55 protein-coding genes and 1 pseudogene are annotated in these 54,943 nt (G+C 73.9%); 21 read left to right on the top strand and 35 right to left on the bottom strand.

Going from position 1 to position 54,943, the window contains the following annotated elements:
- Positions 1–26: 26 nt before the first annotated feature.
- The 5 genes from EF903_RS00895 to EF903_RS00915 form a co-directional block, all read right to left on the bottom strand.
- On the bottom strand, positions 27–1,322 hold the full coding sequence (locus EF903_RS00895) for a M18 family aminopeptidase (protein ID WP_125540666.1): 1,296 nt from the start codon (positions 1,320–1,322) through the stop codon (positions 27–29).
- A gap of 102 nt (positions 1,323–1,424) precedes the next feature.
- On the bottom strand, positions 1,425–2,183 hold the full coding sequence (locus EF903_RS00900) for a hypothetical protein (protein WP_125540667.1): 759 nt from the start codon (positions 2,181–2,183) through the stop codon (positions 1,425–1,427).
- A gap of 135 nt (positions 2,184–2,318) precedes the next feature.
- Complete coding sequence (locus tag EF903_RS00905) at positions 2,319–4,145, bottom strand: acyl-CoA dehydrogenase (protein WP_125540715.1); 1,827 nt, start codon at positions 4,143–4,145, stop codon at positions 2,319–2,321.
- A 118-nt stretch (positions 4,146–4,263) separates the two neighbouring features.
- Entirely contained in the window at positions 4,264–4,623 is a 360-nt protein-coding gene (locus EF903_RS00910) for an ATP-binding protein (RefSeq protein WP_125540668.1), read from the bottom strand.
- Complete coding sequence (locus EF903_RS00915; protein WP_125540669.1) at positions 4,620–4,832, bottom strand: hypothetical protein; 213 nt, start codon at positions 4,830–4,832, stop codon at positions 4,620–4,622. Before EF903_RS00915 ends, EF903_RS00910 begins: the two co-directional genes overlap by 4 nt.
- A gap of 113 nt (positions 4,833–4,945) precedes the next feature.
- Here EF903_RS00915 and EF903_RS00920 point away from each other — a divergent pair, with 113 nt between their 5' ends.
- The 3 genes from EF903_RS00920 to EF903_RS00930 are packed head-to-tail and all read left to right on the top strand — an operon-like array spanning position 4,946 to position 6,497.
- Positions 4,946–5,869, top strand: a complete 924-nt coding sequence (locus EF903_RS00920; RefSeq protein WP_125540670.1) for a helix-turn-helix transcriptional regulator — start codon at positions 4,946–4,948, stop codon at positions 5,867–5,869.
- Entirely contained in the window at positions 5,778–5,987 is a 210-nt protein-coding gene (locus EF903_RS00925; protein WP_185902483.1) for a DUF397 domain-containing protein, read from the top strand. The genes EF903_RS00920 and EF903_RS00925 overlap by 92 nt, the downstream gene beginning before the upstream one ends.
- A gap of 48 nt (positions 5,988–6,035) precedes the next feature.
- Entirely contained in the window at positions 6,036–6,497 is a 462-nt protein-coding gene (locus EF903_RS00930) for an SseB family protein (protein WP_125540672.1), read from the top strand.
- Between the two features lie 84 nt (positions 6,498–6,581).
- Here the strand turns inward: EF903_RS00930 and EF903_RS00935 are convergent, their stop codons facing one another.
- Entirely contained in the window at positions 6,582–7,310 is a 729-nt protein-coding gene (locus EF903_RS00935) for a hypothetical protein (RefSeq protein ID WP_125540673.1), read from the bottom strand.
- A gap of 522 nt (positions 7,311–7,832) precedes the next feature.
- Between EF903_RS00935 and EF903_RS00940 the strand changes: the two genes are divergently transcribed.
- Positions 7,833–8,819 (top strand): pirin family protein, encoded by a 987-nt coding sequence (locus tag EF903_RS00940; RefSeq protein WP_125540674.1) that lies wholly within the window; start codon positions 7,833–7,835, stop codon positions 8,817–8,819.
- Between the two features lie 274 nt (positions 8,820–9,093).
- Here the strand turns inward: EF903_RS00940 and EF903_RS00945 are convergent, their stop codons facing one another.
- The 7 genes from EF903_RS00945 to EF903_RS00975 all read right to left on the bottom strand — a co-directional run bounded on the left by EF903_RS00945 (position 9,094) and on the right by EF903_RS00975 (position 16,012).
- Positions 9,094–10,359 (bottom strand): ABC transporter permease, encoded by a 1,266-nt coding sequence (locus tag EF903_RS00945; protein WP_260614686.1) that lies wholly within the window; start codon positions 10,357–10,359, stop codon positions 9,094–9,096.
- Positions 10,356–11,072 carry an ABC transporter ATP-binding protein gene (locus tag EF903_RS34660; RefSeq protein WP_125540675.1) on the bottom strand — a complete coding sequence of 239 codons (717 nt, stop codon included), beginning with the start codon at positions 11,070–11,072 and terminating at the stop codon, positions 10,356–10,358. Before EF903_RS34660 ends, EF903_RS00945 begins: the two co-directional genes overlap by 4 nt.
- Entirely contained in the window at positions 11,069–12,679 is a 1,611-nt protein-coding gene (locus EF903_RS00955) for a peptidoglycan-binding domain-containing protein (RefSeq protein ID WP_260614687.1), read from the bottom strand. Before EF903_RS00955 ends, EF903_RS34660 begins: the two co-directional genes overlap by 4 nt.
- 19 nt (positions 12,680–12,698) lie before the next feature.
- Positions 12,699–13,232, bottom strand: coding sequence for a hypothetical protein (locus tag EF903_RS00960; RefSeq protein WP_125540676.1), 534 nt, complete (start codon positions 13,230–13,232; stop codon positions 12,699–12,701).
- On the bottom strand, positions 13,229–14,167 hold the full coding sequence (locus tag EF903_RS00965; RefSeq protein ID WP_125540677.1) for a hypothetical protein: 939 nt from the start codon (positions 14,165–14,167) through the stop codon (positions 13,229–13,231). Before EF903_RS00965 ends, EF903_RS00960 begins: the two co-directional genes overlap by 4 nt.
- A gap of 102 nt (positions 14,168–14,269) precedes the next feature.
- The gene (locus EF903_RS00970; RefSeq protein ID WP_125540678.1) at positions 14,270–14,575 is read right to left on the bottom strand and encodes a hypothetical protein; all 306 of its coding nucleotides are present in this window, start codon (positions 14,573–14,575) and stop codon (positions 14,270–14,272) included.
- Between the two features lie 333 nt (positions 14,576–14,908).
- Positions 14,909–16,012, bottom strand: coding sequence for an AI-2E family transporter (locus EF903_RS00975; protein WP_125540718.1), 1,104 nt, complete (start codon positions 16,010–16,012; stop codon positions 14,909–14,911).
- Positions 16,013–16,177: 165 nt separating this feature from the next.
- Here EF903_RS00975 and aspS point away from each other — a divergent pair, with 165 nt between their 5' ends.
- Positions 16,178–17,983 carry an aspartate--tRNA ligase gene (gene aspS, locus EF903_RS00980; protein WP_125540679.1) on the top strand — a complete coding sequence of 602 codons (1,806 nt, stop codon included), beginning with the start codon at positions 16,178–16,180 and terminating at the stop codon, positions 17,981–17,983.
- A gap of 116 nt (positions 17,984–18,099) precedes the next feature.
- Here aspS and EF903_RS00985 read toward each other — a convergent pair whose 3' ends face one another.
- Positions 18,100–19,743: a VWA domain-containing protein gene (locus EF903_RS00985; protein ID WP_312845874.1), complete on the bottom strand. Its 1,644-nt coding sequence runs from the start codon at positions 19,741–19,743 to the stop codon at positions 18,100–18,102.
- A 515-nt stretch (positions 19,744–20,258) separates the two neighbouring features.
- Here EF903_RS00985 and EF903_RS00990 point away from each other — a divergent pair.
- Positions 20,259–22,358 (top strand): PhoX family phosphatase, encoded by a 2,100-nt coding sequence (locus tag EF903_RS00990; RefSeq protein WP_125540681.1) that lies wholly within the window; start codon positions 20,259–20,261, stop codon positions 22,356–22,358.
- An 81-nt stretch (positions 22,359–22,439) separates the two neighbouring features.
- Here the strand turns inward: EF903_RS00990 and EF903_RS00995 are convergent, their stop codons facing one another.
- From EF903_RS00995 to EF903_RS01010, 4 genes are all read right to left on the bottom strand, one after another.
- Complete coding sequence (locus EF903_RS00995) at positions 22,440–23,702, bottom strand: HAMP domain-containing sensor histidine kinase (protein ID WP_125540682.1); 1,263 nt, start codon at positions 23,700–23,702, stop codon at positions 22,440–22,442.
- Between the two features lie 14 nt (positions 23,703–23,716).
- A complete protein-coding gene (locus tag EF903_RS01000; RefSeq protein ID WP_260614688.1) occupies positions 23,717–24,451 on the bottom strand; it encodes a hypothetical protein in 735 nt (244 codons plus the stop codon).
- A 39-nt stretch (positions 24,452–24,490) separates the two neighbouring features.
- Positions 24,491–26,512 (bottom strand): FUSC family protein, encoded by a 2,022-nt coding sequence (locus EF903_RS01005; RefSeq protein ID WP_125540683.1) that lies wholly within the window; start codon positions 26,510–26,512, stop codon positions 24,491–24,493.
- Between the two features lie 132 nt (positions 26,513–26,644).
- Entirely contained in the window at positions 26,645–27,472 is an 828-nt protein-coding gene (locus EF903_RS01010) for a hypothetical protein (RefSeq protein WP_125540684.1), read from the bottom strand.
- A gap of 125 nt (positions 27,473–27,597) precedes the next feature.
- Here EF903_RS01010 and EF903_RS01015 point away from each other — a divergent pair.
- The 3 genes and pseudogenes from EF903_RS01015 to EF903_RS01025 form a co-directional block, all read left to right on the top strand.
- Positions 27,598–28,059 (top strand): annotated as a pseudogene (locus tag EF903_RS01015) (RrF2 family transcriptional regulator); the annotation flags it as partial.
- A gap of 104 nt (positions 28,060–28,163) precedes the next feature.
- Complete coding sequence (locus EF903_RS01020) at positions 28,164–28,562, top strand: RidA family protein (RefSeq protein ID WP_125540686.1); 399 nt, start codon at positions 28,164–28,166, stop codon at positions 28,560–28,562.
- Between the two features lie 60 nt (positions 28,563–28,622).
- Complete coding sequence (locus EF903_RS01025) at positions 28,623–29,024, top strand: hypothetical protein (RefSeq protein WP_125540687.1); 402 nt, start codon at positions 28,623–28,625, stop codon at positions 29,022–29,024.
- Positions 29,025–29,088: 64 nt separating this feature from the next.
- Here EF903_RS01025 and EF903_RS01030 read toward each other — a convergent pair whose 3' ends face one another.
- The 7 genes from EF903_RS01030 to EF903_RS01060 form a co-directional block, all read right to left on the bottom strand.
- The gene (locus EF903_RS01030; RefSeq protein ID WP_125540688.1) at positions 29,089–29,292 is read right to left on the bottom strand and encodes a hypothetical protein; all 204 of its coding nucleotides are present in this window, start codon (positions 29,290–29,292) and stop codon (positions 29,089–29,091) included.
- 52 nt (positions 29,293–29,344) lie between these two features.
- Complete coding sequence (locus EF903_RS01035) at positions 29,345–29,716, bottom strand: hypothetical protein (protein ID WP_125540689.1); 372 nt, start codon at positions 29,714–29,716, stop codon at positions 29,345–29,347.
- A 139-nt stretch (positions 29,717–29,855) separates the two neighbouring features.
- Positions 29,856–30,494, bottom strand: a complete 639-nt coding sequence (locus EF903_RS01040; RefSeq protein ID WP_125540690.1) for a class F sortase — start codon at positions 30,492–30,494, stop codon at positions 29,856–29,858.
- Between the two features lie 244 nt (positions 30,495–30,738).
- Positions 30,739–30,990 carry a hypothetical protein gene (locus tag EF903_RS01045; RefSeq protein ID WP_125540691.1) on the bottom strand — a complete coding sequence of 84 codons (252 nt, stop codon included), beginning with the start codon at positions 30,988–30,990 and terminating at the stop codon, positions 30,739–30,741.
- Between the two features lie 121 nt (positions 30,991–31,111).
- Positions 31,112–32,029, bottom strand: coding sequence for a factor-independent urate hydroxylase (gene pucL, locus EF903_RS01050; RefSeq protein ID WP_125540692.1), 918 nt, complete (start codon positions 32,027–32,029; stop codon positions 31,112–31,114).
- A gap of 271 nt (positions 32,030–32,300) precedes the next feature.
- On the bottom strand, positions 32,301–33,677 hold the full coding sequence (locus EF903_RS01055; RefSeq protein WP_125540693.1) for an aspartate aminotransferase family protein: 1,377 nt from the start codon (positions 33,675–33,677) through the stop codon (positions 32,301–32,303).
- A 173-nt stretch (positions 33,678–33,850) separates the two neighbouring features.
- On the bottom strand, positions 33,851–34,042 hold the full coding sequence (locus tag EF903_RS01060) for a DUF1059 domain-containing protein (RefSeq protein WP_125540694.1): 192 nt from the start codon (positions 34,040–34,042) through the stop codon (positions 33,851–33,853).
- 333 nt (positions 34,043–34,375) lie between these two features.
- Here EF903_RS01060 and EF903_RS01065 point away from each other — a divergent pair, with 333 nt between their 5' ends.
- Positions 34,376–34,735, top strand: a complete 360-nt coding sequence (locus EF903_RS01065; RefSeq protein ID WP_125540695.1) for a hypothetical protein — start codon at positions 34,376–34,378, stop codon at positions 34,733–34,735.
- A gap of 81 nt (positions 34,736–34,816) precedes the next feature.
- Here EF903_RS01065 and EF903_RS01070 read toward each other — a convergent pair whose 3' ends face one another.
- Together EF903_RS01070 and EF903_RS01075 are read right to left on the bottom strand one after the other, a co-directional pair.
- The gene (locus EF903_RS01070) at positions 34,817–35,731 is read right to left on the bottom strand and encodes a PaaX family transcriptional regulator C-terminal domain-containing protein (protein WP_125540696.1); all 915 of its coding nucleotides are present in this window, start codon (positions 35,729–35,731) and stop codon (positions 34,817–34,819) included.
- Positions 35,728–36,369, bottom strand: a complete 642-nt coding sequence (locus EF903_RS01075; RefSeq protein WP_125540697.1) for an N-acetyltransferase — start codon at positions 36,367–36,369, stop codon at positions 35,728–35,730. The genes EF903_RS01070 and EF903_RS01075 overlap by 4 nt, the downstream gene beginning before the upstream one ends.
- A 100-nt stretch (positions 36,370–36,469) precedes the next feature.
- Here EF903_RS01075 and EF903_RS01080 point away from each other — a divergent pair, with 100 nt between their 5' ends.
- The 9 genes from EF903_RS01080 to EF903_RS01120 all read left to right on the top strand — a co-directional run bounded on the left by EF903_RS01080 (position 36,470) and on the right by EF903_RS01120 (position 46,185).
- Positions 36,470–37,531, top strand: coding sequence for a S9 family peptidase (locus tag EF903_RS01080; RefSeq protein WP_260614689.1), 1,062 nt, complete (start codon positions 36,470–36,472; stop codon positions 37,529–37,531).
- Between the two features lie 388 nt (positions 37,532–37,919).
- Positions 37,920–39,137 carry an ATP-grasp domain-containing protein gene (locus EF903_RS01085; protein ID WP_125540698.1) on the top strand — a complete coding sequence of 406 codons (1,218 nt, stop codon included), beginning with the start codon at positions 37,920–37,922 and terminating at the stop codon, positions 39,135–39,137.
- Positions 39,138–39,237: 100 nt separating this feature from the next.
- Positions 39,238–40,491 (top strand): radical SAM protein, encoded by a 1,254-nt coding sequence (locus tag EF903_RS01090; RefSeq protein ID WP_260614690.1) that lies wholly within the window; start codon positions 39,238–39,240, stop codon positions 40,489–40,491.
- 69 nt (positions 40,492–40,560) lie between these two features.
- Complete coding sequence (locus EF903_RS01095; RefSeq protein ID WP_125540699.1) at positions 40,561–41,787, top strand: acetyl-CoA carboxylase biotin carboxylase subunit family protein; 1,227 nt, start codon at positions 40,561–40,563, stop codon at positions 41,785–41,787.
- The gene (locus EF903_RS01100; protein ID WP_125540700.1) at positions 41,784–42,710 is read left to right on the top strand and encodes a sulfurtransferase; all 927 of its coding nucleotides are present in this window, start codon (positions 41,784–41,786) and stop codon (positions 42,708–42,710) included. The genes EF903_RS01095 and EF903_RS01100 overlap by 4 nt, the downstream gene beginning before the upstream one ends.
- Positions 42,707–43,999 carry an MFS transporter gene (locus EF903_RS01105; protein WP_125540701.1) on the top strand — a complete coding sequence of 431 codons (1,293 nt, stop codon included), beginning with the start codon at positions 42,707–42,709 and terminating at the stop codon, positions 43,997–43,999. The genes EF903_RS01100 and EF903_RS01105 overlap by 4 nt, the downstream gene beginning before the upstream one ends.
- Entirely contained in the window at positions 43,996–45,192 is a 1,197-nt protein-coding gene (gene metC / locus EF903_RS01110; protein ID WP_125540702.1) for a cystathionine beta-lyase, read from the top strand. The genes EF903_RS01105 and metC overlap by 4 nt, the downstream gene beginning before the upstream one ends.
- 87 nt (positions 45,193–45,279) lie before the next feature.
- Complete coding sequence (locus tag EF903_RS01115; protein ID WP_125540703.1) at positions 45,280–45,498, top strand: DUF4287 domain-containing protein; 219 nt, start codon at positions 45,280–45,282, stop codon at positions 45,496–45,498.
- Positions 45,499–45,708: 210 nt separating this feature from the next.
- A complete protein-coding gene (locus EF903_RS01120; RefSeq protein WP_125540704.1) occupies positions 45,709–46,185 on the top strand; it encodes a cupin domain-containing protein in 477 nt (158 codons plus the stop codon).
- Positions 46,186–46,407: 222 nt separating this feature from the next.
- Here the strand turns inward: EF903_RS01120 and EF903_RS01125 are convergent, their stop codons facing one another.
- Positions 46,408–46,860: a DUF5994 family protein gene (locus EF903_RS01125; protein ID WP_185902484.1), complete on the bottom strand. Its 453-nt coding sequence runs from the start codon at positions 46,858–46,860 to the stop codon at positions 46,408–46,410.
- Between the two features lie 192 nt (positions 46,861–47,052).
- Positions 47,053–47,322 (bottom strand): hypothetical protein, encoded by a 270-nt coding sequence (locus EF903_RS01130; RefSeq protein WP_125540705.1) that lies wholly within the window; start codon positions 47,320–47,322, stop codon positions 47,053–47,055.
- A 231-nt stretch (positions 47,323–47,553) separates the two neighbouring features.
- Here EF903_RS01130 and EF903_RS01135 point away from each other — a divergent pair, with 231 nt between their 5' ends.
- Positions 47,554–48,066: a DUF5994 family protein gene (locus tag EF903_RS01135; protein ID WP_125540706.1), complete on the top strand. Its 513-nt coding sequence runs from the start codon at positions 47,554–47,556 to the stop codon at positions 48,064–48,066.
- 202 nt (positions 48,067–48,268) lie between these two features.
- Here EF903_RS01135 and EF903_RS01140 read toward each other — a convergent pair whose 3' ends face one another.
- From EF903_RS01140 to EF903_RS01160, 5 genes are all read right to left on the bottom strand, one after another.
- On the bottom strand, positions 48,269–48,580 hold the full coding sequence (locus tag EF903_RS01140; protein ID WP_125540707.1) for an SCO5918 family protein: 312 nt from the start codon (positions 48,578–48,580) through the stop codon (positions 48,269–48,271).
- 48 nt (positions 48,581–48,628) lie between these two features.
- On the bottom strand, positions 48,629–49,084 hold the full coding sequence (locus EF903_RS01145; protein WP_185902485.1) for a CBS domain-containing protein: 456 nt from the start codon (positions 49,082–49,084) through the stop codon (positions 48,629–48,631).
- 6 nt (positions 49,085–49,090) lie between these two features.
- Positions 49,091–50,479, bottom strand: coding sequence for a DEAD/DEAH box helicase (locus tag EF903_RS01150; protein ID WP_125540709.1), 1,389 nt, complete (start codon positions 50,477–50,479; stop codon positions 49,091–49,093).
- 195 nt (positions 50,480–50,674) lie between these two features.
- On the bottom strand, positions 50,675–50,878 hold the full coding sequence (locus EF903_RS01155; RefSeq protein ID WP_114053414.1) for a cold-shock protein: 204 nt from the start codon (positions 50,876–50,878) through the stop codon (positions 50,675–50,677).
- Between the two features lie 339 nt (positions 50,879–51,217).
- Complete coding sequence (locus tag EF903_RS01160; protein ID WP_125540710.1) at positions 51,218–52,156, bottom strand: alpha/beta fold hydrolase; 939 nt, start codon at positions 52,154–52,156, stop codon at positions 51,218–51,220.
- Between the two features lie 126 nt (positions 52,157–52,282).
- On the opposite strand from EF903_RS01160, the gene EF903_RS01165 reads away from it, so the two are divergent.
- A complete protein-coding gene (locus EF903_RS01165) occupies positions 52,283–52,918 on the top strand; it encodes a TetR/AcrR family transcriptional regulator (protein WP_125540711.1) in 636 nt (211 codons plus the stop codon).
- 201 nt (positions 52,919–53,119) lie between these two features.
- Here the strand turns inward: EF903_RS01165 and EF903_RS01170 are convergent, their stop codons facing one another.
- Entirely contained in the window at positions 53,120–54,937 is a 1,818-nt protein-coding gene (locus EF903_RS01170) for an ABC transporter ATP-binding protein (RefSeq protein WP_260614691.1), read from the bottom strand.
- Positions 54,938–54,943: the final 6 nt, after the last annotated feature.

Raw genomic sequence — 54,943 nt, forward strand, 5'->3', positions numbered from 1 at the left:
CGCCCCGCCCCTCCCGCGGAGCCGGCTCAGCCCTCCAGGAACGCCGTCAGCGCGTTCGCCAGCAGGTACGGGTCCTCGGCGCCGCACAGTTCGCGCGCGCTGTGCATCGACAGGATCGCGACGCCGATGTCCACCGTCTGGATGCCGTGCCGGGCCGCGGTGATCGGGCCGATCGTCGTCCCGCACGGCATCGAGTTGTTGGACACGAACGTCTGCCACGGCACGCCGGCCCGTTCGCAGGCCGCCGCGAACACCGCCCGGCCGGTGCCGTCGGTGGCGTACCGCTGGTTGACGTTGACCTTGAGGATGGGCCCGCCGTTCGCGCGGGGGTGGTGCGTCGGGTCGTGCCGCTCGGCGTAGTTGGGGTGGACGGCGTGCCCGGTGTCGGAGGAGACGCAGAAGCTGCCGGCGAAGGCGCGGGCGCGGTCCTCGTAGCTGCCGCCGCGTGCGAAGACGGAACGTTCCAGCACATTCCCCAGCAGCGGGCCGTCGGCCCCGGTGTCGGACTGGGAGCCGTTCTCCTCGTGGTCGAACGCCGCCAGCACCGGGATGTGGTCCAGGGCTCTCCCGGAGGAGGCGACGGCGGCCAGCGCCGCGACACCGGCGTGGACGGAGATCAGGTTGTCCATGCGCGGCCCGGCGACGAGCTCCCGGTCCCGCCCGAGGTAGGCGGCCGGCTCGATCGAGTGGACCATCAGGTCCCAGCCGGCGACCGAGCCCTGCTCCAGGCCTTCCTCGTCCTCCAGGAAGGAGATCAGGTCGCCCTCGTGGACGTCGCCGAGGCCCCAGATCGGCTGCATGTGGCGCTGCTTGTCGAGCTTGAGGCCGTCGGAGTTGACCGCCCGGTCGAGGTGGACGGCCAGCTGCGGCACGCGCATCAGCGGCCGGTCGATGTTGACGAGGCGCTCGCTGCCGTCCCGCAGCGTCAGCCGCCCGGCCAGGCCCAGGTCGCGGTCGAGCCAGGTGTTGAGCAGGGTGCCGCCGTAGATCTCGACGGCGATCTGCCGCCAGCCGGCCGACCCGGTGTCAGGAAGCGGTTTGACACGGAGGTTGGGGGAGTCGGTGTGCGCGCCGACGATGCGGAACGGGGCGTGCGCGGCGGCGCCCTCCGGGACGAACCACGCGATGAGGGCGCCGCCGCGGAGCACGAACCGGCCCCCGCTGCCCGCGTCCCAGGCGTCCGTCTCCGACACCTGGCGGAACCCGGCCTTCTCCAGCCGCTCGGCCGCGTTGGCCACGGCGTGGTACGGCGACGGACTGGCCGTCAGGAAGGTCATCAGATCGTCGGTGTGGCCGCGGTCGAAGCGGGCGGGAGAGCTCATGTGGTTCACCTTAACGACGGTCGTGTTCGCCTAGGCCGGACTGCGGCGGATAGCCGGCAGGACCGGTGGGCGGACGGTGTGCTCCGCGGTTCCGGCGGCTTCTCAGCCCGGCGGCCGCTCGAACCGGCGCTGCAACTGCCGGCGCTCGCCCCGGCGGATGCGCGGGAGCATCTCCGGGGCCGCCGCGGAGCGCTGCGCGCGTCTCTTGCGTCCGGCGCAGAAGATACAGGCCTCGCCGGGGGGCGCGTCCGGGTCGATGGGCGCCCCCGGGTGCTCGGAGCAGCCGGAGGCGTTCCGCGGCCGGGACAGCTCGCGGGCCACGATGAACGCGCGGTGCAGGTCGTCGGCGAGCCGGACGAAGTCGTCGGAGGGGGAGGAGAGGGTGAGGTGGAAGCGGCGCTCCTCGACGCTCCGCAGGTGCGCGTGGAGGGCCTGGAGGGTGTACGGGGGGTCGGGCACGGGGTAGCCGAGCCGGCGCTGCTCCCCGGCCGCCGGGGCGGCGAGGCGCGCGGCGGCGTGCCGTCCGGCGCGGCCGCCGTGCTCGCGCAGGCCGCGGCGGCGGCGGTCGTTGCAGATCAGGCAGCGGCCCCAGCCGTCGGGCGCCTCGGGGTCGAGGGCGCCGTCGGGGTGCTCGGGGCAGCCGGTGTGGCTCTTTGCGGGCGCGAGGCCCGCCGCGGTGCGGAAGGCGGTGTAGAGGGCGTCGGCGACGGCCTCGTACTCCGTGGGGTGCGCGCCCTCGTAGAGGTCCCGCAGGTGGTCGCCGAGGCTGCCGAGGGCCGCCTGGAGCTCCCTGAGGGCGTACGGGCGCCCGGTGGGGACGGAGTACCCCCTGCCGGCGGCGTGCTGCTCCTGTGGACTCATGTCTACGAGCGTCCCACGAAGCACCGGCATCCCGGGAATCGCGGCCCGCGCGGGGCCCGGCGCACGGCAGCGGCCGGCCCCCCGCACGGGGGGCCGGCCGCTGTACGTTCCGCGGGGCGGGCGCCTCGGAGGGCTTTAGAAGGCGGCCTCGTCGAGCTCCATCAGGGAGTTGTCGACGGCCTCGGCGAGGCTGCGCTGCACCGAGACGCCCGGCAGGACCTGGGACGCGAAGAACTTCGCGGCCGCGATCTTGCCCGTGTAGAAGGGGACGTCCTTCGCGGAGGCCGTCGCGAGCTTCTCGGCGGCCACGGCCGCGCCCCGCAGGAGCAGGTAGCCGACGACGACGTCGCCGGACGCCATCAGCAGGCGGGTGGTGTTCTGGCCGACCTTGTAGATGTTCTTGACGTCCTCGCCGGTGGCGGTGAGGTCGGTGATCATCTGGCCGACGATGCCCTCCAGGTCGACGGCGGCCTTGGCGAGCGCGTCGCGGGCCGCGGCCAGCTCCTCGCCGCCCTCGGCGCCGGCGAGGAACTTCTTGATCTCCTCGGAGAGGCGGTTCAGGGAGGCGCCCTGGTCGCGGACGATCTTCCGGAAGAAGAAGTCCTGGCCCTGGATCGCGGTGGTGCCCTCGTACAGGGTGTCGATCTTGGCGTCGCGGATGTACTGCTCGATCGGGTACTCCTGCAGGTAGCCGGAGCCGCCGAAGATCTGCAGGGACTCGGCGAGCAGCGCGTAGGAGCGCTCGGAGCCGTAGCCCTTGACGATCGGCAGGAGCAGGTCGTTCAGGCCGACCTCGGCGGAGGCGTCCTCGCCGGCGGCCTGCTTGACCGCGATGGAGTCCTGGACGGCCGCGGTGTAGAGCACCAGGGCGCGCATGCCCTCGGCGTACGCCTTCTGCGTCATCAGCGAGCGGCGGACGTCGGGGTGGTGCGTGATGGTGACCTTGGGCGCGGTCTTGTCCAGGAAGTTCGCCAGGTCGGGGCCCTGGACGCGCTCCTTGGCGTACTCCAGCGCGTTCAGGTAGCCCGTCGAGAGCGTCGCGATGGCCTTCGTGCCGACCATCATGCGGGCGAACTCGATGATCATGAACATCTGGCGGATGCCGTCGTGCTTGTCGCCGATCAGCCAGCCCTTGGCGGGGTGCTTGTCGCCGAAGGTCATCTCGCACGTGTTGGAGGCCTTCAGGCCCATCTTGTGCTCGACGTTCGTGGCGTACACGCCGTTGCGCTCGCCCAGCTCGCCGGTCTCCCAGTCGAAGTGGAACTTCGGGACGAGGAAGAGGGACAGGCCCTTGGTGCCGGGGCCGTGGCCCTCGGGGCGGGCGAGGACGTAGTGGAGGATGTTCTCCTCCATGTCGTGCTCACCGGACGTGATGAAGCGCTTCACGCCCTCGATGTGCCAGGAGCCGTCCTCCTGCTGGATCGCCTTGGTGCGGCCGGCGCCGACGTCCGAACCCGCGTCGGGCTCGGTGAGCACCATGGTGGAGCCCCAGCGCTTCTCGACGGCGATCTGCGCGATGCGCTTCTGCGCCTCGTTGCCCTCCTCGTGGAGGACGCCGGCGAACGCCGGGCCGGAGGAGTACATCCACACGGCCGGGTTCGAGCCGAGCAGCAGCTCCGCGTAGGCCCAGATCAGGGAGCGGGGCGAGGTGGTGCCGCCGATCTCCTCGGGCAGGCCGAGGCGCCAGTACTCCGACTCCATGAAGGCCTCGTAGCTCTTCTTGAAGGAGGCGGGGACCGGAGCCGTGTTGGTGGCGGGGTCGAAGACCGGCGGGTTGCGGTCGGCGTCGGCGAAGGACTCGGCCAGCTCGTTCTCGGCGAGGCGGGCGATCTCCGACAGGATGCTCTTCGCGGTCTCGGCGTCCATCTCGGCGAACGGGCCGGTGCCGTACAGCTTGTCGCGGCCGAGGACCTCGAAGAGGTTGAACTCGATGTCGCGGAGATTCGACTTGTAGTGCCCCATGGCGACGGCTCCGTTGTGGCTCGGGAAGGACGGTTCCTCGTACGTACCAATCGGTAACGTCATGATGCTACCCGTCGGTAATAAGAAGCAACCCTTTGCCCGCCCACTGTGACCAGGGTCAAAGCTCGCACCAGACCGTCTTGGTGCCGTCCTCCCCCCGGTCGACGCCCCACCGCAGCGCCACGGCGTCCAGCAGGGCGAGCCCGCGCCCCGACTCGTCGGTGGCGGCCGCCCGGCGGAGCACCGGCCGGGCCCGCGGATCGGGATCGGTGAGCTCGACCCGCACACGGGCTGCCCTTCCGGTGATCCGCAGGGTGACGGGAGTGCCCTCCCCGAGGTGGGTGATCACGTTGGTCAGCAGCTCGCTGACGCAGAGCTGGAGCTCCGGACACGGCCTGCCGAGATGCTCGCGCACGGCGAGGCGCAGCTCGGGGACCGCCTTCGGTACGGCGACCAGCCCGACGGCGAACGGCCTCACGGGCGTCCCGCCCGGAGGGCGGCGGCGAGCCGGGCCGCGATGCCGGCGTTGCAGTTGCCGAGGGCGATGAGCGGCGGGGTGTCGTACGCCCCGGCGTAGGAGGGGAGGTGCAGGTCGAGCGAGGGCAGCGTGATCCCGTGCGCGGAGAGCGCGGCGCGCAGCTCGATGAGGGCGTCGATCGCCTGGGCGTCGGCGGCGGGGTTGCTCATGGGGCCTTCCTGGTTGCTGCGGAACGTGACGAAGCGCTCACAGCGTGGGGCTGACCGGCGTAGCGTGGGAAGGGTTTGGGGTTCCACGGTGCGAGGTGTGGAAAGGCGGGCTCGTGGCCGCGCGCAAGGACATCGACGGTTCGGTGAGCGTGTCGACGTTTTACGGCAAGGAACTGCGGTGGAAGCGTGAGGCAGCGGGCCTGACCCTCCAGCAGACGGTGGAGGGCAGCTTCTACGGGGCCAGCTACCTGAGCGAGATCGAGCGGGGCCATCGGCGCATGCCGGAGGATCTGGCGCGGCACGTGGACCGGGTGCTGCGCACAGACGGGTTCTTCGCCCGGTGCTGCGAGGACGTGCGGAAGTCGCGGACGCACCTGTTCGCCCCGTATTTCCAGGACGCGCTGGAGCTGGAGACGCAGGCCCGCAAGATCGATGAATGGAGCCCCATGCTCGTTCCCGGGCCCCTTCAACTGGAGCCGTACATCCGGGAGATCGTCCACACCTTCTGTCCCGACGACGACGAGCTCACGGTGGACCGGAAGGTCGCCGCACGGCGCAGCCGGGCATGGGTGTTCGAGGATGCCCAGGGGCCGGCGTCCTGGGTCGTCCTGCACGAGTCGGTCCTCCGGGACCCGATCGTCCCGGATGCGGTCATGGCCGAGCAGTTGGAGCACATCGCCGCCGTCGCGCGGCGCCGTCACTTCGTTCCACAGATCATCCCGTGTAATGCCGGGGCGCACCCCTTCATGATGGGATCCAGCCTGCTGATGACCTTCGGCGACGGCCCGCCGGTCATGTACACGGAGGGCATGTACAGCGGCCAGCTCATCGACGATCCGAGCATCGTGGAGCGGTACCGGGACGCCTACAACCGCCTGCGGGCGGCAGCACTGCCCCCGAAGGTGTCCCTGAAGATGATCGAAGTCGCCGCAGAGGAGTACGGAAATGGTGTACACGCACGTCGACTTGAGCGCCGCTGTCTGGCGGACGAGCAGTTACAGCACCGCACCGGAAGGGCTCTGCGTCGAGGTCGCTGACGGCGTCGGCGGCGGGGTCGTCCCCGTCCGGGACTCCAAGCGGCCCTCCGGCCCCGTGATCACGGTGGCGGCCGCGGCCTGGGGGCCCTTCCTGAACGGGATCAAGGGGGCCCCTTGACCGGATCCGGGCGCCTGGCGGCCGCCCACCCTCGGTAGGCTGACGGCCATGTACGGCTACGACCAGAATCCGGGCGCCCAGCAGCAGTACGCCCCGCCGCAGCAGCCGATGCCCGGGGCCGGGTACGAGCAGCCGCTGTATCCGGAGCCGTCCCCGCCCTCCCTCGCGGACGCGGTGCGCGCCTTCACCACCGGCTCGCTGTCGGCCGAGGACTTCCAGCAGATCTTCGCCACGTCCAAGGTCTACTGCCCCCGCGGCGACACCCCCGGCTTCCTGGCGCTGCACAACACGCAGCAGCCGGTGATCCCGATGTTCACGACGCTGAAGGAGCTCCGCCGGTACGCCGGCAAGGAGTCCAAGTATTTCGTCATCACCGGCGCCGAGGTGATCGACCTGCTGCCCACCGGGTACGGATTCGTCCTCGACATGGAGGGCGACCACCGGATGGTGTTCGACGCGAAGGCGGTCGAGCAGATGGTCGACTACGCCATGCGCCGCATGTACGGCTGAGCAGCCCGATATCCCCACCGCCCGTTGGGCGGCAGGGGAATCGGAATGCGGTCAAGGAATTCGGCGGGAATTCCCGCGGGCGCCCTACTCCTTCAGGTAGCCGCCGACGAAACCGCGGTAATCCCCCCACACGCGCTCCCGCATGTCCCAGGAGCTGCCCCAGCACTCCGCCGTCCAGACGGTCTCGCTCTGGGCGTTGTCGGCCGGCGGCGAGGAGATCCACTCCTTCACCGGGCTGTGGTTGAAGTCGCAGCCCGGCACGTAGAGGTAGTGGGAGGCGCTGCCCGGGTACACCTTCGTGGTGTCCTTGCCCTTGACCTGGTAGTTGGTCCGCACCGAGACCTTCGAGACCTTCACGCCGAGGAACTTGTCGACGTACGAGTACGAGGCCCACATGTCGCGGTAGCCGGACGCCCTCAGCGCCGAGGTGGAGAAGGGGGACGTCGTGTCCTCGCCGCCGGTGGTCTCGCGCTCCTGGACGACGTCGCCGCCCGCGAACGCCTGCCGGGTGGTGCCGGCGGCGGCCGGGGCCTCGCCCGCGATCAGGAGCTGCTTGATGAGGGTGCGGTCCTCGATCAGGTCGAGGAACCGCTTCTTCTCGGCGGCCGAGAGGGCCGCGAACCCGTCGGCGGTCTCCTTGGCCTGCTCGTCGCCCTTGGCCGCCTTCGCCGAGAGGTAGGCCTGGTACTTCGCGATGCGGAGGACCTGCGTGGCCGGCGTGGTGTCGGCCTGGGCCGAACCCGGCAGCAGGGCCAGGGTCACACCCGCGAGGGCGGCGGTGGAGACGAGGCTCTTCCTGATTGCGGAACGCATGCTGAGTTGTTTCCCCTTGACTTTCATGCCGCCTGGTCGAATTCGGGCGGAAAGGGAGGAGTGCGCGCGCATGCGCACTCCTGTCTTCCCCGTCCCCCGTGTCGCGCGTCCGGCTCTATGCTCCCCTGTCGGCCGCGCAGAACAAAGATTGCCGGGGCGGTCGGGGGGCGTCAATCAATCCCCGATTATTTGAGGATCATCTGAGTCAACGAGATCCGATGTCCGACTTCTTCGCCGGAATGGAGAAATCCGCCTGTGCGGAATTTGAGAATCCGCGGAATTGGGGCGGCTTGGTGCTCTGAATAGCCGCTTTTCCCGAGCCGCCCCCTGCGCCCCGATGTGCCCCGTACGGCACGAGGTGCCCTGCCTCGCGGTCGGCCTCGGGTCCGCTCCTCGTCGCAACCCCTGCCTGTCGCGGCGGCGGGCTGCCGGTGCGGGAATGGGTGCGGGAGGCCCGCTGTTCTGGTGGGTGGCAGAAAGTTCTGGATTCAACTAAACTCGGTGCAGAAGGAGGTTCCGACCATGCCTGCAGTGACTGTGGAGAACCCGCTGACGCTTCCCCGCGTCGCCGAGCCGGGCCCGGAGGCCGCCGCCCGCAAGGTGCTGGCCGTCACGACCGCTCCCGGAGGCTTCGAGGGCGAGGGATTCCCGGTGCGCCGCGCGTTCGCCGGGATCGACTACCGCCACCTCGACCCGTTCATCATGATGGACCAGATGGGCGAGGTGGAGTACGCGCCGGGCGAGCCGAAGGGCACCCCCTGGCACCCCCACCGCGGCTTCGAGACGGTCACCTACCTGATCGACGGCACGTTCGTCCACCAGGACAGCAACGGCGGCGGCGGTGTCATCAACGGCGGCGACACCCAGTGGATGACCGCCGGCTCCGGCCTCCTGCACATCGAGGCCCCGCCGGAGTCCCTCGTCGTCAGCGGCGGGCTCTTCCACGGCCTCCAGCTGTGGGTGAACCTCCCGGCCTCCGACAAGATGATGCCTCCGCGCTACCAGGACATCGGCGGCGGCAAGGTCACCCTGCTCACCACCCCGGACGGCGGCGCCCTGCTCCGCGTCATCGCCGGCGAGCTGGACGGCCACAGCGGGCCCGGCATCACCCACACCCCCATCACGATGATCCACGCGACGATCGCCCCCGGCGCGCAGCTGACCCTGCCGTGGCGCGAGGACTTCAACGCCCTCGCCTACGTCCTGGCCGGCCGGGGCGGCGTCGGCACCGACCGGCGCCCGGTCCGCACCGGGCAGACCGCCGTCTTCGGCGGCGGCGGTTCGCTGACGCTGCACGCCGAGGCGTCGCAGGACTCCCGTACGCCGGCCCTGGAGGTCGTCCTCCTGGGCGGGCGCCCCATCCGCGAGCCGATGGCGCACTACGGGCCGTTCGTCATGAACAGCCGGCAGGAGCTCCAGCAGGCCTTCGACGACTTCCAGGCCGGACGGCTGGGGACCATCCCCACCACCGCCCGGGAGCGCACCAAGACGGCGGAGCAGCACTCCTGACCCGTCAAGGTCCCCGATCCGGCCCGGCCCCCATCCCCCGAGGGCCGGGCCGCTCCCGGCCGGCCCGGTCCCGCCCCCCCTGGACCGGGCCGGCCGACTTTGCACGCCGGCCCAGGTCGTCTCTTTCGGATCTTGCCGGTCAAGCCCGCGTCGTCCGGTGCCGTGCATCGCAAGGCGGAGGGCCGCCCGCGTACTGGGGTACGCGGGCGGCCCGACAACGCGGCGAGGCGCGGTGCCGGACGGCGCGGGCCAGACAAGATCCGGAAGAGGCGGCCTAGCGGCGCAGCGCCTCCGCCGGCTGGGTGCGCGCGGCGCGCCACGCCGGGTACAGGCCGGCCAGGATCCCCGTCAGCAGCCCGACCAGCGGGGCCGCCGCCACCGTCAGCGGTGACATCACCGGCGTCCAGTCGCGCAGCGCCGACACCCCGACCACGGTCAGCGTGCCCAGCGTCGTCCCGACGAGCCCGCCGACCGCGCCCTGGGCGGCGGACTCGGCGAGGAACTGGACGGTGATGTGCCGCCCCCGCGCCCCGAGCGCCCGCCGCAGACCGATCTCCCCGGTGCGCTCCAGCACCGCGACGAGCGTGGTGTTCGCGATCCCGACCGCGCCGATGACCAGGCAGATCGCCGCGAGCAGCAGGAACAGCTGGTCCAGGTCCGAGGTCACCCCGGAGCGCAGCCCGCGCGGGTCCGGCGGCGGCTCCGCCGCCATCCACTCCGGATGGTCGGGGCGCAGCGCGAGCGGCAGCTCCCCGGCGACCTGCCGGGCCGCGCCGAGCTGCACCACCACCAGCATCCGGGCCCGCCGGGCGTTGTCCGGCGGGCCCCACAGCCGCTCGGCGGCCCCGCGCGGCACCAGCACCGACAGCAGCAGGTCCGGCTTCCTCTCGGCGCCGTCCGCGATCCCGACCACGGTGAACGCGTGCCCGCCGACGAACACGGCGGGCCGGCTCTCCAGCGTCGTGATGCCCAGCCGGGCCGCGACCGCGCGGCCGACCACCGCGACCTGCTCCGCGCGCCCGTCGTGGAAGGAGTCGTACGCCCGCCCCGAGCCGAGCGTGAGCCCGGCGGCCCGCAGCATCCCCGGGGACGCGGCGACCACGGGGATGCGCTCGCCGGCCGCGCCCGCGACGGGTGCCGAGCGGACCGTCGCCGCCTCGCCGAGCGGCACCGGCCAGAACACCCCGGCCGCCGTCACCCCGTTGAGGGCGCCCGCCCGGTCGTCCGCGTCCCGCGGGAAGGCGTTGGGGACCTGGAGGGCGAGCTGCGGGTCGGCGCCGCCCGCCGTGTCCCGGACGCCGACCTCGGTCGCCGTCAGCGCGTTGAACCGGCTGTCGATCTGCGACGACGCGGTGGCCGTCAGCCCCAGGATCGCCACGAACGTCCCGACCCCGAGGACGGTGCCCAGGCCGGTGAGCGCGGAGCGGGCCGGCCGCTGGAGCATCCCGGCGAGCGCCTCCGAGACCAGGTCCCGGGCCGACAGCCGGGACGGCGGGATGTCCGGATCACCGCCGGACCCGCGCCGCCTGGGCCGCCTCACGGCGCGGCCTCCTCGGTCAGGAGCCCGTCGCGGATGGCGACGGTCCGCGCGCCGCGCGCCGCCACCTGCGGGTCGTGTGTGATGACCAGCAGGGTCAGCCCGTCGGCGTGCAGCTCGTCCAGCAGCGCCAGCACCGTCGCGGCCGTCGCCGTGTCCAGGTTCCCGGTGGGCTCGTCACACAGCAGCAGCGAAGGCTCCGCGACCAGCGCGCGGGCGACGGCGACGCGCTGCCGCTCACCGCCCGACAGGCGGGTGGGCAGGTGCCCGGTGCGGTGGCCGAGACCGACGCGCTCCAGCGCCGTACGGGCCCGGGCGGCGCGCTGCCCGCGCGGGACGCCGTTGTAGACCATCGCGAGCAGCACGTTCTCCAGGGCGGTGCGGTGCGGCAGCAGGTGGAAGGACTGGAAGACGAAGCCGATGCGCTGCCCGCGCAGCGCGGTGCGGTCCCGGTCGCGCAGTGCGCCGGTGTCGATGCCGTCGAGGAGGTAGCGGCCGGCGGTCGGCGCGTCGATGAGCCCGGCGACGTTCAGGAACGTCGACTTGCCCGAGCCGGAGGGGCCGACGACGGTGACGTACTCGCCGCGCCGCACCGTCAGCCGGCACGGCCGCAGCGCCTCGACGGGCGGCGGGCCCGGGTACGTGAGCCCGACGCCCTCGAAGCGGACGACCGGCGGGGCTTCCGCGGCCGGCCCGTCCGCGGGGGCCCCGCTCACGGCGCTGCCTGCGCGACGAGGACCCGGTCCCCGTCGGCGAGCGCGGCGCCGCCGACCGGCTCGACCTGCACCATGCCGTCGGCGGACATCCCGGCCCGGACCTCGACGCGGCGCCGTGCGGCGGTGTCGGTGGGATCCGCGCCGAGCACCGTGACCGTGGTCCGGCCGTCCGCGCCCGCCGACACCGCCGACAGCGGGACGACGAGGACGGGCTCGCCGGAGGAGGCCGCCGTCACGGTGAGCCGGACGCCCTGTCCGGCGAGGCGGGCGTCGAGGGCCTTGTCGGGGGTGACCGTCAGGGCGTACCCGCCGGCATCCGGGGCGCCGCCCGGGGCGCTGTCCGAGCCGCCGCCCGGCTGGGCCGCGCCCGGACCGGCGCCGCCGGGGCCGCCGGCCGACGGGGTGGGGGCGTCGGCGACGGAGGCGACGGTGCCGGCGGCGGTCAGCCCGGTGGCTTCCGACAGGACCTCCACCTTCATGCCCGGCTTGACCAGCTCCCGCTGGTGCGCCGGAAGCGCGGAGCGGATCACCGGAGCGCCGGCCGACAGGACCAGCAGCCCTTCGGGGACGGGCTCGCCGACCGCGGCCCGCACCGCGTCGACCCGCGCGGGAAAGCCCTTGAGGAAGACCAGCTCGTCGGCCGGGACCATCGGGCCCGCCGCCGCGCGGGCCGCCTCCAGCCGCCCGGCGGCCTTGGCGAGGTCGGCCTGCGCGAACGCCAGCTGCTGCTGCGCCTCGGCGGTGTCCCCACCGCCGGCCTGCTTGGCCTTCGCCAGGGCCGTCCCGGCCGTCGCGACCTGCCGTTTCGCGGCGGCGGCGGCGTCCTCCGCCGCCTGGAGCCTCTCCGCGTCGCCGGGGTCGGCCGGCCGGGGCGCGTAGCCGAGCGCGGTGTAGAGGGCGGTGACGGCGGCCTTGGTGCCGGGGCCGTACGTGCCCGACGGGTCCTTGCCGGTGGAGTGGCCGAGCGCCCTGAGGCCGGCCTGGAGCTGGCCCACGTCCTTGCCGGTGGCGCCCGGCTTGAGGTCCCGGTACACGGGCAGGGCCCCGGCCAGCGCGAACACGGGCCGCCCCGACACCTCGACCAGCACCTCGCCGGCCCGGACGGCGGCCCCCGGCTGCCTGGCGATCCGCGTCACGACGGGCTTGCCGCCCCCGCCCGCGGCAGCCGCGGCCCCCGCGCCCGGGGAGAGCGTCACCACCTGTTCGGCGGCGACCGTGCCGCGGACGACGACGGAGGAGGTGAGCACTCGGCGCTCCACGCGGTCGGACAGGACGGAGGCCGGCGGCGGCGCCGCATCGGCGGCGACCTGCGCGGGGGAGCGGATGGACGCGCCGAGCGCGACCCCGGCGCCGGTCAGCAGGACGGCTCCGGCGACGACCCACGCCAGCATCCGCCGGCGCTGCCGCAGCGACCCGCCGTCGCCCCCGGTGCCGCCCTCGGCACCAGCGCCGCCGTCGCCGGCACCCCCGGTGCCGCCCGGCGCGGAGCCCTCGCGGGTCGGCCCCTCCGCCTCGGCCCCGGCCTCCGCGCCGGCCTCGGTTTCCCGCTCTGCGTCCGCCTCCCGCTCAGCGCGCGCGTCGGCCGTCGTCGGCTGTTGATGTTTCACGTGAAACCCGGTCCCCCGCTCAGCAGTTCTCGCCGATCACCCGGAGCGAAGCCACGCGCCACGGCCCGCCCTCCCCCTCCCGCTTGAGGGTGAAGGCGCCCAGCTGCGTCGGCTTGTCCCCCAGCTGGTCGACCGGCCGGCCGGTCCGCGCGTCGTGGATCAGCCAGCGGTCCAGGTCGATGCAGTCGTGCAGCACCAGCCGCCCCGGACCGGCGTCGGAAACGCCCTCGACGCGGTGCCCCACCTCGCCCAGCAGCACCTGCCCGGCCGTACGGGAGTGCGCGAGGTTCTCCCGCAGCTCCGCCAGCTGGGTTCCCGTGGCGACCCGTTCGAGCGCCGGATCCGCGGGGTCGGGCGTGCGGTTCGCCGCGAGCCAGGCCGCCCAGTACGCGTCGTACGCCTGCCGGACCTCCGGGTCCGGGTTCCGCAGGCCGGCCTCGGCGGTCGGGCGGCCGTCCGCCGAGGCGGAGGACGCGGGGGAGGTGCAACCGGTCGCGGCGGCCAGCGCCAAGGCCGCCCCGGCGGCCGCCCCGGCCGCGCCGCGGAGCCTCACGCCCCGCCGCCCGCGAGGACCTTCTCGGCGAACCGGACCTGATCGCCGAGGTGCTTCCTCTCCTGGTCCAGGTCCTGCTTCCGCTTCTCGACGAGCTGCGTCTGGTAGGCGGCCAGCACCGCGGTCCAGGTGTCCGACAGCTTCGTCCGCTGCTTGCACGACACGTCCGTGGTCGCCGCGGTGATCTCCTCGGAGGTGACCGGCCCGGTCCAGCGGGTGCCCTCCATCTGCTGGAGCTCCCACGGCGTCCTCACCTGGAACCCGGCTTCGCGCATGCAGGCGCTCCACTCGGTGACGGCCGCCGTGACCCGGCTGTCGGCGCGAGCCCGGTCCGCGGCCTGCCGGGCGAGTTCGTCGACCAGGCCGTTCCCGGCCGGAGCCCCCGCGGCCCCCGTGGTGCTGCGCGGGTACAGCTTGCGGGCCGCCTCGCCCGCGCAGCCGCCCTCCGGGGCGCCCGCGGGCGCCGGGGCGCCGTCCTGCGGGCCGAACAGGGCGGCCGTCTCGCTCGGATCGCGTTTCTGCGCCGCGCCCGCCTCCCGGTCGGGCAGCCCGCCGGACCGGTACCCGTACTTCTTCGCCGCCTCGGCGTCGACCAGCCCGATCCCGCTGGTGGTCCGGCGGGCGCCCGCGCCGGCCGTGACGTACGTGCTCGTGTTCTTGAACGCGGCGAAGCCGATGCGGTGCATGCAGGCCTCCGTCAGGATGTCCTGCGCCTGCTGGATGACCTTCTGCTGGCTCGTGTCGAAACCGTAGGCATCCAGTGGGAGCGGTGCGTTCGCCGGGTCGGGCTGCGGGGTGATCCGCACCGCGGGTTCGCCCCGGTCACCGGCCGCGCCGCCGGGCCGCGCGGGTTCGGAGGTGCAGCCGCCCAGTGCCGTGACCGCCGCCAGGGCGGCGGCCGTCAGCAGGAGCGGCCGTCGGCGTGCGTGGAGCACGATCAGCCTTTCGATGGTGGGCCGGTGGTCGTACACTGCGCGGCACACCCGGGGCCGGGACCGATTCCAGCGGCCCCGGCCCCGGGTGGCTCCGCGTACCGGTCAGCAGTGGCTGGACGCCCACTTCGTCAGCAGGGTCATCGAGCTGAAGCCTGTGACCCCGGTGTTGTTGTTGCGGTGCTTGTCCCACCACTTGTTGCCGTTGATCACCGTGCCGGCCTGGTAGCAGATCGGCGTGATCGTGTGGCTCGTGTAGCCGAGGCCGAGGACCCCGGAGCTGGTGGTGGAGTTGGAGCGGATCCGCACCCCGTTCTCGGTGTAGTCGCCGGCGTGGGCGACGGTGACCGTCCCCAGGGCGATCGTGGCGGCGGAGAGCGCCACCGCGGTGAACCTTGCTGCCTTGCGCACGCTGTCTCCTCTTCTGAGCGGACACGTCGTGGTGCAGCCGAGAGGAGAAGTCGGCACCGCCCGCAGCGGCACACGCCGTGCTGGTCCCCCCGGTCCGGTCAACGACGATGGCACGAAGACGAATCGCATACCAGGGGGTTGCGGGCGAGACGGCCGGACCGGCTCGAATCCTCCCTTTACAAGACGGGTCCGGCCTCCCTGGTCCCTCCACCTGATTTCGGGCGTTTCCGCAGGAGGGTGCGGCGGCGCGCAAGCGGTGCCCTCGGGTCCGCCGCTTTCGGACGATCAGGAACCGGTTCGGGGTTGTCCGGAAAGCACCAGTACCCCAATGGCCTAATCCGCAGTGGGCGCCGGGGGACCCGCCGGCTCCGCGGCAGCCGCCGCGGCCGCGGGCGCCGCGAGTGCGTACCGCGCCCGCAGCTCGGAGAGCACGCCGAACGCCGCCGCCGTCAGCGGCACGGCCAGCAGCATGCCGAGGATCCCCGCGACGCCCGCGCCGGCCGTGATGGCGAGCATGACCACGGCGGGGTGCATCTGCACGGTCCGGCTCTGGATCACCGGCTGCAGGACGTGCCCCTCCAGCACCTGCACGGCGAGGACGACGCCCACCGCCCACAGCCCGACGATCCAGCCCCGCTCGGCGAACGCGACGAGCACCGCGACCGCCCCGGAGATGAACGCCCCCAGGTAGGGGATGTAGGCGCCGACGAACACGAGCGCGCCGAGACCGACCGCGCCCGGAACCTGCAGTACCAGCAGGCCCGCGGTGATGCACAGGGCGTCGATGAGCGCGATGAACGTGGTGCCGCGCATGAAGCCCTCGACCGCCCCGTAGGCGCGGCGGGCCATCGCCTCGACGGTGTCGCCGGACGCGCTCGGCGCGAGCGAGCGCAGCGTCCCGACGGCCCGGTCGGAGTCCTTCAGGAAGAAGAAGATCAGCAGCAGGGCGAGGACGGCGGTGGCGAGCATCGAGGTGACGGCGCCGATGCCGGCGATCACCCCGGAAGCGGCGGTCCCGCCGAACTTCGCCAGCAGCCCCTTCGCGTTCGCGGCGAGGTCCTCCAGCGAGGTGCCGGCGGCCCCGAAGTGCGGGGCGAGGTCCTGCCCGGCGCGGCGCAGCGAGCCGGCGATCTGGTCGCCGGTGTCGATCAGGGCGGCGACCACCACGTACGTCGCCCCGCCGACGACCGCGGTCACGGCGAGGCAGGTCAGCGCCGCGGCGAGGGAGCGGTTGACGCGCATCGCGACGAGCCGCCGGTGCATCGGGCCCAGCAGGGCCGTGCCGAGCAGGGCGAGCAGGACGGGGGTGACGGCCGTCTTGAAGACGATGCACAGCCACACGCCGACCGCGGCCACACCGGTGACCAGCAGGACGACGGCGCACCAGGCGGCGAGGCGGCGCACCGGCTCGGGCAGCAGGGAGGGTGAAGGGCTCAGCACCCGGTCATCCAACCACGGGCCCGCCGCGATCGTCTTTGCCGCTCATCGGACGGGTGTGCCCGTCAGGGCGGGGCGGGCGGGCGCGCCAGCGCGGGTCCCGGCCCGGACGGTAACCTTGTCAGGGTTGAATCCACCCTGGTATCGCGAAGAACTGGATGACTGATGCATCGGTACAGGTCCCACACCTGCGGCGAGCTCCGCGCCTCTGACGTCAACACCGACGTCCGGCTCAGTGGCTGGCTGCACAATCGTCGAGACCTGGGCGGCATCCTCTTCATCGATCTGCGCGACCACTACGGCATCACGCAGCTCGTCGCCCGCCCCGGCACCCCGGCCGCCGAGGCGCTGGACAAGCTCTCCAAGGAGACCGTCGTCCGCGTCGACGGCAAGGTCGTCTCCCGCGGCGCCGAGAACGTCAACCCCGACCTGCCCACCGGCGAGATCGAGATCGAGGCCGCCGAGGTCGAGGTGCTGGGCGCGGCCGGGCCGCTGCCCTTCACCATCAACACCGACGACGGTGTGAACGAGGAGCGGCGCCTGGAGTACCGCTTCCTCGACCTGCGCCGTGAGCGCATGCACCGCAACATCATGCTGCGCTCCGCGGTGATCGCCGCCATGCGTCAGAAGATGACGGCGCTCGGCTTCAACGAGATGGCCACCCCGATCCTGACCGCGACGTCCCCCGAGGGCGCGCGCGACTTCGTGGTGCCCTCCCGCCTGAACCCCGGCAAGTTCTACGCGCTGCCGCAGGCGCCGCAGCAGTTCAAGCAGCTGCTGATGATCTCGGGCTTCGACCGCTACTTCCAGATCGCGCCCTGCTTCCGCGACGAGGACGCCCGCGCCGACCGCTCGCCGGGCGAGTTCTACCAGCTCGACGTGGAGATGTCCTTCGTCGAGCAGGAGGACGTCTTCCAGCCGATCGAGAAGCTGATGACCGAGCTCTTCACCGAGTTCGGCGGCGGCCGCGAGGTCACCTCGCCGTTCCCGCGGATCCCGTTCCGCGAGTCGATGCTGAAGTACGGCAACGACAAGCCCGACCTGCGGGCCAAGCCGGAGCTCGTCGACATCACCGACGTCTTCGCGAACTCCGAGTTCAAGGCGTTCGCCGGCAAGCACGTCCGCGCCCTGCCGGTCCCGGACACCGCCGCGCAGCCCCGCAAGTTCTTCGACGGCCTCGGCGACTTCGCCGTCTCCCTCGGCGCGAAGGGCCTGGCCTGGGTCCGCGTCGGCGAGGACGGCTCGCTGACCGGCCCGATCGCCAAGTTCCTCACCGAGGAGAACGTCAAGGTCCTCACCGAGCGCCTGGGCCTGGCCCCCGGCCACGCCGTGTTCTTCGGCGCCGGCGAGTTCGACGAGGTCTCCAAGATCATGGGACCGGTCCGCGTCGAGGCCGCGAAGCGCGCCGGCCAGTTCGAGGAGAACGTCTTCCGGTTCTGCTGGATCGTCGACTTCCCCATGTACGAGCGGGACGAGGAGACCGGCCGGATCGACTTCTCGCACAACCCGTTCTCCATGCCGCAGGGCGGCATGAAGGACCTGGAGGAGAAGGACCCGCTCGACATCCTGGCCTGGCAGTACGACATCGTCTGCAACGGCATCGAGCTGTCCTCCGGCGCCATCCGCAACCACGAGCCCGAGGTCATGCTGAAGGCCTTCGAGATCGCGGGCTACGACGCGGAGACCGTCGAGCGCGAGTTCGCCGGCATGCTGCGCGCGTTCCGCCTCGGCGCCCCGCCGCACGGCGGCATCGCCCCGGGCGTCGACCGCATCGTCATGCTCCTCGCGGACGAGCCGAACATCCGCGAGACCATCGCGTTCCCGCTGAACGGCAACGCGCAGGACCTGATGATGGGCGCGCCGACGGTGCTGGAGGAGTCCCGCCTGCGCGAGCTGAACATCGCGCTGCGCAAGCCGGTGGAGACGAAGACCTCCGAGCCGGTCGAGAAGGCCGTCAAGCAGCACCAGTAGGCCGACGGCCCGCGGCGGCTGCGGCCGCCGCGGCCCGGTGGACGGCGAAGGCGCCCCCGTCCCGGATCTCTCCGGGGCGGGGGCGCCTTGGTGTCGGCCGCGCGGGGCGGGGCCGTTCAGAAGCGCTCCAGAACGCCCTTGAGCAGGGCGGCGGAGGCCAGCTCGCGGGGGGCGGGGCCGGCGTGGAAGAAGCCGGTGTTCGCGCCGTCCAGCTTGCGCAGGAAGTCGAAGGCCTTGCTCTCGTGGTCGCCGAACGCGACGAACTGCCAGTGGACCTCGGGCGCCGCCTCGGCCGCGTCCGCGAGCGCCTGCTTCGCGGGCTGGCGGCTGTCGGGGGCGCCGTCCGTCTGGAACACGACGAGGGCCGGGCCCGCGCCGCCGTCCTCGCGGTACCGCTTCAGGACCTGCTCCACGGCGACGTGGTAGCTGGTGCGGCCCATGCGGCCCAGCTCGCCGTTGCGGGCCTCCGCCCAGGAGGCGTCGTGGGTGTCGAGGGTGAGGTCGGCGGTGCCGTCCACCTCCGTGGAGAAGAAGACGGTGTGCACGGTCGCCTCGGTGTCGAGGTGCGCGGCGAGCGCCAGCGCGTGGTCGGCGAGGTGCTGGGCGCTGCCGTCCTTGTAGAACGGGCGCATGGAGCCGGAGCGGTCCAGGACCAGGTACACCTTGGCGCGCGCTCCGGTACGGCCCTTGGCGCGGAGCACCTGCCCGGCGGCCTTGTAGGCGGCGGCCACCTCGGGGGCCCGCTTGCGCACGACGGCGGCCGCGACGGCGGGCCCCTCGGCGGCGGGCTCGGCCGCGAGGCCGGGTTCCCCCGCAGCCTCGGGCTCCGGGGCGGCCTCGGCTTCGGCAGCGGCCGCCGCCGGCTCGGCCTCCGCGGGCGCGGCCTCGGGCTCCGCCTCGGCGGCGGGCGCGGGCTCGGCGTCCGCAACGGGGGCGGTCTCGGCGGCGGGTGCGTGCTCGGGCTGGGCCTCGACCATGGTGTCCGCCTCGGCGGCCTCGGCGGCCGGGGCGGCTTCGGCAGGGGCGGGCTCCGGCTCCGCCTCGGCGGCGGCGGGTGCGGTCTCGGGCTCCGCTTCCGCGTCCGGAGCGGCTTCGGCGGCGTGGGCTTCGCCGTCGGCCTCGTCGGCAGGTGCCTCGGCCGAGGGCGCAGCCTCTGCCTCGGCGACCGGCTCCGGCTCCGCCTCGGCGGCGGCTTCGGCGGCGGCGGGTGCGGGCTCGGGCTCCGCTTCCGCGTCCGGAGCGGCTTCGGCGGCCGGGGCGGACTCGGCCGTAGCGGCGGGGGCTTCGGCGGCTGCGGGCGCGGGCTCCGCCTCGGTGGCCGCCTGCGGCTCCGGGGCGTCGGCCCCGGCGGCCGGCTCCGCGGCTTCGGCCTCCGGCTGCGCGGGGGCGGCGTCCGAGGCGGCGGGATCCGCCGCTTCGGCGGCCGGGGCGGCCGCGGCTTCGGCGGCCGGTGCGGGCTCCGCGGGAGCGGCAGCGGTGTCGGACTGCGGCGGCTGCGACGGGGAGAGGGGGCGGCGGGCCTCGGGGACGGTCGGGTCCGCGGCCGTCGCGGTCAGTACGGTGGCGCCCGCTTCGCGGTCGCGCGGCGCGGACTGCGGCGGGACAGTGGGGTTGTCGAAGGACGCCGCGACGAGCTCGGCCGCCGCGTCCAGCGGGTGGCGGTCCGCCTGGTTCGGCACGGCAGGCGAAGAGGTGGTCGAGGTGGCCTCGGTCGTCTCCGGAACCGGCTCGGCGGACCGTCCGAAAACCTTGCGCAACAAGCTCCGAATACCCATGGGCCAGGCCTTTCGCATGAGTGCGTGCGTCGTTTGTCCGTGCTGCGCGGTTGATCCCTGCCCAGAGCGGACACGTAAGGTTATCGGCCCCTCGGCTGGAACGTCGGCAGGGTCACCCTTCGTGGCGCCCGGCCCGTTCCGTCCGTTTTCGGCCTTCTCCCACATCTCCCGTTTGTTCCGGCCCCCGCAGGGAATTGCCCCCGCGGACCGCGCTGACCGGCACCGTATCGCGTCCCTCCGTTTCACTGAAGCGGCACCGTACGAACCGAATTGGGCGTTTTTGCGTCAGGTGTCGGGTGGCTGTCACCCGCAGCCGGATATGGCCGAAAGACGGAGGCCGAGCCCCGGCCCGCCCGCTCCGGCCGTGAACTCCCGCTCCGACGCGCCCGGTTCACCGCGTGTTCATCCGGCGGCCGCCGTACCGGTGCGGGCCCGCCCTAGCGTCACGGCTGGATCCGGCCGGCCTTCCCGTCGGCCCGTGCAGCTACGGAGGATTTCTCGTGCGCAAGCTCCTGCCGCTCATCGGCACCCCGCACGGGGGCGGCCGTTCCGCCCTCACCTGCCGCTACCGCTGTGGGGACGCCTGCTTCCACGAGGTTCCCAACACGAGCGGCAACGATTACGTCGGCGACGTCATAGCCCGCGCCTACTCGCGCCGTTCCATGCTGCGCACCGCCGCCGTCGTCACGGTCGCCACGGCCGCGGGCACCGCGACGGCGGTCGGCGGCAGCGCGTCCCCCGCGAGCGCCGCCCCCGTGGCGGATGCGCTCGCCGCCGACGGCGGCGCCGACGCCGCGGGAGCCCGCGGCCTGCGCTTCACGCCCGTCGCACCGAACACGCACGACCGGGTCACCGTCCCCGCCGGCTACGAGCAGAACGTCGTCATCCGCTGGGGCGACCCCATCGTCAAGGGCGCCCCCGGCTTCCACCCGGACCGGCAGAGCGCCGCCGCCCAGGCGGGCCAGTTCGGCTACAACAACGACTTCCTCGCCCTGCTCCCGCTCGGCAGCGGCTACGAGCGCCAACAGCTCCTCGTCGCCAACCACGAGTACACCGACGAGCAGCTGATGTTCCGCGGCTACGACCCGGAGAACCCGACCCGCGAGCAGGTCGAGATCGCGTGGGCCGCGCACGGCCTCGGCGTGGTCGTCGTCCAGGAAGACCACCGCAGCGGCCGGCTGACCGCCGTGAACCGCCACCCGCTCAACCGCCGCCTCACCGCGACCAGCGAGTTCCGCCTCTCCGGACCCGTGGCCGGCAGCGACCTGGTGAAGACCTCCGCCGACCCTTCCGGCACCAGGGTCCTCGGCACGCTGAACAACTGCTCCGGCGGCACCACCCCATGGGGTACGACCCTGCACGGCGAGGAGAACTTCAACCAGTACTTCGCCAACGCCGGCCAGGTCACCGACCCCGTCCAGGCGGCCCGCCTCAAGCGCTACGGCCTGACCGGCGGTGCGTCGGAGCGCAAGTGGGAGCGGTTCGACAAGCGCTTCGACGTGCTCCGGGAGCCCAACGAGCCGAACCGCTTCGGGTACGTCGTCGAGCTCGACCCGTACGACCCGCACTCGGTGCCGCGCAAGCGCACCGCCCTGGGCCGCTTCAAGCACGAGGGCGCGCAGCCCCGGCTGACCGAGGACGGCCGCCCGGTCGTCTACAGCGGCGACGACGAGCGCTTCGACTACTTCTACAAGTTCGTCTCCTCGAAGCGGATGAAGAAGGGCGACTCGCGGGCGGCGAAGGAGCACAACCTGACCCTGCTCGACGAGGGCACCCTCTACGTGGCCAAGCTGACCGGCGACTCCCCGGCCGCGGAGGTCGACGGCACCGGCAGGCTGCCGGCTGACGGCGCCTTCGACGGGTCCGGCACCTGGATCAAGCTGGCCACCGCCTCGCCGTCGGGGAACGTCTCGCACGTCGAGGGCATGACCGCGGAGGAGGTGTTCGTCTTCACGCGGCAGGCCGCCGACAAGGCCGGCGCCACCAAGATGGACCGGCCCGAGGACATCGAGCCCTCGCCGCGCACCGGGCGCGTGTACGTCGCGCTGACCAACAACTCCGACCGCGGCAAGGCCGGCAAGCCGGGTGCGGACGAGGCCAACCCCCGCAACGTCAACAAGCACGGCCAGATACTGGAACTCGCCGAGAACTTCGACGACCCGGCGGGCGACGGGTTCGCCTGGCGGCTGTTCCTGGTCGCCGGAGACCCGAACGACCCCTCGACGTACTTCGCGGGCTTCCCGAAGGACAAGGTCAGCCCGATCTCGTGCCCGGACAACGTGGCCTTCGACCCGCACGGCAACCTGTGGATCTCCACGGACGGCAACCAGCTCGGCTCCCATGACGGGCTGTTCGGCGTCGCGACGGCCGGGCCGCGCCGCGGCGAGCTGAAGCAGTTCCTGACCGTGCCGCGCGGCGCCGAGACCTGCGGCCCACTGGTACAGGACAAGCGGGTCCTCGTCGCGGTACAGCACCCGGGCGAGGTCGACGGTGCGTCCGTGGAGAAGCCGGCCTCGGCGTGGCCCGACGGGCCCGGGAAGCTGGTCCGCCCCGCCGTGGTGGCCGTGTGGCGCAAGGACGGCAGGAACATCGGCGTCTGATCCGGCCGGCTCGGCCGGACGGGTGGTCCGCGGGCGGCGGGGTGTGTTTCACGTGAAACACACCCCGGACGCCGTCGTCGGTCACTCGCCGGTCAACCGCCCGACGGGCAGCCGGAGCGTGGTCACCGCGCCCCCGTCGGCCGCATTGGAGAACGCGATGCCGATCCCCAGGACGGCCGCCTGCCCGACGGCGATGGTCAGTCCCAGCCCGTGCCCCCTTCCGCGGCCCGGGTCACCCGTGCGGAACCGCTGCGGCCCGTGCTCGATGAGCTGGTCCGGGTAACCGGGTCCGTGGTCCCGTACGGTCACGACCGGCCCCTTTACGCTCACCTCGATCGGCGGCGCCCCGTGCTTGCCGGCGTTGACGAGCAGGTTCGCCAGGATCCGGTCCAGGCGCCGCCGGTCGGTGACCACCTCCGCGTCCCGCACGACGCGGACCGAGGCGTCCAACCGGGTCGCGGCGACGGCCCGGCGCACCGCGTGGCCCAGCTCGATGCGGGCCAGATCGGCGTGTTCGACGCCCGAGTCCAGGCGGGAGACCTCCAGCAGGTCCTCGGTGAGCCGGTGCAGCGCGTTCAGCCGGTCCTTGATCATCTCCTTGGGGCGGCCCTCGGGCAGCAGGGAGGCCGCGGCGATCGAGCCGGTCAGCGGGGTGCGCAGGTCGTGGGCGACGTCCGCGGTGAACCGCCGCTCCGCCTCCAGCCGGTCCTGCAGCGACTGCGCCATCGAGTTCAGCGCCTGGGCGACGTCCCGGACCTCGTCGCGGTGGCGGGGCCGCTGCTCCGCCCCGTCCTCCCGGGCGGTCGGGAAGTCGACGCGGGCGTCCAGGTCGCCGGCGCTGATCCGGCGGGCGACGGCCGCGGTGGCCGTCAGCCGCCGGCTGATCCGGTCGGCGAGGAACAGGCCCGCCAAGGCCACCACGCCGGCGGCCACCGCCGAGGCGGCGAGGATCGCGGTGTCCAGGTCGCGCAGCCGGGAGCGCGTGCCGCCGTACGGGACCCAGACCGCGAGGGCCTTGCCGTCGGCGGGCCCGGCGGCCCACATGACGGGCTTCCCGGCGTGCGCGCCGACCATGCTGCCCGTCCTGCCGCGGGCCACGAGCGTGCGCAGCGGCGGGGGCAGGCCGGGCGGGTCCAGGGCCACGTTCACGTCGCCGTGCGAGGTGCCGTACTGGTACAGGACGAGCGCGTGGTCCAGGGCCAGCTCGGCCTCCTTGCGGACCTCGCCGACGACCTGCCGGGCGACCACGTCGTGCACGAGGATCCCGAGCACGGCGGCGACCGCGCAGCACACCGCGGTGGTGGTCAGGGCGATCTTCCAGCGCAGGCTGCCCGCCCTCCGCATGCCGGCCCCGCCCCTCAGCCCCGGACCGCCGCGCACGGGACGGAGCCGGTCTTCAGCGTGGGGCACTCGTCGAGGGTCAGCTCGGAGAGGTTCATGACCCCCGCGTCCGGGTCCCACACGTAGTCGGAGACGGACACCTTCTCGGGATCGGAGGTGGGCTCGCGGACCGCCAGGTGCTCGGCCGCCACCTCGACGCCCTCCAGGACGCCGCGCCGGGACAGGATCCGGGTGATCGAGCCGTCGTCGCGGACGGTGTAGACGCGCAGTTCGCTGACCCGGCCGTCGACGTCCAGGGCGGTGATCAGCTCGTCGCGTCCGTCGCCGGTCACGTCGTGCAGCACGGGCGGCCGCACCGGGCAGAACGGTCCGCCGTCCACAGCCTGTGTGCAGAGCGCGAGCCGCTGCACGGCCCGCGGGTCGACCAGACGGCCGGTGCCGCCGTCCTGCCGGGCGGCGGCGGTGATGTCGGCCCGCACGATGTCCAGCGCGTCCACGGACCGGATGTCCAGGCCGGCGGCCTTGGGCAGGCCGGGGACGACGGCCGCGGCGCCGGGCTGCCCTCCGGGGTCGGGCGGGTCCGGGTGGATGTCCTCCCACAGGGTCTGCGGGGCGTGGACGGTGCCCAGGTCGCCGTCGTCCCGCAGCCCCTCCACGTCGGCGCAGCCCGCCGCGGCCGCCGGGGCGGCGGCGAGCAGCAGGACGGCCGCGGCGCCTCGGCGCCCGCCGCGGTGCCGGGGAAGGGGCCTCATGTCCCGATGCTCCCCCGCCCCGGGCCCGGCGGCCCGGCATCAGGCCCGTTCGGGGGAGGCGAAGCCGTGCGCGGCGGCCACCTCGTGGCGCACCGGCGCCAGGACGGACTCCTCGTCCCAGGAGCGCTCCGGGGGCGGCTCCAGCCGGTCCGGGGTCCGCGCGGTCCGTACGCCCGCGGCCAGGGTGCGCAGGTCGGCGCTGAGCGCCTCCACCTCGTCCTGCCCGGGCGGCGGGGCCCCGTGGTTGACGCGGACCCGGGCGGCGGTGGTGGCGTCCACGACCCGCTCCACGGCGACGACGAGCGGCCACCACGCCGCCGCCCGCGTCCCGGCCGGCGGCGGCTCGGTCAGTGCCCGCTGGAACTCGCTGCGCACGCCCGACAGGTCGCGGTAGATGCGCCGCCGGGCCTGGAGGCGGGCGGTCCGCGCGGCCCGCAGCCCCGTCTCCGTGGCAGGGCGCGGCCCGAAGGCGCGCTCCACGTACCGGGCGGCGTCGTCGACCGCGTCGGCGAGCCGGTCCCCGATCCGGCTGCGCCAGCTCTCCGGCCACAGCAGGTATCCGGCGACCAGGGCGATGGCGCAGCCGATCAGGCTGTCCACCAGGCGCGGCCGGATCAGGTCGAAGCCCTGGTGGTTCAGCAGGTCCGACAGCAGCAGGATCACCGGGGTGATCGCCGCGGTCTGGAAGGCGTACCCCTTCGCCGAGAACGCCGGGATGAGCGCGGCGAGCACCGCCATGACGGGCACGTCCCACCAGCCGCGGGGCACCTCGGCGAGGACCGCGGCGGCGACGACGAGCCCGCCCGCGGTGCCCACGGCGCGCAGCACGGCCCGCGAGAACACCGAGCCGAAGTCCGGTTTGAGGACGAACGTGACGGTCAGCGCCACCCAGTACGAGCGCTCGACGGGCACGAGCGAGACCAGCGACTGGGCGATCCCGATGCACAGGGCGAGCCGCAGCCCGTACCGCCAGGAGGCCGGGGACAGCGCCATGTCGCGCACGGCGCGCCGGGCCCGGACCGTCAGCGCTGCGGGCCGGCCCAGCTTGTCGTCGACGCTGTGCGGGAGGGGATCGGCGAGGTGGACGACCGGCGCCGCGTGGCGCAGCGCCGCGTCCAGGGCCCGTTCCGCGCGGGTGGCCGGCGCGGGCAGGTCCAGGACGGGGGTGCCGGTGCGGCCCTCCTCGACGGCCCGCGCCAGTTCCCGTACGGCCGCCGGGTAGGCGGGCGGCAGGGGACGGCCGCGCAGGTGGGCGGCGGGCGCCGCCTCGACCAGCGGGACCACGACGTTCAGTTGCGCGAGCATCCGCACCAGGGCGGGGCTGCGGCCGTGGACGCGGGCGCGGCGGCCCAGTACCAGGTCGTACGCCTGGTTGAGGGTCTGGGTGAGCCGGCGGCGGCGCTCGTCGTAGTCGGGCCCGCCGGCCGCCTCCAGGGCGTCGGCGAGCGCCCGGTACGTGGCGGCGACGGCGGCCCGCTCCGGTTGGCGCCCGCGCAGCGGCCAGCCCAGCAGGGTGAGCGCGAGGACGAACAGGCCGCCGGCGGCCAGCAGCAGCGGGGCCGCCCACCACGGCCGCGGCAGCGGAAGGCCGGCCCCGACGACGGCGTTGAGCAGGAGCAGCAGCCCGGACACGGACGCCACCGTGCCGATCGAGGAGATCATTCCGGAGACGAGGGCGATCAGGGTCAGGGCACCGACGGCGACCCAGCCGTGGCCGAAGACCAGCGTGCCCAGGGTGACGCCGACCGCGCCGAAGAACTGCGGCACGGCGATGTTGAGGACGCGCATCCGGTAGGCGTCCGCGGTGTCGCCGATGACGCCGCTGAGGGCACCCATCGACACCAGCGCCCCGTATTCGGGCTCGTCGAGCGCGAAGCCGGCGGCGAGCGGCGCGGACAGGGCGACGGCGGCGCGGGCCACGGCGGCCCAGGGGATCGGGGCGGCCTCCGGCCGCAGCCCGGAGAGCAGCCACGCCGGGGGCGCCGGCGGGTGCGGCCGGGCCCGGCGCCCGGACGGTATGCGGTGTGCGCGGTCGCTGCGCTCCCTGTGCTCGGTGCTCATGTCCGCTTCGGTGCCCCCGCCGCTCGCGAGTCGTCTGCCGGTCTCGGATCTGCCGTGGTGCCGCGCCCCGGTTGTGCATCCTCTGGGGCGTTCTGCGCAGTTGGTACCTTCCGAGCTTATGGGGTGCCCGGTTCACGGCGTGCGGCGCACCCGGCCCGACAGCCACGCGGCCAGTGCGGCCGCGAGCCCGACAGCCAGGACCACCCAGGCGGTGGTGCGCAGGAACGCGGTCAGCGCGTCGTAGACCGCGCCCGCGGCCGCCCGGTCGATGTCCGGCGGCAGGTCGTCCAGGGTGATCCGGCGGCCCACGGCGACGGCGATCCACAGCAGGCCGGCCCCGAGCGCGAGCCCCAGGCCGGTCGCGGCCACGGCCCGCCGGCGCCGGACGGCGACCGCGATGGCCGCCGCGGCCAGGACGACGGTCAGTGCGGGAAGCCAGACGCCGGCGATCTGCAGCATGCGGAAGCCCTTCCGGAGCGCGCCCAGGTTGTCGTACTCCATGACCTTCACCGACACCCGGGTCTCCGGGATGAGCTCCGCCAGCGGCACGCCGTCCGTGACGAGCTCCTGCCGGATCCGGGCGACGACCGGTGCCAGGTCGATGGTGACGGCGTTGCCCTGGCCCGTGGTCAGGGCCTCCAGGAAGGCCGCGTGCGCGGCGCGGTTGGCCGCGTCCCAGGCGGTCCGGTAGGCGGGGGTGCCGGCGAAGGAGCCGACGGCCTCGCGCAACAGCGCCTCGATCCCGCCCTGGAAGGGCCCGGCGTCGATCTGCCCGGACAGGGCGCGCGCCGTCTGCGAGACCACGACCCCCTGCACGGCCGGGTCCGAGGCCAGCGGCGACATCGCGGCGGCGTAGCGGTCGGCGTCGCCCAGCTCGCGGTCGGCCCAGTAGCCCACCGCGCTCGCCGGCACGAGGAGGGTCACGAGCGCGATGAGGACCGCCGAGATGAAGGTGCGCACGTCACCAGGGAACGCACCGGGCGGGCGGGCCGCGAGCGGGGCTGCTGCGGTCGGGTGGCGACCCGTGGGTTCCGGGTGTCCCCTTGCCCGCTGGATCCTGGACATCTAATGTCCGGGTTATGAGGATGGGTGAGGGCGTCGAGTGGGCGCTGCACAGCTGCATCAACCTGGCCTGGCTCGGGCCGGAGCGGGCGGTGCCGGCGGCGCGCCTGGCCGCCTGGCACGATCTTCCGCCCGCGTACCTGAACAAGCAGCTCCAGGCGCTCGCGCGGGCGGGCCTCCTCGTCTCCACGCCGGGGGCGCGGGGCGGCTTCCGGCTGGCCCGACCGCTTGCCGAGATCACCCTCATGGACGTGGTCGCGGCGGTCGAGGGGCCCGAGGAGGCCTTCCGCTGCACCGAGATCCGCCGCAGGGGGCCGGGCGGCGGCGGCCCGCCCGCCGGCGGCGGCCCCGAGTGCGCCATCGCCCGCGGCATGGCCCGCGCCGAACTGGCCTGGCGGCACTCCCTCGCCGGGCAGACCCTCGACGACATCCGCAGGGAGGCCGAGCGGCAGGCCCCGCAGGCCCCCGAACGGCTGCGGGCCTGGTTCACCGGCCCGGCCCGCACGACGGCGCCCCGCCCGGCACAGGACGGCCCCGCGCAGGCAGAACCGACCACACCATCCGACCCCACGGAATCCGGAGCCCGGCCATGACGCGCAGCATCCACAACCCCGCGGAACTCCACGACCCGACCGGCTTCGGCTACAGCCACGTCGTCGCCGCCCCGGGCGAGCAGGTCTTCGTGGCCGGCCAGTACGGCTCCGACGAGACGGGGCACGTCGTGTCCGACGACTTCGAGGAGCAGGTGGCCAGGGCCTTCGCCAACCTGCGCACCGCACTGGCGGCCGTGGGCCTGGGCCCCGGCGACGTCGTCCGCATCGGCACCTACATCGTCGACCACGACCAGCGGAAGCTGGAGGTGCTGCTGAAGCACCTGCACGACACCTGGGGGAGCGGTCTGCCCGCCCAGACCCTGATCGGGGTCGCCTCGCTGGCCCTGCCCGGGATGCTCTTCGAGATCGACGCCGTGGCGGTCCGCCCCCGTTGATCCACTTGCCGGGCGCAGGTGCCGGGTGTGCCCTGGATGGGGGAAGAGAGGAGCCCTGTCATGGCACACGCGGCACCCGCCACCCAGCGGCACCACCGGCGGTCGGCGTCCCATCACCTCAGCCCGGGCATGCTGGCCGGACCCCTGCTCCTCGGGCTCGTCTACGGCATCTACGCGGCCTTCATGAACCGCCAGACGGGCCCCGTCACGGTGGCGAACGTCTTCTACGGCATCCTGTGCGGCGCCCTGTTCGCGGCGATCATGTTCACCCTCGCCCGTGTCGGCCCCCGCATGGCCAAGGAGGCCCGCGCCGCGGCGTACGCGGCGTTCGGCGGCATCGCCGTGGGCTACCTGTACAGCATGACCGGCGACTCCTTCCTGCGCTCCGCCTGGGTCGGCCTCGCCACCGGCATCGGTGTCGGTGTGGTGGCGTACTACCGGTACTACCAGCGCGAGAGCTGACCGCCCGCGGCGGGCGCCGGCTCCCGCACCCCTGCGGAGGGGTGCGGGAGCCGGCGTGTGTGCGTCAGTCGCGGGCCGCTGCCCGCGCCGTGGCCGCGGTCTCGCGCGGCGCCGCCGCCTCGGGAACGGACGGCGTCGCCGACGGCGCGGCCTCGGTGTCCTCCGGTGCTGCCCGACGGGCCGCGGGCGCCGGTCCCGGCGGGGGCGAGAAGCGGGCGGCCTCGGCGCGGATCAGGGCATTCAGTGCGGCGAAGGGGTCGATGGGCATGGCGAAGACCTCACGGTGCTGGAGAGTGGGGGGGCGCTGCTGCTCGGCCCGCTCAGCAGCGCAGCACCACGCTCCGCACCGCCCGCCCGGACGGCGCCGGGGCGGCTGTCTCGCGCCGTACGGCGACCTCGCGCCGGCCGGAGTGTTCCACGTGAAACATCGGCGGTTGCGCCAACTGCCGCACTCCGGCCGCTCCGCGGGCCGGTTGCCGGACGGCCCGGGCCTCCGGCTCGGCCGAGGGGTCGCCCTCGCGTTCCGCGGGAGTACCGGGCTCGCCCGGCAGCGCGGAGGCGTACCGGGCGGCTTCCTCCCCGCAGACCGCTGACGCGGCGGCGGGGGACGCGGCCAGCAGGCACATCAGGGCGAGACAGGCCGCTGCAAGGGCCCTTGTCACCGCCGTCCGCGCCCGCCGTGTTCCGGTCATGCCGGGGGTGTGCCCCGACACGCCGGAGAACCCGCCGCCCAGCCCGGGGAAAGCCCCCGACCGGCGGACGAAGACACCCCCTGTCGGCCGACAGGGGGTGTCTTCGTCCGCCCTGCCCCGGCCGGTGCAGAACCCCGCGTCAGCCTGCGCGCCGGTGCCCCGTCAGCCGCGCAACGGCCGTGGTCTCCCCGCTCACCAGCCGTAGTTGGGCCCGGCCGGGCCGCTGACCGCGCCGGCTCACCCCGGCGGGCGAGACCGCGTCGACGGTGAACACGGCGGTACGGCCGTCCTCGCGCACGACCTCGACGGTCAGGCCCCGCCGCAGCTCGGCCAGGCGCAGGTCCGGCGCGGAGACCACGGACACTCCGGCCGCACCCGGCGCCGGAGTCCCGTCCTCCCAGTACGCCTCCTGCGACTCCGCTCCCGCCTCGGCGACGCCTTCTGACCGCCCGTCCGCGCCCGGCGGCCCGGCCTCGGCGGCGCGGAAGGGCAGGTCCGCACCCAGGGCCGGGACGAGCAGCCGCCTCGGTGGCGAAGGCCGCAGCGGGGTGATGGCGGAGGCCCGGGACGGCCGCGACCCCTTGCCCGAGGTCCGCTGCCCGGCGTGCTCCAGCTGCTCGACGAGCCGGCGGTGCCCCGACAGGCCGAGCGCCCGCGATGGCAGTGCGTCGGCCGAGGTGGGCGCGGGCCGCGCCCCCTCGGTGCTGCGCAACAGCCCTATGCCGGTCCCCAGCAGAGCCACCGTCAGCACGCCGACCACCCACTTGGCGCGGGCCATGGAATTCCTCCCGGTCCGATGCACCGGCTCCGGCAGCCGGTCCCACAGAGAGCAGTGGAACCCCTGGTCGTCCACCGCCACTGCGGACAACGGCGCCGGTTGACGGTGCGTCACTCCCGGACCGCAGCCGTCCCGTCCGCATCGGCGCAGCTCGGGCCCGGTGCGGCGGACCGAGCGCGCCTCCGCGCACGTACCCCCGAACGGGCGAGGGGCCGCGGCGCCGTCCACGCCCCGGCCCGGTGCGTCACACCACCACGAAAGCGACCGCCGCCGCCCCCATCAGGGCGGCGGCGAGGTGCACCGCTCCGTGTCCGTAGTCCCCGTACCACAGCTGCCGGGCCAGGCCGCCGAGGGCGGCGAGGGCGGCGATCACACCGATCTGGGCGAGCAGCGTCACCGCCGTGAACGGGGCCAGCAGCAGGACGACGGAATTCAGCCAGAGCGGGCCGGTGCCCGTCCAGCCGCGCCATCGGCGGATCGCCGTCTGCCTGTGCATGGCCACCGGCTCCCTCGGTCGTCGACTCGTCAGCTGCACAGCCTCCTTGCAGGCGGCGGCGGGGACAAGGGGCCGTTCGGCAAGAAAACCGGAGGCCGCGGCCGAAAGTCGCCGGGCCGCGTCAGGCGGTGATCCAGTCGCCCGTGGAGATCACCGGCTGGACGCCGTCGCGGTGGACGGTGCCCTCGATCAGGCCGTACATGCGGTCCGCCGCGAAGTAGACCTCGTTGTCGTTCTTGAGGCCGAAGGGCTCCAGGTCCACCAGGAAGTGGTGCTTGTTGGGCAGGTTCAGCCGCACCTCGTTGATCCGGGGGCAGTGGTCGAGGACCCGCTCGGCCATCTGGTGCAGCGTCTGCTGCAGCGAGTACGAGTAGGTCTCCGCGAACGCCTCCAGCAGGTGGCCCCGGACCTTCTTGTACGAGCGGTCCCAGTCGTGCCCGGCGTCGTCGGCGGCGAGCGCCGAGTGCGCCCATCGGGCGGTGACCTTGGTGGCGAGGATCCGGTCGTACGCCTCCCGCAGCGTCGTGTACCGGTCCTTGATGTAGCCGTGGAACTCGGAGTCCGTCGAGTTCATGACGGTCAGCTCCTTCAGGCCCGAGACGACCTGCAGGCCGGTGGTCTCGCTGTAGGTGATCTCTGCGGTCCGCACCTCCTGCCCCTTGCGCACGAAGGAGTGCTGCTCCCTGCGGGTCGGCACGGGGATCCGCTCCCAGGCGAACTCCTCGATCCGGATCCGGGCCTCCCGGATGGGCGCCTGGGAGGAGACGAAGTGCTTGGAGAGCAGGATGCCGAAGGCCTCCGGGGACTCGATGCCGTGCTCCTTGCCGAAGGCGTACACCGTGTTCTTGGTGGTGTCGGTCGGCAGGCAGTTGGCGTTGTCCCCGGTCAGGTGCACGTCGCGGAACTCGCCGCGGAGGGCGACGGAGACGTTGAGGTCGCGGATCTCGTGCCAGGAGCCGTCGCCGCCCTTGCGGGTGACCTTGACGATGCGGTTCTCGGCCTTGCCGTACTGGTTCTGCGCCAGGACGTGCTTGCTCATGGTGTCTTCCTTCGGGTCCTCGGGAACACGGAGTCCGGTGGTCTGGATCCCGTACGCCCGGCGTCCAGCGGTCACCCGCTCCCCGCCGTCCGGTCCCCGCGGGACCGCCCCGGGACTGACGTGCATCCCGGTCCGTAAGGTGCCGGCCCTGCTGCCCGGCCGGTGAACGGATTGCAGCACGGACGGGGCCCGTTCTCCCCCGCACGGATCATCCGAATCCGGGCCACCCGGCCTTGGGCGACCCCACAGCCCCGGCGCGCGGGCCCCGCGCTCAGCCCGAGGTGTGCGCGTCCGCGACGGCCAGGGCCGCGTCGAGCGCCTCCAGGCCGGCGGCCACGTCCTGCGGGGCGATGGTGCAGGGCGGGGCGATGTGGACGCGGTTCCCGGCGGTCAGCGGCCACAGCCCGGCCTTGCGGCAGGCCGCCGCGAACTCCGCCATCGGCGCGTTGTCCGCGCCGGAGGCGTTGTACGGGACGAGCGGCTCGCGGGTCGACCGGTCCCGGACGAGCTCCAGCGCCCAGAAGGTGCCCAGCCCGCGGACCTCCCCGACGGACGGGTGCCGCTCGGCGAGCGCGCGCAGGCCCGGCCCCAGCAGCTCCGCGCCGGTCCGCGCCGCCTGCTCGACGACGCCCTCCTCCTCCATCACGCCGATCGTCGCGACGGCCGCGGCGCAGGCCAGGACGTGCCCGGAGTACGTCAGCCCGCCCGGGTAGGGGCGGCGGGCGAAGGTCCCGGCGACGGCCCCCGAGATCGCCACCCCGCCCAGCGGCACGTATCCGCTGGTCACGCCCTTGGCGAAGCACAGCAGGTCGGGGGTGACGCCCCAGTGCTCGGCGGCGAACCAGCGGCCGGTGCGGCCGAAGCCGACCATCACCTCGTCCAGCACGAACACGATGCCGTACCGGTCGCACAGCTCGCGGACGCCCGCCAGGTAGCCGTCGGGGTGCACGAGCACCCCGGGCGCCCCGCCGACGGTCTCCAGGACGATCGCGGCGATCGAGGCGGGCCCCTCGAAGACGACGGTGTCCTCCAGGTGGCGCAGCGCCCGCTCGCACTCCTCGGCCGGCGTGGCCGAGTAGAAGGGCGAGCGGTAGGCGAACGGCCCCCAGAAGTGCACGACGCCGGCGGTCGCGCTGTCGTTGCCGAAGCGGCGGGCGTCGCCGGTCAGGTTGATCGCGGCGGCGGTGGCGCCGTGGTAGGAGCGGTACGCGGACAGCACCTTGGGCCGCCCGGTGTGCAGGCGGGCCATGCGGACGGCGTTCTCGACGGCCTCGGCGCCGCCGTTGGTGAAGAAGACCTTGTCCAGGTCGCCGGGGGTGCGCTCGGCGATGAGGCGTGCGGCCTCGGAGCGGACGTCGACGGCGAAGCCGGGCGCGAGCGTGCACAGGCGGCCCGCCTGCTCCTGGACGGCCGCGACCACCTTGGGGTGCTGGTAGCCGATGTTGGTGTAGACGAGCGCGCTGGAGAAGTCGAGGTAGCGGTTGCCGTCGTAGTCCCAGAAGTACGAGCCCTCGGCCCCCGCGACGGCGAGCGGGTCGATGAGCTCCTGCGCCGACCAGGAGTGGAAGACGTGGGCGCGGTCGGCGGCCTTGACGCGGGCGGCCTCGTCGGCGGCCCGCGTGTTCACGGTGGGGGAGGGGTTGTCCATGGCTGCGCACTCCTGGACCTGGCGTGGGGACGGGCGGTCGGTCGATCGCACCCGCCGTTCCGGGCACCCTCCATGCTACCGCACTGCGAAATTCATATTCCGCATGACGGAATCATCTGGTCGGCGGAGGGCCCCGGGCCGCTGCGACCCGGGGCCCTCCGCGCGGCGGCTGCTCAGGCGTGCTGCGGCACCTCGTCCTTCAGCAGCTTGCGGAGGGTGTCGCGGAACTCCGGGGTGTCCGTCTCGCCGTGCACCGACACGGCGTGCTCCACGGCGGCCCGGATCACTTCCTCCTCCTCGCCCGTGATGGTGAGGGTGCAGTTCATCTCGCTCGGGTAGTCCCGGCAGTCGGCTACCTTGCGCATGGGATGCCTCCCGGTGGGTGGGGGCTGCCGGCGTCGCCGCCCGGATGGGCGGGAGGGCGGAGGCAGGGGTGTGCGGCTCTTCCACCTCCCACGATCCTCCTCGCGACCCGGCGACGCACGGCCTGCGCGCAGCCGCTCCGGGCGACCCCTCCGGCGGGACGGGCGAACGGGCGGCGGCACCCGTTCGCCAGGACCGCCCCGGCCCCGCGGCCGCATTGCGGTGCAGGTCAGCGCGCCGCCTGGCACGCCAGGCGTCGGCCAAGGGCCGGAACCGGTCATTCGCAGCGGCTCGGGCCCTCCCGCGGGGCGGTGGGGCGAATAGAATCGAGCCTCATGTCGAAGCCTGACGAACTGCTCGTGGACGTCGCCGCCAAGGTCGAGTCGGGGCAGAGCAATCAGATGTCCCTGACCGTCATCACCGGAGGGGCCGTCATCACGGGCCGGCTGGCCCCCGAAGCGGTGTGGCGGCAGCGGGTGAGGGAGGTCCTGGCCGATTCCGACAGACTGGGCGAGTTCGCCGGCGTCTTCGACGGACCGGGCCGCAAGGACACACCGCCGACCCACCTGCACTTCCACGTGGCCCGGATCATCCAGGGCACGGTCGGCATCCCCGAGACCGGCGGCATGTACCGCGTGGCCATCGCGGACGTGAGCGCCTGGACAGTGGGGGACTTCAGCTTCTCCGACCACTGACGCGGGCAGGGCGCCGCAGGGGCCGACCGGGCCCAGGGACCGGTCGGCCCCCGAAGCATGCCCCGGGGGGCCTCGGCCCGTTCAGCGCGTCCCCGCAGCGGGGAAGGCGCCGTCGTAGAGGCGGAACAGGCGCAGCTCCCCGCTCTCCCCGCGCCGCCCGCCGGTCCCGTCCGCGGCCAGGGCCGTCCAGCACTGCGCGGCCAGCGCGCGGGCGCGGGTGCCGGACCAGGGCTGGGGAAGCAGTTCGGGCGGCAGCAGCGGGTCCGGCTCCATGGCGGCGGTGAAGGACGCCGCCAGCTCGATGGCGTACGCCAGGCGCTCGGTCGGCGTCGGCCGGTCCGGGCCGGACAGCCGGGCCAGGCGGTCCGCGGCGAGGGCGGCGAGGGCGTCGTGCCGGTCGGCGACCTCACGCAGCGGCCACAGCAGGGCGGCCAGCGGGCCGGGGGCGTCCTCGTCGCCGACCCGCAGGTCGCGGGTGGTGAGGCGGGTCAGGGAGGGCAGGACGCCCAGGCCGCGGGCGTGTGCCTCGACGATGTCGCCGATGGCGTTGGCGCTGGCGTACAGACCGCCCTGGAGGGCGGCCGCGCCGAGGTGGAGGAGGGTGTCGCGCAGGGAGTCGCGGGCCTGCCGGGAGGCCTCCGGGATCGCGAAGGCGAACAGGTGCCACGTCCCGTCCCAGGGGGCGAGACCCTGGTCCTGCCGGTAGGCGTGGCGGACGTACGCGGCGTCCGGTGCGATGGCTCCGGCCGCGTCGGCCGCGGCCCGCAGGACGGCCTTGCGCCCGCGCCCCTCCTGCGTGAACCGGCCCTCGGCGACGAGCCGTTTGAGGCAGAGCCGGACCTGCTGGTCCGTCATGCCGAGGGACTCGGCGACGGCGTACAGCTCGCCGGCGTCGACGGTGCCGTCCTCGCGGACGAGGGCGAACACCAGCGTCCGGGTGCCGATGCCCGGCGGCGCGGGCTCCGCCGCGGGGGCGCCTGCGGGCCTGCTCGTCATCGCTGCTGCTCCAAGGGGTCGCCGGATGCGCCGCCGCCCGGGCGGGCGGGGACGGCGCGATGCATCGTAGTCACGGCGCCGAAGCCCATCAGGCCGCGGAGGTACGGGGTCCGCTCGGTGTGCCCGGCGGTGAAGCCGTGCCGCTCGTACAGGGCGCGGGCGCGCGGGTTGGCGTCGATGACGTCCAGGCGGATGCGGGAGCAGCCGTGGTCGGCGGCCACCGCGGCGATCTCCGCCAGCAGCAGGCTCCCGATGCCCGCGCCGCGGTGGGCGGGGTCGACCGCGATGCCGTCCATGACGAGTTCCCCGGGGCGCGGGGTGCGTTCGAGGAGCGCCAGCAGGGCCAGCCGGGGCAGGCCGCGCAGCACCCCGTAGTCGGAGAGCACGTCGCCCGCGCCGCCGCCGGTCAGGCCGCGGCCCCCGGCCTGGTAGCCGGCCACGCCGACGACGAGCCCGCCGGGGCCGAGGGCGGTGACCGCGCGGTCGTGGCGGAGGTGGCGGGCGAGGAAGGCCCGGCCGCGGGCGGCCGGCCCCAGGGCCGCTCCGAGCTTGCGGCCGAAGGCCTCCCAGTACAGCTCGGCCACCCGCTCCTCCGCGCCGCGGGGCACTCCTCGCGTGATGGTGATCGCCGTGTCCATGACTCCCCCTCGCTCCGATGCCTGCCGTCGCAGTATACGTACGAATGCTATACGGTCGAATGTAGAACGATCGTTTACGGTGCGATAGAAAGGTGTGCGCGTGTCGACGAGAAGGAGGCCGACCGCCTCGATACCCCTGCGCCGCCGGCTCGCACGGGGCGTGCTCGCGGCCGCGGCGGCGCTGGCCGTCCTGGCGGCCGCCCTGGGCGGACTGGTGGTGTGGCAGCACACGTACGACGTGCGTGAGGAGGCGGTCGCCATCCGGCACGGCGGGCGGACCCTGCACGGCGTGCTGGCCCTGCCCGAGCAGGGGAAGGGGCCGTTCCCGCTGGTCGTCTTCGTCCACGGCGACGGCCCGGTCGACGCGACCCACGACACCTTCTACCGGCCCTTGTGGGAGTCCTTCGCCCGCGCCGGGTACGCCTCGCTCTCCTGGAACAAGCCGGGCGTCGGCGGCGCGCCGGGCGACTGGCTCGGCCAGACCATGGACGACCGCGCCCGCGAGGCCGCCGACGCCGTCGCCTGGGCCCGGCAGCGCCCGGAGGTCGACGCCGACCGGGTCGGCCTGTGGGGCGCCAGCCAGGCCGGCTGGGTGCTGCCCAGGATCGCGGCCCTGGACGGCCGGATCCGCTTCGCCATCGCGGTCTCGCCCGCCGTCAACTGGCTCCGCCAGGGCCGCTACAACCTCCTCGCCGAACTGCACCGGGACGGAGCCTCCGACGCCGAGGTCGCCGCCGCGCTGCGCCGCCGCGAGACCGGCCTGGAGCTCCTCGCGCGCGGGGCCCCGTACGAGGAGTACGTACGGGCCGTCGGGGACCCGCAGGGCATGACGGCCGGCCGCTGGCGGTTCGCCGCCATGAACCACACCGCCGACGCGACCGCCGACCTGCCGGCCCTGCGCGGCATGCCCGTCCTGCTGGTCCTCGGCGGGCGCGACCTCAACGTGGACACCGCCGAAACCGAGGCCGCGTACCGCCGCCTGCTCCCCGCGCCGCCGCTGCGCGTGGCCCGCTACCCCGGCGCCTCCCACGGGCTGGTCCCGTACGAGGTGGAGGCCTCGCCGGCGCGCCTGACGCTGACGGCCCTTTTCGCGCCGCGCGCCCTCTTCGCCGACGGCTACCTGGCCGACCAGCGCCGCTTCCTCGCCGCCCTCGACCGCTGAGGCGCCGGGCCGCCGCGCATGCACGCGGATTTCCGCCGGAGGGGCACCCCGGCGCCGTATTGGCCGAAAATCGTCAGTCGGAGGGAGGGAATGTCGCTCTTTTTGGGATTGTCGGGTGTCGGGGTGGCCTGAAATTCAGCTGAAATATTTCGCACCGGCGGGTCTCGGCCATATCGACGCCGCCGGTGCCCGGGGGTCATGACCCCTTGCTGTGAACGGGGTTGCAGGGGGAAACAGGGGTGACGGTAAATCGGAGAGGCAAATTCCGCTTGTATGGGAAACCGTTGACAGCGGCTGAGCAGGCTTGCGATGTTTCTCACCGCGCCGGTCGATCGAATGGTCGGCGAGCGGTACGGGGGAAGTGGGTGCAGTGGGGGCGGCAGATGCAATGCGGCAGGACCGGCACGGGCCGGGCCGGAATCAGCCGACGGACGGGGGCGGCGACACGGTCCTCGTGATCGTCGGGGCCAACCCGACCGTCGCCCGGGAGGCAGCGGCCCTGCCCGTCGAGCTCGTGCACGTGCAGCTGCCCGGCGCACCCGCCCTCGACCCGGGGGCCAGGGTCCTGACCGCCGACTTCCTGGACCTGCCCGGCTTCCTCGCCTTCACCGAAGAGGTCCTGCGGCCGCTGGCGCCGGCCGCGGTCGTCTCCCTCACCGAGCTCGGCCTGGAGCCGGCAGCCCTGGCCGCCCGCCGGCTCGGCGTCGCCGGCGTCGACCCGGCCGCCGTACGGGCCACCCGCGACAAGCTGGAGATGCGGCGCATCCTGGAGCGCGAGGCCCCGCACCTGAACCCGGCCTTCGCGGCGGGCGACGACGCCGAGGCCGTGGCGCGCCTGTTCGCCGCCCACGGCCGGGCGGTGGCCAAGCCGGTGGACGGCGTCGGCAGCACCTCCATCGCCCTGGTCGAGGGCATCGACGCACTCCCCGCCGACCGCCGCACGGCCGCCACCCTGCTCGAACAGTTCGCCGAGGGGCGCGAGTTCAGCGTCGAGGCACTGTCGGCGGCCGGCCGGCACACCGTCCACGGCATCGCCGAGAAGGGCACCACCGACGGGTTCATCGAGGTCAGCCACATGATGCCGCCGCCGTCCCTGGACGCGCACCGGCAGCAGCTGGTCGCCCGCGCCGTCGGCGAGCTGCTCGACGCCCTCGGCGTCACCGACGGCCCCAGCCACACCGAGGTCAAGGTCGACGGCGACAAGGTCGTCGTGATCGAGACCCACACCCGCCTCGGCGGCGACGGCATCGCCGACCTGGTCCGCCTCACCACCGGCGTCGAGTGGCGCCGCGCCGCGCTCGGCTGGGCCGTCGGCGCCGAGGTCGTCCGGGGCCCCGCGGCGGCGGCCGCGGCCGCCACCGTCTTCCTCACCGCTCCGCCCGGGCGGGTGACGGCCGTAGCGCCGCCGCCCGCACTCGCCCACGGGGACGTCCACACCTGGGACGTGTCCGTCCGCCCGGGGGACCGGGTCGGCGCCCTGCGCTCCTCCTCGGACCGGCTGGGCATGGCCGTCCTGACCGCAGCGGACACCGACGCGTGCGCGGCAGCCGTCGCGGAGCTGATCGGCCACCCGGTGGTCACCACCGAGCCCGATCAGCACCTCTGACGGGCACCCCGCACGGCCGGGGCGCGGGCCCGCACGGCCCGTCACCCGTCACACCTTCACTTCTCCACCGATCACGCCACCGCAATCACAGGGGGAACACATGTCTGTCCAGAACGCGCCCATTTCCTACGATTTCCACGGCGACGCCCCGTTCTCGATGCCCTTCAAGGACATCAAGCCCGAGGACATCCACATCTACCTCGACCTCGACACCAAGGTAGGCAAGAACACCTGCGGCCAGAAGTGCACGCACTGCTGGTTCGTCAACTACGAGAAGGTCTACGACAAGTCCTTCGCGATGGAGGAGGGCCCCCGCATCCTGGAGGGCCTCCAGTCGCACGGCTACCACGTCTACCCCCGCTACGTGGACAGCTTCGCCTACGACGGCGAGTTCATGCGCCTCTACGGACCCGCCAACAACCGCGAGTTCCGCCAGGAAGCCGACCACACGCCCACCGAGACCATGGAGAAGGGCGACGCCTGGACCAGCGGCCGCCCCCTGCTCGCCGACAACTGGACCGAGCTCCTCGACCTGGCCGTCAAGAACGGCTACGGCACCATCTCCATCACCTACCACGGCGTCATCGACGAGAACCTGCAGGTCACCGACCACAAGACGTACCCCATCAAGGGCGTCTTCTCCGGCGCGGAGACCGAGGAGGTGCTGCGCCGCATAGCCGAGTACAACAAGGGCGTCGACCCGGAGGACGCCTTCCGCGTCAACATCGGCGTCACCATCGGCCGCCACAACCACGGCCGCACCTCCCTGGAGCGCTACGCCCACTACTTCAACAACCTCGGCGTGGACACCGTCCGCTTCAACAACTTCACCGACCACGGCGGCCGCCACCCCGAGCTGCGCCTGACGCGCGAGGAGATCGAGCAGGCGTACCGCGACTTCAAGTGGGTCCACGAGACGATCCCGCTCCGCTTCCAGCTCGGCGTCAGCGAGGACTTCGGCACCTTCGGCATCAAGGCCATGGGCTTCCCCTCCCACGTCGGCTGGTGCCGCGCCGGCCGCCAGCTGTTCGCCGCCATCCCGGCCCAGGAGGAGGTCCTCTCCGACGGCCCCGCGGGCCGCCGCGAGAAGATCGGCGACGTCGTCGGCTGCGTCAACACCTTCGAGCCGCACCTCGGGATCCTCGTCCGCACGGTCACCACCGGCGAGGACGGCGAGCACACCGCGTACGACGTCGAGTTCGACCACGACGCGATCGAGGCGTTCACCGCCAAGCGCCTCTCCGGCGCCTACAAGGACGGCTGCTTCGCCACCGAGCTGTCCGAGGAGCTCGGCCTGATCTCCCGCGTCCCCCAGCGGCGCCGGCTGCCGCTCCTCGTCGACGCGCAGTCCTGACGCCGCAGCCCCGCCGCAGCTCCGACGCCGCCCTGACGCCGTCCTGACCCGAGAGAAAAGACCGCCGCGATGCGCCACGTCCTCGTCTTCGCCAAGACGCCCCACTCCAAAACCCCGTACGACCAGTGGCTGGCCGGCTCGGGGATCACCCCGGTCATCGTGACCGCGACGGAGTACGCGGCGGGATACTCCCACCTCCCGCACGTGCACGCCTTCGACGCGTACGACACCAACCAGCTCGTGGAGAAGACCGCGCTGCGCCTCGCCCGCGAGTTCGCGGTCGAGGCGGTCTTCGCCCGCGCCGAGGCGGACGTCGTACGGGCCGCCCAGCTGCGCGAGCTGCTCGGCCTGCCCGGCCAGCACACCGCGAGCGCGCTCGCCTTCCGCGACAAGGTCGTCATGAAGGACCACCTCGCGGGCGGCCCCGTCGAGATCCCCGCCTACCGGCGCCTCGACTCGGCGTACACCGCGCTCGAATTCGTCGCCGAGCACGGCTACCCGGTCGTCATCAAGCCGGTGTCCGAGTCGGGCTCCCTGGGCGCGGCGATCATCCGCGACGAGGCGGAGCTGGACGCGTACCTGGCCAGCCCGTGGCGGGGCTCCAGCGAGGTCGAGGCGTTCGTACCCGGCCAGATGTACCACGTGGACGGGCTGGTCGCGGGCGGCGAGGTGGTCTTCGTCCACCCCTTCCGCTACCTCCACGACTGCCTGTCCTTCCGGGACAACGACTGGGTGGCCAACCTGCCGCTCACCCCCCAGGACCCGGCCTACGACCGGCTGGTCAAGGCGGCGCGGGCGGTCCTCGCCGAGCTGCCGACCCCGCCGCAGACCGCCTTCCACGCCGAGTTCTGGATCACGCCGGACGACCGGCTGGTCTTCTGCGAGATCGCCAGCCGCACCGGCGGCGGCATGATCAGCTCGATGGTGCGGCACGCGTTCGGCATCGACCTGGACAGGGAGTGGCTGTACGCGGAGTGCGGCCTGCCCCCGACACCCGGCACGCCCGCGTACCGGCCCGCCGGGGCGCTGTGCATCCCGCCGCAGAACGGCGTCCTGGAGCAGCTCCCGGCCGCCGGGCCGGGCTCCGACCGGCCCGAGTGCGTCCGCGAGGCGATGCTGACCGGGACGGTCGGCCAGGAGTTCCACGGCGGGGTCAAGTCCGGTCTCTTCCTGGCCGGCTATGTGGTCGACGGGGACACCGAGGAGGATGTGGCGGCCAACCTCGAACGCGTGGCGCGCTGGTTCTCCGACAACACCCGCTGGCGGCCCGCCGACTCCTCCGGAGGCACCGCATGACCGACCCGACCGCATCCCCCGCCCCCGCGCCCGTCTCCCCCTCGGCCGCGGAAACCGCCGGCGGCGGCCTGCCCGGCCCGCTCGTCTCCGCCGGGTGGCTCGCCGCGCGGCTCGGGGAGGAGGCCGGCGTGGTCGTCTTCGACGCCTCCGTCGGCGCCCACCGCGGTGCCGCCCGGCGCATCCCCGGGGCGCGGCCCTTCGACCTCGACGGGGACCTGTCCGACCACACCTCCGCCGTGCCGCACACCATGCCCGGCGCCCCGCAGTTCACCGAGGCCCTGCGCGCGCTCGGCGTGCACGGCACCGACACGGTCGTCGTCTACGACGCACAGGGCATCTACTCCAGCGCCCGCGCCTGGTGGATGCTGCGCGCCATGGGCTTCGACCGGGTCGCCGTCCTCGACGGCGGCCTGCCCGCCTGGACCGCCGCCGGCCACCCCGTCGAGCCCGTGGCCGCCGTGTACGAGGGGCCCCGCGGCGACTTCACGGCCCGGCCCCGGCCCGGCCTGCTCGTGGACGCCGACACCGTCGCCGCCGCCCTCGCCGACCCGGCCGCCGCCGTCCTCGACGCCCGCACCCGCGAGCGGTACGCCGGCACCGCCCCCGAGCCGCGCCCCGGCCTGCGCGGCGGCCACATGCCGGGCTCCGCCAGCCTCCCCTTCGGGGAACTCCAGCGGGACGGCGGGCTGATGCGCCCCGCGGACGAGCTGCGCACGGCGTTCGCCGCCGCGGCCGGCGAGCGCGAGCGGCTGTACTTCAGCTGCGGCTCCGGCGTCACCGCCTGCGTCCTCGCACTCGGCGCCACTCTCGCCGGGTACGGCGACCTCGCCGTGTACGACGGCTCGTGGAGCGAGTGGGGCCTGCCCTCCGACCGCCCGGTCGCCACCGGCGCGGGGGCGGCCGGCGAGAGCGGCTCACCGTGACCGGGAAACGGGCCGGCCGCGGCGGCGGCCCCGCGGCCCGATGGCGCACGTTCACCGGGCTGCCGTCCGGCCTCAAGGCCCTGATCGGCCTGTCCTTCGTCGTCGCCCTCGGCAGCTACATGGTCACCCCGTTCATCGGGGTGCTCATGGTCGAGGCCGTCGGCCTGGACATCCGGGTCGCCGGCGTCCTGGTGGCGGTGGCCACCTTCATCCAGTTCGGCGGCAGCATCCTCGGCGGCCCGGTCGTGGACCGGCTCGGGCTCAAGCGGACGATGGTGCTCGCACTGACCCTGCGCACGGTCGGGCTCGTGTTGTTCGGGCTCGCCGTCAAGGTGCCCTGGGCCGCGTACCCGGCCGTCGTCCTCGTGGCGGCAGGCCCGGCGCTGTACCTCCCCGCGAACAAGGCGTACATCGTCACCAGCGTCTCCGACACGCTGCGCCCGCTCTTCCTCGGCGTGAGCAGCGCCGCCCTCAACGCGGGCATGGGGCTCGGGCCGCTGCTCGCGGCGCTGCTGGTCGACGCCGACCCGGTACTGCTGCTCATCGGCCTCGCCGGGCTCTTCGCGCTGATCACCGCGGCGCACCAGGCGGCCCTGAAGCCGGTGGAACGCCGACCGGCCGAGCCGCCGGCGCAGGCGGCCCCGGCCGGGGCCGGGGCGGGGAACGAGGGGAAGCGGGCGGCGCTCCGCTCCGCGCTCCGCCCGATCCTCTTCACGTCCCTCGCCTTCTACGTCTACTTCTTCTTCCAGAGCTTCATGGGCCTGTACGCGGCCGGGGTCGGCAGCATCCAGGTCCTCGGCTGGGTCATGCTGCTCAACTGCGCCATGGTGGTCGTGCTCCAGCCGGTGTGGGCCGACCGCATCGCCCGCGCCGACTACCGCCTGCTGGTGGCCGGCTCGTTCGCGCTGATGGCCCTCGGCACGGCGGCCATGGCCCTCGGCAGCATCCCGGCCCTGCTGGGGGGCACCGCCCTCTTCACGCTGGGCGAGATCTTCCTCTTCCTGCGCTGCGACCTGGAACTCGTCGACCGGGTGCCGGGCAATCCGGCCTTCGCCTTCGGCGTCCAGCGGCTGACCGCCGGCGTCGGCGGACTCCTCGCCGGCGTCGTCGGCGGCTTCCTCTTCGCCCACTACCAGGCCGCGGGCGACCCGGACGCGTTCTGGCTGGCGGTGGCGGCCCAGGCCGCGGGCGCGGCCCTCCTCGCCGCCCTGCTGGGCGCCGGCCGCCGCCGCCGTACCGCCGCGCAGGCACCTACCGGACCCGAACAGGCGGTGGCGGCAACCCGATGACACACGAGGCACCCCTCTCCCGCGAGACACAGCTCGTCCACGCCGGCTCCGACCCGGGCCGGCAGGGCGGCTACGTCAACCCGCCGATCCACCGCGCCTCCACGGCCCTCTACCGCGACACCGCCGAGATGGAGGCATCCCAGGCGGACCCGCTCAAGCGCGGCACCCCGGTCTACGGCCGCTTCGGCACCCCGACCGGCCGCGCCTTCGAGGAGGCCCTGACCGTCCTGGAGGGCGGCCACGCGACGGTGGCGACCTGCTCCGGCCTCGCCGCGATCACCACGGCGATCCTCGCGTACGTCCGGGCCGGCGACCACATCCTCGTCAGCGACTCCGTCTACCTGCCGACCCGCAAGTTCTGCGACTCGCTCGCCGCCCTGGGCGTGGAGACCGAGTACTACGACCCGTGCGCGACCGGCGCCGCGATCGACGCGCTGATCCGCCCCCGCACCCGCCTGCTCTACCTGGAGTCACCCGGCTCGACCACCTTCGAGGTGCAGGACATCCCGGCGATCACCGCGGTGTGCCGGGCCCGGGGGGTGGCCACGATCGCCGACAACACCTGGGCGACCCCCGCCTTCTGCCGGCCGCTGGAGCTGGGCGCGGGCGTGGACGCGGTCGTCCACTCCGCGACGAAGTACCTGACGGGGCACGCGGACAGCATCCTCGGCGCGATCGTCTGCACGGAGGAGAGCCACCCCCTCATCCGCGGCGCGGCCATCCGCCTCGGCCAGTGCGCGGGCGCCGACGACGTCTACCTGGGCCTGCGCGGCCTGCGCACGCTGGGCCCCCGGCTCGCCCGCCACCAGGAACAGGCCCTGGACCTGGCCCGCTGGACCGCCGCCCAGGACGGCGTGGCATCGGTCCTCCACCCCGCCCTCCCGGAGGACCCCGGCCACACCCTGTGGCGCCGCGACTTCACGGGCGCGGCGGGCCTGTTCGGCGTGGAGCTGGACCCGCGGTTCACGAAGCCCGCCGTGGAGGCCATGCTGAACGCCTTCCGCATCTTCGGCCTGGGCCACAGCTACGGCGGCTACGAAAGCCTGGTCGTCCCCACCGACCCCACCGCCCACCGCCTCCCGGGCACCTGGTCGGGCCGCGGCCCGCTGATCCGCGTACACGTCGGCTTCGAGTCCCCGGACGACCTGAAGGAAGACCTGCGGACAGCCCTCAAGGCCCTCCACGCCGTGTGACGCACGCCATACCGCGCCGCCCGATGAATTCGCCCCGGCGGCCCGGTCAAAGAACGGACGACACGACGCACGAGGAGGCAAGACCCCATGGCGAACGACGCCGCAGCGAAGGGCCCCGCGAGCTACTTCCCCTCCATCGAGAAGAAGTACGGCCGCCCGATCGCCGAATGGAAGGACCTCATCCGCACCTCCCCGCTGACGAGGCACATGGAACTCGTCGCCTGGCTCAAGTCGGAACACGGCCTGGGCCACGGCCACGCCAACGCCCTGGTCGCCCACACCCTCGCCGAAACCCAGGGCGGCTGACCCCGCCGCACGCCTTCGGGTGCTCCGGGTCCGCCACGCCGGGTGACGCAGGCGACATCCGTCATCACGCATCGTGGCATGCTGGCGGGGAAGGATCCCTTCCGCAGTGACGCCGGGAGCCGGGCACGGGCCGCAGCACGACACGCGCGGCGGGTGAATCCGACCGGCAATCGACGGCTCTCGTACCGCCTCATTGACCGGAGAGAAGGCATGAACATCAAGGACATCGGGCCGGAACCCCAGAGCTTCGACCTCGAGAAGGCGACGGTCGACAACACGGACTACCGCACGGTCGCCTGGTCCGGGAAGTACCTGCAGCTGACCCTGATGTCGATCCCGGTGGGCGAGGACATCGGCCTGGAGGCGCACCCGGAGACCGACCAGTTCCTCCGGCTCGACGCAGGCCGGGGCCGCGTCCAGATGGGCCCCGCGAAGGACCGGCTGGACTTCGAGCAGGAGGTCGAGGACGGCTGGGCGATCTTCGTGCCGGCGGGCACGTGGCACAACGTCACCAACATCGGCGACGAGCCGTTGCAGCTGTACGCCGTGTACGCGCCGGTCCACCACGCGCCGGGCAAGGTCCACGCGACGGCCGCCGACGCGGAGGCCGACGAGGACGCGGGCGGCGACGAGCCGCCGAGCTGGTCGGTGCAGCCCGTCCGCCAGCCGTCGGACAAGCACGCCTGACCGGGCGCGACTGCGGCGGGGGGAGCGGCGGGACGGCCGCGCTCCCCGCGCCGCCCGTCTCAACAGCATGATGCCCATGACACCGCGGGGTGGGCGTGGGTCTGCCGGGGAACCGGGAGACGCGGCGCACCGTCCGCGCCGCGCGTGAGCCTGCGGATCATGCGCGCCCGGACCGCGGGTGGGGGCGGCGGGTGTGCGCCGCCTTCCGCCTCCCGGGCTTCCTCACCGGCCCGGGGCCTCCCGCAGGCGGCGGCCGGTCGCGTTCTCGTCGGCCATGAGGGTGTCCGTGGTGTGGACGTTGCCCGGGGTGGACGCGGCGGCCATCAGGCGCGCCGCGGACGAGGGTTCGGTCTCGGGGGGAATCACCAGCAGGTCGCAGCGGTCGAGGCTGTAGGAGAGCAGGACCATCGTGTCGGGGGCCTGGCCGGTGAACCAGCCGAGGTGCACGGCGTATCCGCCGACGGAGAGCCTGTACGGGGCGGGCGGCCAGGGCCGCGGGTTCGCGGTGATGCGCGTGACGCGTCCGAACCGGTTCCGCAGCGCGTCCACCAGGGGCGGCAGCTCGGCGGCGAGATCGCGTGAGTACGGCCACCAGGCGCCGTCCAGCAGGCCGGCCATGGAGGTGTGCGGGGTGAGTGCCAGGCGTGTCCGGCGGGTGGGAGTGGTGGTGGTCATGAGACCGGGACCCGTCCCCGGGACGTCGGCGGGCGCCCCGGCCTAGTGGTCGCCGGGAACGACATCCGCGTGGGAGCGGGTGTACGAGGTACTCCCGGTATCCCCAACGTACTCCGTTGCGGAGCCGGGCGCCGAGCCCCGGCCACTTTGGGCCGCCGATCCGGGCGGGCGCGTCGGTGGGGGCGGCCCGGCTCAGGGCTCCCCGGGGTGATGACCGGTGCCGCTCGGGGGTCTGCTCGCGGCCAGCCAGGACCGGGCTGGTTCGGCGGCGTGGGCGGTGTCGACCGTGAGGTGGAGGCGGGTGCCCCCGCCCGGGGCGGGATAGCTGCGCTGCTCGTCGCCGACGAAGCACCGGCGCAGGACGTCGGCCACCCTGCGGGCGGCTTCCGGGGTGGCGGAGACGATCCGGACTTCGGCGTACTCCGGTGGCGGGGCTTCTGCTTTCGGCTCGTGGCGGTCCAAGGCTGCACCGTCCTCTCCTGAGGGGGCCCGACCGCGAACGCGAGTGCGGGGCGGACCGGCCTTCGCACCTCCACGGTACGTCCGGAGCCGCGGTGCATCGCGGTTCCCCGGCGGGGAGCGGCGCGTCTGCGCGGGCACCGGGAGTACGGTGGAGGAACGGGGCCGCCGCCCCGCACGCCGTCCCACCGCGGCTCGGCGGCAGCGGCGCCACCCGCGACGGACGGACTGATCATGACCGACGCAGGTACTTCCCCGCACGACGGCGCCAAGCCGCCCCGTCTCCTGCCGGACGAGATCCACACGGCCGTGGCACCCGGCACGGCGCTGCTCCGGCTGGAGACGACGGGGTCGCGGCAGAGCCTCCTGGACGGCGCGTGGTGGCCGCGCTCGCGCGACGTCGAGCGGGAGCTTCCGCCGCTGATCACCGCCCTGACCGAGTACCTCGGGCCCCTCACCCGTATCGGCCTCGACGCCTCCGCCTGGAACGGCATCCCGACTCGCCTGGTCGTCGACGACAGGGTCGTGCACCTGGACTCTTTTCCCGTGGGCGACGACACCGTTCTGATCACGCGCGGCGACAACGACCACTTCTCCCTCATGGTCGTCCCGCCGGCCGCCGACCCCGAGGCGGCCCGCACGGCCATGGCCCGCGCGGTACGGGCCGACAATGCCAGCCAGGCCGCCGAGATCCTCCTGGCGGAGCTCCCCCACCCGGCGGGCCCGCAGGGCGGCACGGCCGGATGACGGGAAAGGCCCCGCGGCGCGCACGCTTGGACGTACTCGGCTCGGCACGCGAACCCGGCCCGGCTGCGGCGCCGTACGGCGCCGGGGCCTGGGGGAACGGCACGCCGCATGCCGGCCCAGGCGCCTGCCGACGGGGCCGAGACGCCGCGGGGAGTGCGGGCCCGTCCCCGATCCGGGCGCCGGCGGATGCCGGCCGTGTCCGTCAGGCGTTCCGGGGGGCTCCGAGCAGCGCGGAAGCCTGCGCGACCGGGCCGAGCAGCCCCGCCGGCCCGGCGGCCGGAGGGGCCGGATGGCAGGTGAACCCGAGCCGGTCCATGGCCCGGAGGACCTCGCCGGCGCTGAAGTCGCGGCGGTCCTGGCCGGTGATGACCTGGCCGACCTGCTTGACGGGGTAGGTGCGGCGGCCGATGGTCACCGCCGCGCCGGTGACCGGCTCGGGCGCGATGCCCTTCATGGAGTCAAGGACACCGTTCTTCGTCAGGTCGAACGGGAAGCGGGCGATGACACAGCGCATGGGGCCTCACTGGCACTGGAAGGAAGGGGGCTGTCGTTGCGGGGCGGTTCAGCGCGCCAGGTCGAGGACGCCGACGGCGCTGCCCTCTTCGTCGACGACGGGCAGGAGGTCGAGACTGCGGCGGCGCATGGCCCGTTCGGCTTCGGCCACGGCTGTCAGCGGCGAGGTGAACGGCCCGCGGCCGCACAGGATGTCGCGGAGGCGGGCCCGGTCGGTGTAGGCCGGGCTGTCGCGGATCGCGGTGAGCCGGGCCCGGGTGACCAGGCCGGTGCACTGGCCGTGCTCGTCGCTGACGAGCAGATGGCCGGAGCGGGCGCCGGCCATGACGGCCAGGGCCACTTCGACCGTCATGTCGTCGCATACCTGCGGCCCGGTCGCCTGCATCGCGTCGTGCACCGTCCGGTGCGAGCGGTTCGAGCCGGCGTTCGATGCGCGGGGCTGTGTCCGGGCCGGTGTCACGAGGTGCCTCCTGAAGAGATGTGCCGGTTTGCTGCTCGTGCGCATGCGGCCTCAGGCCGCCGGGTCGAGCCCGGTGTGCCGCGCTCCCGCGCGGCGGTCCGCCGGAGCAGGCCTTCGCCGGGCGGGGGCGGACGTCCTGCGCCTCGCGCGTTCGGCGGCCGGCGGGGTGAGGACGACCGGGACGCCGGTGGGCGGCTGGGCGCCGGTGATGCGGTGGAGGGCTTCTTCGCCGGCGCGGACCCGGGTGGTCTGCGGGGTGATGCCCGTGGCCGCCATCAGGCGGGTCATGCCGCGGCGCTGGTCGGGGGTGACGAGGGTGACGACGCTGCCGGACTCCCCGGCGCGGGCGGTGCGGCCGCCCCGGTGGAGGTAGTCCTTGGGATCGGTCGGGGGGTCGACGTTGACGACGAGGTCGAGGTTGTCGACGTGGATGCCGCGCGCCGCCACGTCCGTCGCGACCAGCACGCTCACGTGGCCGGTCTTGAACTGGGCGAGGGTCCGGGTGCGCTGCGGCTGGGACTTGCCGCCGTGCAGGGCGGCGGCCCGCACTCCGCTGTTGAGGAGGTCGCTGGTCAGACGGTCGACGGCGTCCTTGGTGTCCAGGAACATGATGACCCGGCCGTCGCGCGCCGCGATCTCCGTCGTCGTGCGGTGCTTGTCGGCTGCGTCGACGTGCAGCACGTGGTGCTCCATCGTCGTCACCGCACCGGCCGAGGGGTCGACCGAGTGCACGACGGGGTCGGCCAGGTAGCGGCGGACCAGCCGGTCGACGTTGCGGTCGAGGGTGGCGGAGAAGAGCATCCGCTGGCCCTCGGGCCGCACCTGGTCCAGGAGCGCGGTGACCTGCGGCAGGAACCCCATGTCGGCCATCTGGTCGGCCTCGTCGAGGACGGTGGTGCCGACCTCGTGCAGGAGGCAGTCCCCCCGGTCGAGGAGGTCCTTCAGCCGTCCGGGCGTGGCCACGACGACCTCCGCGCCTCCCCGCAGCGCGCCGGCCTGCCTGCCGATCGGCAGGCCCCCGACGACCGTGGCCAGGCGCAGTTGCACGGCTCGGGCGTACGGGCCGAGGGCGTCGGTCACCTGCTGGGCCAGCTCGCGCGTGGGGACGAGGACCAGGGCGAGGGGGCGGCGCGGTTCGGCGCGCCGCCCGGCGGTACGGGCCAGCAGGGCGAGGCCGTAGGCCAGGGTCTTTCCGGAGCCGGTGCGGCCGCGGCCGAGCACGTCGCGGCCCGCGAGGGCGTTGGGCAGGGTGGCGCCCTGGATGGGGAAGGGCACGGTCACCCCCTGTGCGCCGAGGGCGGCCAGCAGCGCGGCCGGCATGTCGAGCTCGGCGAAGGCGCGGACGGCGGGCAGCGCGGGCGTGCGGGTCTCCGGCAGGGCGAATTCGCCTTGGACGGGGCGCGTGCGCCGGGAACGGTCGTTCGTGCGTGTGCGGTTCATTCAGAACCTTCCCTGGTGCGGCACGTGTCAGGGAATTCCCGCGGTGGAGAGAAGGGCGGGGAATCACGAGAACGAGCCGAACGGAATGCGGATGCTGCTCTTTGTGCGCCCCTGGGGAGTGGGTGTGTGAAACGCGTGCAGCTGGGGCCCGCACCCCGAAGGATGCGGGCCCCAGCTGCGAAATGCGCGTCAGCGTCAGGCGGGAACGATGTTCTCGGCCGTCGGGCCCTTCTGGCCCTGCGCGATGTCGAAGGTGACCTTCTGGCCCTCCTGCAGCTCGCGGAAGCCCTGGGTGGCGATGTTCGAGTAGTGGGCGAACACGTCGGCGCCGCCGCCGTCCTGCTCGATGAAGCCGAAGCCCTTTTCCGCGTTGAACCACTTCACGGTACCAGCAGCCATTTTTTTCTCCTTTTGGGGCAGTACGCCGGCGCCCGCACTGTGCGGATGCCGTGTCGCCGCGATGATGCCCTGCCGGAAGAAAACCGGAAATATGAAGCGCATCGGCGCGGCGCGGAGCCGGCCGAAGTGCTTGAAATTCTTGGGTACCAAAACTGCAACCGAGAACGACAGTAGCACGCCCGGAAGGATTTTGTGCGCTGCGGTTTTCCGCGGGGTGTCGCGCGCCGGAAATTCTCCCTGCGGCCTGCGGAAAAATCTGCGCCGACGGGAGTAGATATTGAATGCCCCGCGTGCAGTGTTCCCGCCGCCGGCGCGGAGGCGCCGCTCTCCGCCGCGGCCCTACCCGTCGAGGGAAGCGGGCCGGCGGGAGTCGGCGTCCTCCATGAAGGACAGCATCCGGGCGTTGACCACATCGGGGTGGTCGATCTGCGGGCCGTGCCCGGTGGCGGTGATGATCTCGGCGCGGGCGCCGGGGACGAGGCGCGGTACGCGTTCCAGCTGCCGCTTGGGGTGTACGAGCAGGCTGTGCTTGCCCATGATGACGTAGAGCGGGGTCCGGATGGACCGCAGCGCGTCCTCGTCCAGGGGCAGCGGCGCGGGGCGGCGGATCCGGTACGCGCGGGCGCCGAGCTGGACCCACATGCGCATCTCGGGGACGGCGATGACCGGCTGGTCCAGCCACTTGGCGAGCCGGGGCCGCAGGGCCTTCGGGGCGAAGGTGGCGAACAGGCTGACGAAGACCCAGGCGAAGAAGCGCAGGCCGACCTTCTCCAGGCCGCCGGGGTCGAGTGCGGTGACCGAGGCGAGCCGCCCGGGCCGCCGGTGGGCCTGGTTGAGCACCAGCCAGCCGCCGTAGGAGGAGCCGACGAGGTGGACCCGGTCGAGGCCGAGCGCGTCGAGGGCCTCGTCCAGCCACTGGGCGGCGCGCTCGGGCTGCCACATGGGCTCGCGGTGGACGCTGCGGCCGGCGTCGCCGGGGGTGTCGAGGGCGTAGACCGGGCGGTCGACGCTGAGCCCCTTGGTGTTGGGGTACCACATCGCCGAGCTGTAGCCGGCGCCGTGGATGAGGACGATCGGCGTCCGGGATTCGGCGGCGGGGTCCGAAGGGCCGTACCGGTAGACGTGTGTGGTGCCGAAGCGGGTCTCCACGTCCGTCTCGAAGCGGGCGGGTGCCCCCATCGCGTAGAGGACATCGGCGGCGGCGAAGTAGCGGTCGCGCAAGGCGTCGTCGACGTAGCGGCCGACGTCTCGGCGTGCGCGGGTGGTGTTCTCGGGCACGGCGGCACCTCCTGTGGGGGATCCGTGGTCGTGGTACGACCGTACCACCAATGTGGTACGCCGGTATCATGAAGGGGTCGGGCAGCAGGCCCCGACCCCACCGACGACGGGCGGAGACACGCAACCATGCCGAAGCGGGTGGATCACGAGGAGCGGCGCGCCCAGATCGCCGAGGCGCTCATCCGGGTCGCAGGCCGCCGGGGGCTGCACGCGGTCGGCATGCGCGACGTGGCCGCGGAGGCCGGGGTGTCGCTCCGGCTCGTGCAGTACTACTTCGAGACCAAGGAGAAGCTGCTCTTCCACGGCCTCCGGCACCTGACCGACCGCTTCACCGCAAGGGTGGGGGCGCGCTTGGCCGCTGCCGGCCCGAGCCCGGGGGCGCGCGCCACCGCGGAGGCGCTGCTGCTGGCCTCGCTGCCCACCGACGAGGAGAGCCGGACCTTCCACCTGCTCTACAGCTCCTACGCGATCCTGTCCGTCACCGACGGGGCGCTGGCCGCGCAGCCGTTCATCGACAACCCCGACGCCGCCGAGGACGCCCTGGCCGGGCTCCTCGGGCAGGCGCAGGCGGCCGGCCTGGCGGACCCGGACGCCGACGCGCGCACGGAGGCGATCAGCCTCCTCGCGATGGCGGCGGGCATGGGCACCGGCATCCTCGTGGGCCAGCGGAGCCCGGAGTCGGCGGCTGCGGTGCTCCGCCACCACCTGGACCGCTTCTTCACGACCGCCGGGGCCCCCCGGGCGGAGCCGGACCCGGCCTGACGGGCGGCGGGGTCCGGCTCCGCTCGGCCGAAGGGCGCGCGGAGCGGGGCGTGCTGCGCGTCGGCTGTTCCCGGGTGGCGCGTCGTCGGCGCCGCTCTCCGCGGGATCAGCCCGGGGAGAGCGCCCAGCGCCGCCTCGGCCTCGCGGGTCGGCCGGTGGGCGAGCCCGGCGGCCGGGTCGATGCCGCGGACGCGGCGCCGGTCAGTCGGCGGCCGGCTCCCGCTCCGGCTGGGTGGTGCCGAGGCTCTGGGTCGCGGCCAGCCTCGCGTACAGCCCGCCCTCCCGCAGGAGTTCGGCGTGTGTGCCGGCGGCCCGCACCCGGCCGTCCTCCAGGACGAGGATGCGCCGGGCGCCGGTCACCGTGGACAGGCGGTGGGCGATCACCACGACGGTGGTGGTGCGTGCGATCTCCGCGACGACCTCGCGCAGCTCGCTCTCGTTGAGCGCGTCGAGCTGCGAGGTGGCCTCGTCGAGCAGCAGCAGCCGGGGCCGCCGCAGCAGCGCGCGGGCGATGGCGATCCGCTGGCGCTGGCCGCCGGACAGGGCCGCGCCCCGGTGGCCGACCTCCGTGTCGAGTCCCTGCGGCAGGCTGTCGACCAGGGCGGTGAGCCGTACCTGCTCCAGTACGCGCCGGAGGTCGTCCGGGCTCGCGCCGGAGGCGGCGAGCATCAGGTTGTCGCGCAGGGTGCCCGCCAGTACGGGGGCGTCCTGCTCGACGTAGCCGATGTTCCGGCGCAGCTCGGCCGGATTCCAGTCACGCAGGTCGCGCCCGTCGACGGTGATGCTGCCGCCGTCGATGTCGTAGAAGCGCTCCAACAGGGCGAACAGCGTGCTCTTGCCGGTTCCGGAGGGCCCGACGACGGCGGTCAGCCCGCCGGGGCCGATCTCGAAGCAGGCCCCGTCCAGGACGGGTCGGCCGTCCTCGCGGTAGCGGAAGACGACGTCCCGGAAGACGATCCCGGCGCCCTGGTCGGCCACGGCCCCGCCCTCGTTCCCGTCCTCGCCCTCGGCTGCCGCTGCGGCACGGCCGCCGCCCGTGCCGCCGGACCCGGCCGGCTCCTCCCCCTCCTCGGTGGGGAGTTCCAACACCTCGTGAATGCGCCGGATCGCGGCGGTGCCCACCTGGAGGCCGCTGATCCCGCTCGCCAGCTGCGCGACCGGCCCCACCAGGTAGAACAGGTACAGCAGGAAGCCGATCAGCGAGGCGACGCTCATCGACCCGTTCGCGACCCGTGCCCCGCCCAGGCCGAGCACGGTCAGGAACGCCAGCTGCACCACCAGGCCGCTGGAGGTGCCGGCCACCGCACCCCAGCGGGCGGCCCGCAGGCCCGCCTGCCAGGCGCCGTGCGCCGAACCCTCCAGCGCGGTGCTCTCCCGCTGTTCGGCGCCGCTCGCCTTGACCGTACGGATCGCTCCGAGCAGCCGCTCCAGCCCCGAACCCAGCTCGCCGAGGGCTTCCTGGGCCTCCTTGCTCGCCCGGGCGATGCGGGGCATGACCAGGGCCGTGCACGCGCCGATGGCGAGAACGACACCGAGCACGGCGAGGAAGAGGACGACGTCGAGCCAGGCCATCAGGACGAGCATGCCGAGCAGGGTGACGGAGCCGATGAGCGTGTCGACGAGGTTGTTGGTCGCTGCCTCGCGCAGCAGGGTGGTGTCGGCCGTCACCCGGGATATGAGATCGCCGGGCGGCCGCTGGTCCAGGTCCGCGACCCGTAGCCGGGGCAGCCGTGAGATCAGCTGCCTGCGGGCGCCCAGTACCACGCTCTCGGCCGCCCGCTCGACGGCGTACATGCCGAACGCGCTGGTCAGCGCCCCGCCCACGATCAGCAGGGCGAGGAGCAGCACCTGGCGGGAGACCGGCCCGTCGACGGCCAGCGTCTCGACGAACGACTTGGCCACCAGCGGCTGGGCGAGACCGGCGGCCCCGCCGAGCGCGCTCAGTGCCGCGCCTGCGATCAGGGCCTTGCGCTGCGGGCGGGCGTGCCCGAGCAGGGAGCGGATGGCCGAGTCCTTCATCGTCGT

Source organism: Streptomyces sp. WAC05292, from assembly GCF_003949955.1.
Lineage (GTDB): Bacteria > Actinomycetota > Actinomycetes > Streptomycetales > Streptomycetaceae > Streptomyces > Streptomyces globosus.

What these genes read in the sequence shown, in the direction of transcription:
- EF903_RS01040 (WP_125540690.1), bottom strand. Translation starts at nt 30,494, where the DNA reads ATGGCCCGCGCCAAGTGGGTGGTCGGCGTGCTGACGGTGGCTCTGCTG.
- EF903_RS01165 (WP_125540711.1), top strand. Translation starts at nt 52,283, where the DNA reads ATGCCGAAGCGGGTGGATCACGAGGAGCGGCGCGCCCAGATCGCCGAG.
- EF903_RS01030 (WP_125540688.1), bottom strand. Translation starts at nt 29,292, where the DNA reads ATGCCCATCGACCCCTTCGCCGCACTGAATGCCCTGATCCGCGCCGAG.
- EF903_RS01125 (WP_185902484.1), bottom strand. Translation starts at nt 46,860, where the DNA reads ATGACCACCACCACTCCCACCCGCCGGACACGCCTGGCACTCACCCCG.
- aspS (WP_125540679.1), top strand. Translation starts at nt 16,178, where the DNA reads ATGCATCGGTACAGGTCCCACACCTGCGGCGAGCTCCGCGCCTCTGAC.
- EF903_RS01020 (WP_125540686.1), top strand. Translation starts at nt 28,164, where the DNA reads ATGACGCGCAGCATCCACAACCCCGCGGAACTCCACGACCCGACCGGC.
- EF903_RS00930 (WP_125540672.1), top strand. Translation starts at nt 6,036, where the DNA reads ATGTACGGCTACGACCAGAATCCGGGCGCCCAGCAGCAGTACGCCCCG.
- EF903_RS01145 (WP_185902485.1), bottom strand. Translation starts at nt 49,084, where the DNA reads ATGCGCACGAGCAGCAAACCGGCACATCTCTTCAGGAGGCACCTCGTG.
- EF903_RS01090 (WP_260614690.1), top strand. Translation starts at nt 39,238, where the DNA reads ATGTCTGTCCAGAACGCGCCCATTTCCTACGATTTCCACGGCGACGCC.
- EF903_RS01140 (WP_125540707.1), bottom strand. Translation starts at nt 48,580, where the DNA reads ATGCGCTGTGTCATCGCCCGCTTCCCGTTCGACCTGACGAAGAACGGT.
- EF903_RS01035 (WP_125540689.1), bottom strand. Translation starts at nt 29,716, where the DNA reads ATGACCGGAACACGGCGGGCGCGGACGGCGGTGACAAGGGCCCTTGCA.
- EF903_RS00915 (WP_125540669.1), bottom strand. Translation starts at nt 4,832, where the DNA reads ATGAGCAACCCCGCCGCCGACGCCCAGGCGATCGACGCCCTCATCGAG.
- EF903_RS00925 (WP_185902483.1), top strand. Translation starts at nt 5,778, where the DNA reads ATGGTGTACACGCACGTCGACTTGAGCGCCGCTGTCTGGCGGACGAGC.
- EF903_RS01150 (WP_125540709.1), bottom strand. Translation starts at nt 50,479, where the DNA reads ATGAACCGCACACGCACGAACGACCGTTCCCGGCGCACGCGCCCCGTC.
- pucL (WP_125540692.1), bottom strand. Translation starts at nt 32,029, where the DNA reads ATGAGCAAGCACGTCCTGGCGCAGAACCAGTACGGCAAGGCCGAGAAC.
- EF903_RS01120 (WP_125540704.1), top strand. Translation starts at nt 45,709, where the DNA reads ATGAACATCAAGGACATCGGGCCGGAACCCCAGAGCTTCGACCTCGAG.
- EF903_RS00895 (WP_125540666.1), bottom strand. Translation starts at nt 1,322, where the DNA reads ATGAGCTCTCCCGCCCGCTTCGACCGCGGCCACACCGACGATCTGATG.
- EF903_RS01085 (WP_125540698.1), top strand. Translation starts at nt 37,920, where the DNA reads ATGCGGCAGGACCGGCACGGGCCGGGCCGGAATCAGCCGACGGACGGG.
- EF903_RS01065 (WP_125540695.1), top strand. Translation starts at nt 34,376, where the DNA reads ATGTCGAAGCCTGACGAACTGCTCGTGGACGTCGCCGCCAAGGTCGAG.
- EF903_RS01045 (WP_125540691.1), bottom strand. Translation starts at nt 30,990, where the DNA reads ATGCACAGGCAGACGGCGATCCGCCGATGGCGCGGCTGGACGGGCACC.
- EF903_RS01075 (WP_125540697.1), bottom strand. Translation starts at nt 36,369, where the DNA reads ATGGACACGGCGATCACCATCACGCGAGGAGTGCCCCGCGGCGCGGAG.
- EF903_RS01100 (WP_125540700.1), top strand. Translation starts at nt 41,784, where the DNA reads ATGACCGACCCGACCGCATCCCCCGCCCCCGCGCCCGTCTCCCCCTCG.
- EF903_RS01115 (WP_125540703.1), top strand. Translation starts at nt 45,280, where the DNA reads ATGGCGAACGACGCCGCAGCGAAGGGCCCCGCGAGCTACTTCCCCTCC.
- EF903_RS01170 (WP_260614691.1), bottom strand. Translation starts at nt 54,937, where the DNA reads ATGAAGGACTCGGCCATCCGCTCCCTGCTCGGGCACGCCCGCCCGCAG.
- EF903_RS00900 (WP_125540667.1), bottom strand. Translation starts at nt 2,183, where the DNA reads ATGAGTCCACAGGAGCAGCACGCCGCCGGCAGGGGGTACTCCGTCCCC.
- EF903_RS01135 (WP_125540706.1), top strand. Translation starts at nt 47,554, where the DNA reads ATGACCGACGCAGGTACTTCCCCGCACGACGGCGCCAAGCCGCCCCGT.
- EF903_RS01155 (WP_114053414.1), bottom strand. Translation starts at nt 50,878, where the DNA reads ATGGCTGCTGGTACCGTGAAGTGGTTCAACGCGGAAAAGGGCTTCGGC.
- EF903_RS01060 (WP_125540694.1), bottom strand. Translation starts at nt 34,042, where the DNA reads ATGCGCAAGGTAGCCGACTGCCGGGACTACCCGAGCGAGATGAACTGC.
- EF903_RS00935 (WP_125540673.1), bottom strand. Translation starts at nt 7,310, where the DNA reads ATGCGTTCCGCAATCAGGAAGAGCCTCGTCTCCACCGCCGCCCTCGCG.
- EF903_RS01005 (WP_125540683.1), bottom strand. Translation starts at nt 26,512, where the DNA reads ATGAGCACCGAGCACAGGGAGCGCAGCGACCGCGCACACCGCATACCG.
- EF903_RS01025 (WP_125540687.1), top strand. Translation starts at nt 28,623, where the DNA reads ATGGCACACGCGGCACCCGCCACCCAGCGGCACCACCGGCGGTCGGCG.
- EF903_RS01000 (WP_260614688.1), bottom strand. Translation starts at nt 24,451, where the DNA reads ATGAGGCCCCTTCCCCGGCACCGCGGCGGGCGCCGAGGCGCCGCGGCC.
- EF903_RS01055 (WP_125540693.1), bottom strand. Translation starts at nt 33,677, where the DNA reads ATGGACAACCCCTCCCCCACCGTGAACACGCGGGCCGCCGACGAGGCC.
- EF903_RS01070 (WP_125540696.1), bottom strand. Translation starts at nt 35,731, where the DNA reads ATGACGAGCAGGCCCGCAGGCGCCCCCGCGGCGGAGCCCGCGCCGCCG.
- metC (WP_125540702.1), top strand. Translation starts at nt 43,996, where the DNA reads ATGACACACGAGGCACCCCTCTCCCGCGAGACACAGCTCGTCCACGCC.
- EF903_RS01095 (WP_125540699.1), top strand. Translation starts at nt 40,561, where the DNA reads ATGCGCCACGTCCTCGTCTTCGCCAAGACGCCCCACTCCAAAACCCCG.
- EF903_RS00940 (WP_125540674.1), top strand. Translation starts at nt 7,833, where the DNA reads ATGCCTGCAGTGACTGTGGAGAACCCGCTGACGCTTCCCCGCGTCGCC.
- EF903_RS00995 (WP_125540682.1), bottom strand. Translation starts at nt 23,702, where the DNA reads ATGCGGAGGGCGGGCAGCCTGCGCTGGAAGATCGCCCTGACCACCACC.
- EF903_RS00905 (WP_125540715.1), bottom strand. Translation starts at nt 4,145, where the DNA reads ATGGGGCACTACAAGTCGAATCTCCGCGACATCGAGTTCAACCTCTTC.